The sequence below is a fragment of the Pseudomonas sp. NDM genome, from assembly GCF_003105095.1.
Taxonomy (GTDB): Bacteria; Pseudomonadota; Gammaproteobacteria; order Pseudomonadales; family Pseudomonadaceae; genus Aquipseudomonas; species Aquipseudomonas moraviensis_A.
In genome coordinates this window covers 1-55,550 of the sequence record NZ_QETJ01000013.1, presented here as the reverse complement: position 1 = coordinate 55,550, position 55,550 = coordinate 1, and the positions used below count along the sequence as shown (strand labels likewise).

Sequence of the window (55,550 nt, the reverse complement as noted above, 5' to 3'; positions counted from 1 at the left end):
CCACCGCCGAATTTTCCCTCACGCCGCAGAATCACTGCTTCCCGATTGCCGGCTGCGTGGCCTATCGCGGCTACTACAGCCAGAGCGCTGCCCGTGGCGAAGCGGCGATTCAGCGCCTGCAGGGCATGGACGTGACGATCGGCGGTGTCGAAGCGTATTCGACCCTTGGCTGGTTCAACGACCCGATCCTCAATTCAATGACGGGCTGGGGCGATGAACGGCTGGCCACGCTGATTTTTCATGAGCTGGCGCATCAGCGGTTCTATGTGAAGGACGACACCGAGTTCAACGAGTCATTCGCCACGTTTGTCGAGCAGGAAGGCACGCGGCAATGGCGCGCGTTTCGCGGCTTGCCGGCGGAATCCGATGCCAGGCTCAAGCAGCGTGACCAGTTCATCGGCCTGGTGCTCGACACACGCTCACGGCTGGAGAAGCTGTATGCGCAGCCGTTGTCCATCGAGCAGATGCGTGAGCGCAAAGCAGCCGAGTTCGAGCGCTTGCGCAGGGACTATCGGGCAATGCGCGACAGCCAGTGGGCCGGGGACAAACGTTATGACGCCTGGGTCAATGCGCCGCTGAACAATGCCCGCTTGTTACCGTTCGGGCTGTATGACCAGTGGGTGCCGGCGTTCGCGGCGGTGTTCCGGCAGGTGGGTGGGGATTGGTTGAGGTTTTATGCCGAGGTTGAGCGGTTGAGGAAGTTGCCGGTTGATGAGCGCAAGGCGGCTTTGAAGGCCTTGGCAGGTCCAGATAGCTGAGGTGGTTGGGAGGGCCACATCGCGAGCAGGCTCACTCCTACAGTTGATCGCATTCCAAATGGATAAATGCGATCCCTTGTAGGAGTGAGCCTGCTCGCGATAGCCATCTGATCAGCGCTGCAAAAACGCCTGATGCAACTCATCCAAAGTTTCAAAGTGATATGCCGGCGCCTCGGCATTCAACTCTTCAAAACTGCCAAACCCATACCCTACCGCCGCTGCATCGATGCCATTGCTGCGCGCGCCGATCAGGTCATGCTTGCGATCACCGATCATCAGGGTCTGCGCCGGATCCAGGCCTTCTGCCTCGAGCAGATGCGCGATCAGCTCAACCTTGTTCGTCCGCGTGCCGTCCAGCTCGCTGCCGTAGATCACTTTGAAATGCCGGGCAAAATCAAAATGCCGGGCGATTTCGCGGGCGAACACCCACGGCTTGGACGTTGCGATATATAACTGCCGCCCTTGCCCGCTCAAGGTTTCCAGCAGCGGCGTCACGCCGTCGAACACACGATTCTCGTAGAGACCTGTGACCTTGAAGCGCTCGCGGTAGAAATTCACCGCTTCCCAGGCCTTGGCCTCGTCGAAATCGTAGAACTGCATGAACGCTTGCAACAGCGGCGGGCCGATGAAGTGTTCCAGTTTGCTCAGATCAGGTTCGTGGATGCCGAGGTTGGCCAAGGCAAATTGAATTGAGCGAGTGATGCCCTCACGCGGATCGGTCAGGGTGCCATCAAGGTCGAACAGTACAGTCTGGTAATGCATGAGAAATCCTGAGCAGGTGTAGGGCAATTCAGACCTGGTCGTAGCCTTCGGCCAGATGCAGGTCCTTGAGCTTGACGTAGTTCGCCGCGCTGTATGTAAAGAAGGCGTTTTCCTTGTCGGTCAGCGCTCGCACCTGTTTCACCGGGCTACCGACATACAGGAAGCCGCTTTGCAGGCGCTTGCCCGGCGGCACCAGACTGCCGGCGCCGATGATCACGTCGTCCTCGACTACGGCGCCGTCCATGACGATGCTGCCCATGCCGATCAACACGCGATTGCCGACCGTGCAGCCATGCAGCATGACCTTGTGGGCGATGGTCACGTCATCGCCGATCAGCAACGGAAAACCGTCCGGGTTGAACGGGCCGGCGTGGGTGATGTGCAGCACACAGCCGTCCTGCACGCTGGTGCGCGCACCGATGCGGATGCGGTGCATGTCGCCACGGATCACCGTCAGCGGCCAGACCGAGCTGTCTTCACCGATCTCGACGTCGCCGATCACCACCGCCGAGCCGTCGACGAATGCGCCTTTGCTCAAGCGGGGGGTGTGATTCTGATAGTTGCGAAGGGACACGATTAGTTCTCTCTCTGTCGCCGATAGCTGCGGTGAGTGGCGATTGTAATTAAGATGGGCGCATGTTTCTTCCAGCCAAGGTGCCAACCGTGAGCGTGAACAACCCTCTTTTGCAGTCCTACGACCTGCCACCGTTCTCCACGATCCGTGCCGAACACGTCCTGCCCGCCATCGAAACCATCCTCGCGGACAACCGCGCCGCCATCGCCGAAATCCTCAAGACCCAGGGCAAGAACCCGACCTGGGCCGGTCTGGTGCTGGCGATGGACGAACTCAACGATCGCCTCGGTGCAGCGTGGAGCCCGGTCAGTCATCTTAACGCTGTGTGCAACAGCGCCGAATTGCGTGAAGCCTACGAGTCGTGCCTGCCGGCCCTGAGCGCCTACTCCACCGAGATGGGCCAGAACCGCGAACTGTTCCAGGCCTACGAGGCGCTGGCCAACAGCCCGGAAGCCGCCAATTTCGACGTCGCGCAAAAAACCATTCTGGAACACGCACTGCGCGATTTCCGCCTGTCGGGTATCGACCTGCCGGAAGCCGAGCAGAAACGTTACGCCGAAGTGCAGAGCAAGCTGTCCGAACTCGGCAGCCGCTTCTCCAACCAATTGCTCGACGCCACCCAGGCGTGGACCAAACACGTCACCGACGAAGCCGCCCTCGCCGGCCTGACTGATTCGGCCAAGGCGCAAATGGCTGCTGCTGCCCAGGCCAAAGGCCTCGACGGCTGGCTGATCACCCTGGAATTCCCCAGCTACTACGCGGTGATGACCTACGCACAAGACCGCGCGCTGCGTGAAGAAGTCTACGCCGCCTACTGCACCCGCGCCTCGGACCAGGGCCCGAATGCCGGCCAGAACGACAACGGCCCGGTGATGGAAGAGATTCTCGACCTGCGCCAGGAACTGGCACGACTGCTGGGCTTCGCCAGTTTCGCCGAGCTGAGCCTGGCGACAAAAATGGCCGAATCCAGCGATCAGGTGCTGAGCTTCCTGCGTGATCTGGCCCAGCGCAGCAAGCCATTCGCCGCCCAGGATCTGCAACAGTTGCGTGCATACGCCGCCGAACAGGGCTGCGCCGATCTGCAAAGCTGGGACAGTGGCTTCTACGGCGAAAAACTCCGCGAGCAGCGTTACAGCGTCGCTCAGGAAACCCTGCGTGCCTACTTCCCGATCGATAAAGTCCTGAGCGGCCTGTTCGCTATCGTCCAGCGTCTGTACGGGATCGAGATCGCCGAGCAGAAAGGCTTTGATACCTGGCACCCGGACGTGCGCCTGTTCGAGATCAAGGAAAACGGTCAGCACGTCGGCCGCTTCTTTTTCGACCTGTATGCCCGCGCCAACAAGCGAGGCGGTGCTTGGATGGACGGCGCGCGCGACCGGCGCCGCACCGTCGACGGCGTGTTGCAAAGCCCGGTGGCCAATCTGGTGTGCAACTTCACCCCGGCCGACAGCGGCAAACCGGCGCTGCTGACCCACGATGAAGTCACCACCCTGTTCCATGAATTCGGCCATGGCCTGCATCACCTGCTGACCCGCGTTGATCACGCCGGCGTGTCCGGCATCAACGGCGTGGCATGGGACGCGGTCGAGCTGCCGAGCCAGTTCATGGAAAACTGGTGCTGGGAGCCGGAAGGCCTGGCGCTGATTTCCGGCCACTACGAGACTGGCGAACCACTGCCGCAGGACTTGCTGGAAAAAATGCTCGCGGCGAAGAATTTCCAGTCCGGCCTGATGATGGTCCGTCAGCTGGAGTTTTCGCTGTTCGACTTCGAACTGCACGCCACCCACGGCGATGGCCGCAGCGTGGCGCAAGTGCTCGAGGGCGTGCGCGACGAGGTCTCGGTGATGCGTCCACCGGCGTACAACCGCTTCCCGAACAGCTTCGCGCATATTTTCGCCGGTGGTTACGCGGCCGGTTACTACAGCTACAAGTGGGCCGAAGTGTTGTCCGCCGATGCCTTCTCCAAGTTTGAAGAAGACGGCGTGCTCAACGCAGAAACCGGTCGTGCCTTCCGCGAAGCGATTCTGGCGCGCGGCGGTTCGCAGGCACCGATGGTGCTGTTCGTCGACTTCCGTGGCCGTGAACCATCGATCGACGCGCTGTTGCGCCACAGCGGTCTGAGTGAGGACGCGGCAGCATGAGTGACGGCCCTGTGATCACCAAGAAGCGCTTTATCGCCGGGGCGGTCTGCCCGGCGTGCAGCGAGCCGGACAAGTTGATGATGTGGAACGAGGACGGCGTGCCGCACCGCGAGTGCGTGGCCTGCGGTTACTCCGACACACTCAACGAGCAGGGCCTGTCGGTGCCCAAAGAGCTGGGTACACGGGTCAATACCAGCGCGCTGAAGCCTGCCGCCGACAAAAAGGTTCAGGCCGTGCAGTTTTTCCCGAACCCGAAGCTGAAGAAAAAGCCTGACGAGCAACAGTAACAACTATCGCCACGTGCCGATGATCGTCGGCAGGTGGCGGTAACTATCTACCCCTTCGCCCCCGCGCTTCCTGATTAGTCTGGTCAATCCAGCCCTCTCTCACGGAAGACGCCATGCCTGACACCAATCCCCTCCTGCAACAATGGCAGTTGCCGCCCTGGTCGGCGGTACGCGCCGAGCACTTGCTGCCGGCGGTCGAGCGCATCGTCGCCGACAACCTGCTGATTATCGAAAACGTTATTGCCACTCAGGTCGATCATCCGAATTGGGATGATGTGGTCATCGCCATCGATGAAGCCGACGCGCGCCTGGCAGAAACCATGGCGGTCATCGACTTCCTGTCGGTGATCCGCTCCAAGGATCCCGACTGGATACAGCAGAGCGCCTTGAGCAGCGCAGTCGCAGAGCAATTCCTGGGCGCAAAAGCCAGAAATCCTGCGTTGTCACAGACCTTTCAGCGGCTGGCAGGCAGTTCGATCGCGGCCAGTTTCAGTGATTCACGCAAAGCCTCACTGGCGAAGATCCTGCGCGGATTCCACATGGCGGGAGCCGGGTTGGCCAACGCTCAAAGCGAAAAACTGGGGCAATTGAACACGGAGATCGCGCTCATGCAGAAACTGTTCATGAGCAATCTCAAAGCTGCCAGCGCCGCCTGGAGCAAACACATTGCAGACATCACGTTGCTGGCAGGGCTGAGGCCCGATGTGCAGGAGCATCTGGCTGCCAACGCAAGACAGGCAGGACTCACCGGCTGGCGGCTGACGCTGGAGCAGAACACTCATCAGCAGATCATGACCTTCGCGCAGAATCGTGCGCTGCGCGAGGAATGTTACAAAGCATATTGCACACGCGCCTCGAATCACGGGCCTGATGCGGAGCACTTCGACAATGAACCGGTATTGATGGTGTTGCTGTTCTTGCGTCACGAAAAAGCCCGGACATTGGGCTTCGACAATTTCGCTCAATTGCGCTTGCACGATCGTATGGCTACAGACACCTCGCAGGTCGGCGCTTTCCTGCGTCGGCAAATAGCCCTCAATGCAGCCTCGCTGGCCGAGGAAACCAAGGAACTGCAGACGTTTGCCCAGGAGCAGGGTATCGAGCAGGTCGAGCCATGGGATCACGATTTTCTGGCTGAACAACTCCGTCGCCAGCGGGCGGACGGCGCACTGGATGACCTGCGCCAATATTTCCCGTTGAACACCGTATTGCGCAGCCTATGCCGGTTCAGCGAGCATTTGCTTGGGATCAGGATCAGCGAAGACACGCAGCGTGATCGCTTCGACGAGAACGTCCGCCTGTTCGAAGTCAGCGAGCACGGTCAACCGATTGGCTACGTTTACATCGACCTCTTCCGCCGCGAGGCTGGCAATGACTTTGCATGGTCGGGCGTGTTGCGTAACCGTCGGGTCAACGCCGAAGGCCGGCCAGCATTGCCGATTGCCTCGCTTCACAGCAACTTTACCGCCGCAGCCGCCGGCCATGAAAACCTGCTGTCACACCAGGATCTGCGCGTACTGCTGCACGAGTTCGGGCACTGCCTGCATCACGTGCTGACCCGTTCGCCGCATTACAACCTGTCCGGCATCTCGCAATTGAGCCGCGACGCTGCCGAATTTATCGGGCAGTTGTTCGAACACTGGGCGCAGTCAGCCGAGTTTTTGCGCTGGCTGGGCATCCATCACAAAACCGCCGAACGTCTGTCCGAGACCCGGATCAATGTTGCGTTGTCCGCTCTGGGCGCGCAACGAAGCCGGGAAACGGCGATCTTGTTGATGGGCGCGCTATTCGATCTGGAGCTACATAGCGGTGACGGTCGCAGCATTCAGCAGGTGTTCGATGATGTGCAGCGGGAGTTTGCCCACCTGCCGATACCCGCCGATTGTCGCTTCGCCAACACTTTCGATTTTCTGGCGACCGGCTATGAAGCGTCGGTGTACGCCTACAAATGGTCCGGCGTGCTGGCCAGTGAGGCATTCAAACGCTTTGAGCGCGCGGGCGTATTCAACCCCCGGACGGGCCGCGATTTGCGTGAAACACTGCTTTCGGGTGACATGAAGTCGCTGCCCGAGGCGCTGCAAGCCTTTCTTGGCCAACCGATCAACCCAGAACTATTTGCCGCGATGCCGGGCTGAGCCGATCAACGCTGGACATGCGCCGAGTCGAACCAGTTCTTCATCGAGCACATGGCGAATGCACTGGTGCTGCATTCGCCATTGACCAAGGCTTCGTGCAAGCGGTCGACGTTGGCTTGCATCACGTAACGCACGCTGTCATGAAAGTGCTGGCTGTCACCAAATCCGCCCTCGGTCATTTCCTTGAGCGCCTGCTCTTTGCTCCAGCCCTGCACCACCACCCGGTACATCGCCGCCATCAGACCGGTGCGGTCAGAACCGTGCTTGCAGTGCATCAGCACCGGGCCCTCAGCTTCGGCGGACTGAATCGCCCGCAGGGCTTTAAGCACGTCGCTGTCGTCGACGTGACTGGTGCGATAAGGCAGTTGCACCTGCCTGATTCCGGGCACGGAGAGCCAGTCGCTATCAGCATCAGGCAGGAAGTTGATCACCGTGACGACATGCAGACTGTTCAACAGCGGCACCGCGCTACGACTCGGCAAGGCGCTGCGATACAGGGTCGGCGACATGCGAAACAGATTGAACTGCGCCTCGACCGGCTGCGCCCACTCGGCCGGGCGAGGCGGCGTGGCGTCGGCAGCCCGGGCGGCAATGCCATGCAGCAGCGCGACAAGCGAAAAACACAACGCGGGAAAAAAACGCACTCGAGACATGCTGGGCTGACCGTTCGGCAATCATCATTGCGGGAATTGCAGCTTCGCTAGTGAGCGGTCAATGCACCGTGAGCCGGCCGTCAAAGAAACGTGAATCGTCGCCTCGCCGGGCTTTTTTCCGCTCAAGCAGTTTTTCTTGATGCTTAGCCTGCTACCATTTGTCACATGATGTTGCAGACGTGACGCCCTTCGACGGGCAAGACCCTCGTCATCGCGACGCAAAATTTCTCGAGCCGCTCGCAGAAGCGGCTGCCATCTATGCCTGATGAGGTACTCCCATGTCTGATCAAGATCGAGACAACCCGCGGCGTGAATTCTTGCGCAAATCCCTGACCCTGATTCCGGTGGTCACGCTTGCCGGTACCGGCCTGGGCAGCAGCGTGCTGCAAGCCGCCCCTGAAACCGCACCGGCGCCTGCCGCGGCAAAAACCGCCCCTGCCAGTGCAGGTGAATATCAGCCGAGCTTTTTCACCGCTGACGAATGGGCGTTCATCAACGCCGCCGTTGCGCAATTGATCCCCAGCGATGCGCAAGGCCCCGGCGCCCTCGAAGCCGGCGTGCCGGAATACATCGACCGGCAGATGAACACCCCGTATGCCGCCGGCGCCCTTTGGTACATGCAAGGCCCGTTCAATGCCGACGCTGCGCCGGAAATGGGCTGGCAGAGCAAACTGGTGCCAAAAGACATCTACCGCCTCGGCATCGCCGCCACGGATCAGTGGGTAAAAGGTCTCAGCGGTAAAACATTTGCCGAGCAAGACAGCGCTACCCGAGACGATTTGCTCAAGCAGCTCGAAGCCGGCAAGCCACAGTTCGATGCGGTGCCGGCGAAGATTTTCTTCAATCTGTTGCTGCAAAACACCAAGGAAGGTTTCTTCTGCGACCCGATCCACGGTGGCAATAAAGGCATGGTCGGCTGGACTATGATCGGTTTCCCCGGCGCCCGCGCCGATTTCATGGATTGGGTGGAACGCAACGAGCAATACCCCTTCCCGGCAGTGTCGATTCGCGGCGAGAGGGCGTAAGCATGGCAACGGTAATGAAGAAGGTGGATGCAGTCATCGTCGGTTTCGGCTGGACCGGCGCGATCATGGCCAAGGAACTCACCGAGGCCGGTCTCAACGTGCTGGCGCTGGAGCGCGGGCCGATGCAGGACACCTACCCCGACGGCAACTATCCACAGGTGATCGACGAACTCACCTACAGCGTGCGCAAAAAACTCTTTCAGGACATCTCGAAAGAGACGGTGACCATTCGCCACAGCGTCAACGATATCGCCCTGCCCAACCGCCAACTGGGCGCGTTCCTGCCGGGCAATGGCGTCGGCGGCGCCGGACTGCACTGGTCCGGCGTGCACTTTCGTGTCGATCCGATCGAGTTGCGCATGCGCAGCCATTACGAAGAACGCTACGGCAAAAGCTTCATCCCCAAGGACATGACCATTCAGGACTTCGGCGTCAGCTATGAAGAGCTGGAGCCGTTTTTCGACTTTGCGGAAAAAGTCTTCGGCACCTCTGGCCAGGCCTGGACCGTGAAGGGCCAATTGGTCGGTCAGGGCAAGGGCGGCAACCCTTACGCGGCAGATCGCTCCAACCCGTTCCCGCTTGAAGCGCAGAAAAACACCGTGTCCGCCCAGCTGTTCGGAAAAGCGGCGACGGAAGTCGGTTACAAACCCTACAACCTGCCTTCGGCAAACACCTCGGGGCCGTACACCAATCCCTACGGCGCACAGATGGGCCCGTGCAACTTCTGCGGATTCTGCAGCGGCTACGTCTGCTACATGTATTCCAAGGCCTCGCCGAACGTGAACATTCTGCCGGCGCTCAAGCCGCTGGCGAATTTCGAGCTGCGCCCCAACTCCCATGTGCTGCGAGTCAACCTCGACAGCAGCAAAAGCAAAGCCACCGGGGTCACCTACATCGACGGCCAGGGCCGCGAGATCGAGCAGCCGGCGGATCTGGTGATCCTCGGCGCGTTCCAGTTGCACAACGTGCGTCTGATGCTGCTCTCCGGGATCGGCAAACCCTACGACCCGATCAGCGGCGAAGGCGTGGTCGGGCGTAATTTCGCTTACCAGAACATGGCGACCATCAAGGCGTTCTTCGACAAGGACACCCACACCAACAACTTCATCGGCGCTGGCGGCAACGGCGTGGCGGTGGACGATTTCAACGCCGACAACTTCGATCACGGCCCCCACGGCTTCGTCGGCGGCTCACCCATGTGGGTCAACCAGGCCGGCAGCCGGCCGATTGCCGGCACCTCTAACCCGCCAGGCACACCGGCTTGGGGCATTGCATGGAAACGCGCTACCGCCGATTACTACACCCATCAGGTGTCGATGGACGCCCACGGCGCGCATCAGTCCTACCGCGGCAACTATCTCGATCTCGATCCGGTGTACCGCGACGCCTACGGTTTGCCGCTGCTGCGCATGACCTTCGACTGGCAGGAAAACGACATCAAGATGAACCGTTTCATGGTCGAGAAAATGGGCAAGATCGCCGAAGCCATGGGCCCGAAAGCCATTGCGGTGATCGGCAAGCAAGTGGGCGACCACTTCAACACCGCCTCGTACCAGACCACCCACCTCAACGGTGGCGCGATCATGGGCACCGATCCGAAGACCAGCGCGCTGAACCGCTATTTGCAGAGCTGGGATGTGCACAACGTGTTCGTCCCGGGCGCGTCAGCCTTCCCGCAGGGCCTGGGCTACAACCCGACCGGTCTGGTCGCGGCGCTGACCTACTGGTCGGCGAAAGCGATCCGCGAGCAATACCTGAAAAACCCCGGCCCGCTGGTGCAGGCTTAAGGAGCGATGACCATGAAAAATTTCGTTATCGCCACCCTCGCCCTGCTCGGCAGCACTGCAGTTTATGCGGCTGAAGCTGATCAAAATCTGATCAAACAAGGCGAATACCTCGCCCGCGCGGGTGACTGCGTGGCCTGTCATACGGCCAAGGGCGGCAAGCCGTTCGCCGGTGGCCTGCCAATGGAAACCCCGATCGGCACGATCTACTCGACCAACATCACCCCGGATAAAACCGGCCTCGGCGATTACAGCTTCGAGGACTTCGACCAGGCCGTGCGCCATGGCGTCGCCAAAAACGGTAGTACGTTGTATCCGGCGATGCCTTATCCGTCCTACGCCCGCGTGAACGAAAGCGATATGAAAGCGCTGTATGCGTATTTCATGCACGGCGTCGAACCAGTGGCGCAGGAGAACAAGGCCAGCGACATTCCATGGCCGTTGAGCATGCGCTGGCCGCTGATGGGCTGGCGCTGGCTGTTTGCACCGAAGGTCGAGGATTATCAGGCCACAGGCAGCGACGCGGTGATCAATCGCGGCGCGTACCTGGTCGAAGGCCTCGGCCACTGCGGTGCCTGCCACACCCCGCGCGCGCTGACCATGCAGGAAAAAGCCCTGAGCGCGGCGGACGGTGAACATTTTCTGGCCGGCAGTGCACCGCTGGAAGGCTGGATCGCCAAGAGCCTGCGTGGTGATCACAAGGATGGCCTCGGCAGCTGGAGTGAAGAGCAACTGGTGCAATTCCTCAAGACCGGACGCAGTGATCGCAGCGCGGTGTTCGGCGGCATGAGCGATGTGGTCACTCACAGCATGCAATACATGAGCGACGCCGACCTCACCGCGATTGCCCGCTATCTGAAGTCACTGCCGGCCAATGATCCTGCGGATCAGCCGCATCGGTACGACGAGAAAGCGGCGAAAGCCCTGTGGAACGGTGATGACAGCCAGCGTGGCGCGTCGGTGTACATCGACAACTGCGCGGCCTGCCACCGCACCGACGGCCATGGCTACAGCCGGGTGTTCCCGGCGCTGGCGGGCAACCCGGTGCTGCAGACGGACGATCCCACTTCGCTGATCCACATCGTGCTCAAGGGCGGAACATTGCCGGCTACTCACACGGCGCCATCGACGTTCACCATGCCCGGCTTCGCCTGGCGCCTGTCGGACCAGGAAGTCGCGGATGTGGTGAGCTTCATTCGTGGTAGTTGGGGCAACAACGGCGCCCCGGTCAGCGCCAAGGACGTTGCGCATCTGCGCAGCGAAGATATGCAAAATACCTCCGGCGATGATCTCGGCCAGGTCACCCAACATAACTAAAAACAAACCCCCTGCATGATGTACTCACGCAGGGGGTTTTATTGGGTTTGTGACGATAATTTCAGCTTACGGATTAATGATGGCCACATAAGCTTTGGCCAGGGCGATCAACTTTGCCTTGTCATCGCTATCAATATCGCCGTCACCGTCGACATCTTTCTTATCGGTGCGAATGGTAAAGGTCTTGCCTTTGTCGGCCGATACCGCCACGACGTAAATCGAATCGACCAGCGCTTCGGTCGACAGCTGTTGCTCTGCGTTCCAGCGCAGTTCCTTGCGTGCCAGTTGCAGCGAAACAATAGTGTTGGAATCGGTAATATTCGGCTGCATCATTTGCAGGAAAACACCGCGTTGATTCAAGTAAGACATTCAATCAAATCCTTTTAATTAGTCGGCCGGAGTCTGTTGCCGGTAGTTCCAGAGCCTATATAGCGGGCCTGCGTTCAGCAATTAGGCATCTGTATCTTGGCTTGTCGTCAGTCAGCGAAAAAACTTGTCGCACCCAGAACTTCCTCGAAGAAAGACACCGCCATTTTCAATAGCATCGCTGAACGGTACTGGATCACAGCGCACGCCCTCGGATACTGTATGCATATACAGAGCAGAGGATCGTTCGATGATCACTTCAGTCCCGCCCCGCGGTCGCGGCACCGCCACCAATCCGCACAACCGCTTTGCGCCCAGTCGTTCGGTGGCCGAGGACGACGGCTGGTATCAGGAAGTACCGGCGACGCAAAACACCGAAGTGATCATCGAAAAGGCCAAATCGATCATCAGCCGCAACACCTCGCCGGATCTGCCCTTCGACCGTTCGCTCAATCCCTATCGCGGCTGCGAACACGGCTGCATCTATTGCTACGCACGCCCCAGCCACGCCTATTGGGACATGTCGCCGGGCCTGGACTTCGAAACCCGGCTGATCGCCAAGACCAACGCCGCCCAGGTCCTGGAAGAACAACTGAGCAAACCCGGCTATCAATGCGCGCCGATCAATCTGGGCTCCAACACCGACCCGTATCAGCCGATCGAGCGCGAATATCAGATCACCCGACAGACTCTGGAAGTGCTGCTGCGTTACCGGCATCCGGTGACCATCGTCACCAAAGGTTCGCTGATTCTGCGCGATCTCGATCTGCTCACTGAGCTGGCACAACAGCGGCTGGTGACGGTGATGATCAGCCTGACCACCCTGGACGACGAACTCAAACGCATCCTCGAACCGCGCGCCGCGGCGCCCAAGGCGCGCCTGCGCGCAATCCGGGTGATGTGCGAAGCGGGGATTCCGGTGGGCGTGCTGTGTTCGCCGATGATTCCGATGATCAACGACAGCGAAATCGAAAGCCTGCTCAGCGAAGCCCATGCCGCCGGTGCGCAAAGTGCCGCCTACATGATGTTGCGCCTGCCGCTGGAAGTCGCGCCGCTGTTCGAGGAGTGGTTGCAGGCGCACTATCCACAACGCGCCGCGCATGTGCTGAGCCTGATTCGCCAGAGTCGCGGCGGCGAACTCTACGACAGCCGTTTCGGTGCGCGCATGCGCGGTGAAGGACCGTTTGCCGACCTGCTCGCACAAAGATTTGCCAAGGCCATCAAAAAGCTGGGGCTGAACAAACGCGAGGGCTATAACCTCGATTGCACGGCCTTCTGTCCGCCGGGTCGCCAGATGTCGTTGATTTAGCGACAATTGGCTTTGGGTTGACGGGTTGGAATCCTTCCGCCGAAACACGCCAGTCACGTTTTTTGTGACCTGGAACACACGTTCTAGAGCGTTTGATTCAGTTTCAGTTAAGTTTCGGCGGCTACCTTGTTCATCGAGTGACTGACGGGTCGGGATGACCCGGATGGTTTAAACAGCCACTGGCTTCATACCGGAATACCGGGGAAGACTCCCTGAATCCGCACAAGAGGATGAATCATGAGTGACAAGGATAAACAGTCGTTGGCTGCCTCGGCGCAAAGCCCTGAAGCACAATCCGCCGATGCAGCACTGCGACAGATCGTTGATGGCTTTTTACGCTTTCACCATGACGTTTTTCCGCAGCAGGAAGAACTGTTCAAGAAGCTCGCCACCGCCCAGGCGCCCAAGGCGATGTTCATCACCTGCGCCGACTCGCGCATCGTTCCCGAGCTGATTACCCAGAGCTCGCCGGGCGATCTGTTCGTCACCCGTAACGTCGGCAACGTGGTTCCGCCCTACGGTCAGATGAACGGCGGCGTCTCCACCGCGATCGAGTACGCGGTACTGGCACTGGGCGTGCAACACATCATCATTTGCGGCCACTCCGATTGCGGCGCCATGCGCGCGGTACTCAACCCCGACAGCCTGGAAAAAATGCCGACGGTCAAAGCCTGGCTGCGCCACGCCGAAGTCGCGAAAACCATGGTGCACGACAACTGCAACTGCACCGACGAAAAAGAAAGCATGCCGATCCTCACTGAGGAAAACGTCATCGCCCAACTGCAGCACTTGCGTACCCATCCTTCGGTAGCCTCGCGCATGGCGAACGGTCATCTGTTCATCCATGGCTGGGTCTACAACATCGAAACCAGCGAAATCAAAGCTTACGACGCGGACCAGGGTCGTTTCCTGCCTCTCGACGGCAGCCATCCGATTCCTGTGGCGACGCCCAAAGCGCGCTTCTAAATCTTCCCAACAATCTGTGTGGTATGACGCCGGCCGCTGATTCAGCGGCCCGGCCTCGCCACGCCTGAAGAAAACTTCGGGAGAATCGCCATGCGTGCGGCTCAATTGAAAGCTGTGTTGCCACGGGAGCTGCTCGCCTCCGTGGTTGTGTTTCTGGTCGCCCTGCCGCTGTGCATGGGCATCGCGATTGCGTCAGGGCTGCCGCCGGCCAAGGGTCTGATCACCGGCATCATCGGTGGTCTGGTGGTCGGTTGGCTGGCGGGTTCGCCGTTGCAGGTCAGCGGTCCGGCGGCGGGGCTGGCGGTGTTGGTTTTCGAACTGGTGCGCCAGCACGGCATCGAGATGCTCGGGCCGATTCTGCTGCTCGCCGGATTTCTGCAACTGGTCGCCGGACGTCTGAAGCTTGGCTGCTGGTTCCGGGTGACGGCGCCAGCGGTGGTCTACGGCATGCTCGCGGGCATTGGCGTGTTGATCGTGCTGTCACAGGTGCATGTGATGCTCGATGCCAAGCCGCAACCGTCAGGTCTGGACAACCTCACGGCGTTCCCGGCAGCCGTGGCGCAAGCCTTGCCATCGTTCGGCTGGCAAGCCGGTCTGCTCGGTCTGTCGACGATTGCCGTGATGTGGCTGTGGGAAAAATTCCGCCCGCATTCGCTGCGCTTCATTCCCGGCGCATTGCTCGGTGTGGGTCTGGCCACAGTGGCGAGCCTGATGCTGGCGTTGCAGGTCAAGCGCGTGGAGGTACCGGCGAATCTGGCCGAGGCGATCGATTGGCTGAAACCTGCCGACCTGATGAATCTGGCCGACCCGACCCTGCTGATTGCTGCGTTCGCCGTGGCGTTTATCGCCAGCGCCGAAACTCTGTTGTCCGCCGCAGCGGTGGATCGCATGCACAGCGGTGTGCGTTCGGATTTCGACCGTGAGCTGTCGGCGCAAGGTGTCGGCAACATGCTCTGCGGTCTGGTCGGCGCGTTGCCGATGACTGGGGTGATCGTGCGCAGCTCGGCCAACGTCCAGGCCGGGGCGACCACACGTTATTCGACGATTTTCCATGGCCTGTGGCTGCTGGCATTCGTGTTGTTGCTGTCAAGTGTGCTGCAGAGCATTCCGGTGGCGAGCCTGGCGGGTGTGCTGGTGTATACCGGTTTCAAACTGGTCGACCTCAAAGCCTTCCGAGGTCTCGGCCGTTACGGACGGATGCCGATGTTCACCTATGCCGCCACAGCGTTGGCGATCATCTTCACTGACCTGCTCACCGGTGTACTGATCGGCTTTGGTCTGACCATGTTGAAGCTGGCATTCAAGGCTTCGCGTCTGAAGATCAGCCTGATCGACCTGCCGCAGGACGGCGAGATGGAACTGCGTCTGGTGGGTGCAGCGACGTTCCTCAAAGTGCCGGCGCTGACGCAAGTGCTGGGCAGCATCCCTCACGGCACCACGGTGCATGTGCCGCTGAACAACCTGAGTTACATCGACCATTCGTGCCTGGAATTGCTGGAAGAATGGGGCCGGGCGAATGCGGCGAAGGGTTCGAAGCTGTTGATCGAGTCGCGCGGGTTGAAGCGCAGGCTTGAGGGGCGGGTTCGGACCAATACCGGGATTGGTGCGGCAGGATAAATCTCCGGGTTGAACTCGACCCCTGTAGGAGTGAGCCTGCTCGCGATGGCGATGGAACATTCAACATCTTCGTTGATTGATCCACCGCTATCGCGAGCAGGCTCACTCCTACATTGGATCGTGTATGACTCAGGCGGCGGGCTGATCCAGCTCCAGCCCCACGCCCAACCGGCGGCTCATGCATGGCCAGCGTTTCCACGCCGCGCCGGTGTCCGGGCTGCTGAGTTTTTCGCGGTAGGCTTCTACCGACTCCAGGGCAAAACTCTCGTCGTTGAGCATCTCGTCAATCGCGTGATGCACCGCCTCGTCCAGTTGATTGGCGAACTCCTCACCGATCAACTGGTGAGCAATCAGGTTGGCGACCGTCATGTCCAACGGGATCAATGGCTGGCCGAAGTGTTTGATGTACAGGTCGTTGACCTCTTCGACAAAACGGTGCGCCAGGTAGGCTTCGTCGAGCAGGCTGTCCAGGCCGACATGTCCGGCCATGATCGCCGGCGGCTGGAGGAAATACTGCTCGGCGATTTTCAGCACCGGTTTGATCTGCGATTCGATTCCCGCTTCCCTGGCGACTTCATTGGCTGCGTCCAGCAGGTCGGGTACTTCATCGATGTAGGCGGCGACAAAACGCGTCAGCACGCCCTGGGCGTCGGCTTCCGGCAACTGGATCGCCGGGTGCAGGTGAGGCAGCTTGCTTTCCAGCTGACGGGTCAGCAGGCCGGTGTCTTTTTCGTGCTGTTGGGCTTTTTGGATCTGCTCGCGCAATGCGGCGGTGTTCATGAAAACTCCAGGAAACAAGGCAGTGAAATAGGGAAGACATAACTTAGCTGGCTTACAAAAAACGCTAAGACGCATTTGTCATAATTATTTCATCCTTGATGCAGCTGCGTTATATCCATTTGCCACCACTCGTCTGCATCCTTCTCCAATCGGGCACTTGAACGCAAGCGCCAGTTGTTGCAGCTCATTTACCTGCGCAAGTTGCATTTCCCGGGCGCTGTCTATACTCGCCAATGAATGGAGTTAGCTGATGACGCCCGACTGCACCCGCAGCAAGGCCCGGCGATTCAAGTTCGTAGTCTGATGCAGCCGCTCCCTTGCCGCAGGCGATACGCCGGCGGGATAACAAGAACGATAAGGGGAACCCGCAATGATGCGACATCCACATGTCTGGATGGGCCTCCTGTTGTGGTCGATTTTCAGCCCTGCCAATGCGGCCTGGACTGTGAATATGGCGCCTGGAGCGACTGAAATCAGTCACGCAGTATTCGACCTGCACATGACCATTTTCTGGATCTGTGTGGTGATCGGGGTGGTCGTCTTCGGCGCCATGCTCTGGTCGATGATGGTGCACCGCCGCTCCACCGGCCAGGTCGCGGCGAAATTCCATGAAAGCACCGGCGTCGAGATCATGTGGACCATCGTGCCGCTGCTGATCCTCGTGGCCATGGCCGTCCCCGCCACCGCGACGCTGATCAAGATGTACGACACCAGCGAGCCGGACATCGATATCCAGATCACCGGTTATCAGTGGAAGTGGCACTACAAATACCTGGGCCAGGACGTCGAGTTCTTCAGCAACCTGGCCACCCCCGCCGAGCAGATCCACAACAAGGAAGCCAAAGGCGAGCATTACCTGCTCGAAGTCGATAAGCCGCTGGTGCTGCCGACCGGCGCCAAGGTGCGCTTTCTGGTGACCTCGGCCGACGTCATTCACTCCTGGTGGGTACCGGCGTTTGCGGTCAAGCGCGATGCGATCCCGGGATTCGTCAACGAAGCCTGGACGCGGATCGACAAGCCCGGCCTCTACCGTGGCCAGTGCGCCGAATTGTGCGGCAAGGATCACGGCTTCATGCCGATCGTGGTCGAGGTCAAGGAACCGGCCGATTACGAAAAATGGCTCGCCGAGCGCAAGGCCGAGGCCGCGCAACTCAAAGAACTGACCAGCAAGGAGTGGACCCTCGACGAGCTCAAGGAGCGCGGCGACAAGGTCTACCACACCACTTGCGTGGCCTGTCACCAGGCTGAAGGCCAGGGTCTGCCGCCGATGTTCCCGGCGCTCAAGGGCTCGAAAATCGCCACCGGGCCGATCAAGGATCACCTGGGCATTGTCTTCCACGGCAAACCCGGCACCGCCATGGCGGCGTTCGGCAAACAGCTGTCGGAAGTCGATATCGCAGCGGTCGTGACCTATGAACGTAACGCCTGGGGCAACAATAAGGGCGACATGGTCACGCCAAAAGAAGTGCTGGAGCTGAAACAGGCGGAAAGCAAATGAGCCGGTCAATTGCGTACTCAGTGAACCGGTCGGGGCAGCACGTCCCGGCCTGCCCCGTGCACTTTCGTGAAGGAGACCGGCCATGAGCGCTGTCATCGATGACCACGGTCACGCCGACCACGCCCACGGCCCCGCCAAAGGCCTGATGCGCTGGGTGCTGACCACCAACCACAAGGACATCGGCACGCTGTACCTGTGGTTTGCCTTCTGCATGTTCCTGCTCGGCGGCTCGTTCGCCATGGTCATTCGCGCCGAGTTGTTCCAGCCCGGCCTGCAGATCGTGCAGCCGGAATTCTTCAACCAGATGACCACCATGCACGGCCTGGTCATGGTGTTCGGTGCGGTGATGCCGGCGTTCGTCGGCCTCGCCAACTGGATGATCCCGCTGATGGTCGGCGCGCCGGACATGGCCCTGCCGCGGATGAACAACTTCAGCTTCTGGCTGTTGCCGGCAGCATTCCTGCTGCTGGTCTCGACGCTGTTTACCCCCGGTGGCGGGCCGAATTTCGGCTGGACCTTTTACGCGCCGCTGTCGACGACCTATGCGCCGGAAAGCGTGACGTTCTTCATCTTCGCCATCCACTTGATGGGGATCAGTTCGATCATGGGCGCGATCAACGTGGTCGCAACCATCCTCAACCTGCGCGCACCCGGCATGACCCTGATGAAAATGCCGCTGTTCGTCTGGACCTGGCTGATCACCGCGTTCCTGCTGATCGCAGTGATGCCGGTGCTCGCCGGGTGCGTGACGATGATGCTCATGGACATCCACTTCGGCACCAGTTTCTTCAGCGCTGCCGGCGGTGGTGACCCGGTGCTGTTCCAGCATGTGTTCTGGTTCTTCGGCCACCCCGAGGTGTACATCATGATCCTGCCGGCGTTCGGCGCGGTCAGCCAGATCATCCCGACCTTCGCGCGCAAGCCGCTGTTCGGCTACACCTCGATGGTCTACGCCACGGCGAGCATCGCGTTCCTTTCGTTCATCGTCTGGGCGCACCACATGTTCGTGGTCGGCATTCCGCTGGTGGGCGAGTTGTTCTTCATGTACGCGACCATGCTGATCGCCGTGCCGACCGGGGTGAAAGTCTTCAACTGGGCGAGCACCATGTGGCAAGGCTCGATGACCTTCGAGACACCGATGCTGTTTGCCGTGGCGTTCGTCATCCTGTTCTCGATCGGCGGTTTCTCCGGGCTGATGCTGGCGATCGCCCCGGCGGACTTCCAGTATCAGGACACCTACTTCGTGGTCGCGCACTTCCACTATGTGCTGGTGCCCGGGGCGATCTTCGGCATCTTCGCCTCGGCCTATTACTGGCTGCCGAAATGGACCGGGCACATGTACGACGAAACCCTCGGCAAGCTGCATTTCTGGCTGTCGTTCGTCGGCATGAACCTGACCTTCTTCCCGATGCACTTCGTCGGGCTGGCCGGGATGCCGCGACGGATTCCGGACTACAACCTGCAGTTCGCCGACTTCAACATGGTCTCGTCGATCGGCGCGTTCATGTTCGGCGCCACGCAGATCTTTTTCCTGTTCATCGTCATCAAGACCATCCGTGGCGGCGAACCGGCCCCGGCCAAACCGTGGGATGGCGCCGAAGGGCTGGAGTGGAGCGTGCCGTCACCGGCGCCGTATCACACCTTCACCACACCGCCGGAAGTGAAATGAAACGCTCTTCTGCTACCACATCCCCTGTGGCGAGGGAGCTTGCTCCCGCTGGGTTGCGCAGCAGCCCCAAAGATTCTGTGGGCGCTGCGCACCCAAGCGGGAGCAAGCTCCCTCGCCACAAAAGCTTGCTCGCAGTTTCGGAGGAGGCATGAACCATGGCTGACTCGATCTCGCTGAAGAAACTCGTCACTCGCCTGCTGCTGGTGGTAGTGGCGATGTTCGTCTTCGGTTTCGCGCTGGTGCCGATCTACGACGTGATGTGCAAAGCCTTCGGCATCAACGGCAAGACCGGCGGTCAGTACGAAGGCGAGCAAGTGGTCGACACCTCGCGCCAGGTCCGTGTGCAGTTCCTGTCGACCAACACCGCCGACATGCCCTGGGACTTTTACCCAAAACATGACGAGCTTACGGCCAACCCCGGCGCGGTCAACGAGATGGTATTCATCGCGCGCAATCCCACCGACAAACCGATGAGTGCGCAAGCGGTGCCCAGCATCGCGCCGAGCAATGCGGCGGCGTTTTTCCACAAGACCGAATGCTTTTGTTTTACCCAGCAGGTGCTGCAGCCCGGTGAACAGATCGAGATGCCCGTGCGTTTCATCGTTGACCGCGACATGCCCAAGGAAGTGAAGCACCTGACGCTGTCCTACACGCTGTTCGATATCACCGCCCGACATCCTCCGGTGGCTGTTAACACTGGCGGTTGAGCGTGCCCGATAAGGAGAACAATAAATGGCAACTCGTGAGCATTATTACGTCCCGGCCCAGAGCAAATGGCCGATCGTCGCCACGGTCGGGATGTTCGTCACCGTGTACGGCCTCGCCACCTGGTTCAACGATCTGAAGGCCGCGCGTCCGGAATCCCACGGCCCGCTGATCTTTTTCGTCGGCGGCCTGCTGCTGGCGTACATGCTGTTCGGCTGGTTCGGTGCGGTGATCAAGGAAAGTCGCGCAGGGTTGTACAGCCCGCAACTGGATCGCTCGTTCCGCTGGGGCATGAGCTGGTTCATCTTTTCCGAAGTGATGTTCTTCGTCGCCTTCTTCGGCGCGCTGTTCTACGTGCGCCACGTATCCGGGCCGGCGCTGGGCGGTGAAGGACCGAAAGGCATCGCGCACATGCTCTGGCCGAACTTCGAATTCGTCTGGCCGCTGCTGCACACGCCAGACCCGAAACTGTTCCCGCCGCCCAAGGACGTCATCAGCCCGTGGGGCCTGCCGCTGCTCAACACGATCCTGCTGGTCAGCTCCAGCGTGACCATCACCATCGCCCACCATGCGCTGAAGAAAGGCCATCGCGGCGCGCTGAAACTGTGGCTGGCGATTACCGTGCTGCTGGGCATCGCGTTCCTCGGTTTCCAGGCCGAGGAATACATCCACGCCTACAAGGAGCTGGGGCTGACCCTCGGCTCCGGCATCTACGGCGCGACGTTCTTCATGCTCACCGGGTTCCACGGCGCCCACGTGACCATCGGCACGATCATCCTGTTCGTGATGCTGATGCGGATCATGAAGGGCCATTTCGACAACGAGCACCAGTTCGGCTTTGAAGCGGCGAGCTGGTATTGGCACTTCGTCGACGTGGTCTGGATCGGCTTGTTCTTCTTCGTTTATGTGCTTTGACAGCAGCTGCAAGTGGCGAGCTGCAAGCTTCAAGTCAAAGCGGGATGGCTTCCAACTTGTAGCTTGCCGCTTGCCGCTTGCAGCTACCACGGCGCATGGGACACCAACTGGCCGCTGTAGAAACCCCAGGCCATCAGGCCGACGGTGACGACGGCCAGGGCCACCCGAACACTCAGGGCGATGACCAGGCGATTGGAGCTGCTGTCGTCCTTGACCAGGAAAAACAGGCCGCTGAACAGGCTGACGACCGTGGCAATCAGCATCAGGACGATCGCTGCTTTGAACATGGCAAGACTCCGGGGGACAGGCGATGCACTTGAGTATAGCGATCGCGGTGACTGACTTTATGGCGCGGCCATGAAGCGCTTTCGCCCGGGCGTGATTCCCACTGTCGTGGTGGCACTGTTGCTGCCGCTGATGGTTGCGCTGGGCTTCTGGCAACTGGGCCGGGGCGCGGAGAAAACTGCGCTGCTCGCCAGTTACGCCGAACGTCGGGTAGGCGAACCGATGGCCAGCAGTGAATTGCTCGGCAGCGCCGACCCGGCTTATCGCCGCGTGCGCCTGCACGGTCAGTTCGACCCCGCCCATACCCTGTTGCTCGACAACCGCCAGCGTGGCGGCAAGGTCGGCGTTGAATTGCTGCAACCGTTTCAGGATCAACGCAGCGGTCTGTGGCTGCTGGTCAATCGCGGCTGGTTGCCTTGGCCCGACCGGCGTGTGCCGCCGCAATTCACGACACCCGCCGAGACGCTGACGCTCGATGCCTGGGTGTACGTCGCCCCCGGCGCGACGTTTCAGTTGCACGCCGACCCGGTCAGCAGTGTCTGGCCGCAAACCATCACCGCCGTCGAGCCGAGCAAATTGTGGCAGACCCTGGAGCGCGACGGTTTCGCCTTTGAGCTGCGCGCCGAACCCGGCCCGGCCAGCTATCAAACGGACTGGCCGGTGGTCGCGATGGGCCCGGAAAAACACCTCGGCTATGCCGTGCAATGGTTCGCCATGGCCACGGCGTTGCTCGGTCTCTATCTCTATTTGGGCTGGCACAACGCAAAGGAGAAACGCCATGGGAAGCGCCATGAATCCACTCAGCATGTCTGAGGCCAAACCTGCCCCCAGCCGCCGGCGCGGGCGCATTCAGTTGCTGTTGATTGTGCTCGGTGTGGTCGGGCCGATGCTCCTCGCCACCGGCATGTACAAATTGCAGTTCTGGGTGCCGGAAGGGCGCAGCTACCACGGCGAACTGATCGGCAACGGCCAGACCCGCGCCGACCTTGGCGTGCAGGCCGATGAGCAGCGCTGGCAGATTCTGGTCACGGCGCCGAAGGACTGCGCTGTCGATTGCCAGCAACTGGTGTATCTGGCGCGGCAGATCCAGATCAGCCTCGGCCGCGAAGCCGGGCGCGCCAGCCACGCCCTCGCCGCCGCGCAACCTTTGAGCACCGACTACGCCGCCAAGCTCGACCGTGAATACCCGCAACTGCAGCGTTACCCACTGGATGCCGGGGTGTTTGCCAGGACCACCGGCGACAAAGCCGTGCCGCAGCTGTGGATCGTCGACCCCCACGGCAATCTGGTATTGCGTTACGAGCCGAATGTGAAGGGCAAGGATCTGCTCAACGACCTGCGTCATCTGCTGAAACTGTCGAACATCGGATAAGGGCATCGTCATGGCCAAACCTGGATTTCGCCTCGCGCTGTTTGCCACCCTGCTGGCACTGGTTGTGGTGCTGCTCGGTGCCTACACCCGCCTGACCCACGCCGGCCTCGGCTGCCCGGACTGGCCGGGCTGCTACGGGTTTATCAGCGTGCCGAAAAGCGAGGCGCAACTGGCCCATGCCGAACTGCATTTCCCTGATGCGCCGGTGGAGGCGCACAAGGGCTGGAACGAGATGATCCACCGCTACTTCGCCGGCACCCTCGGTTTGCTCATTTCAGTGCTGGCCGGGCGCGCGTGGGTCAATCGTCGCGATCCGGGGCAACCGGTAAAGTTGCCGCTGTTTCTGCTGGCAGTCGTCATCGCCCAGGCGGCGTTCGGCATGTGGACGGTGACGCTCAAGCTCTGGCCGCAAGTGGTCACCGGGCATTTGCTCGGCGGTTTCGCCACGTTGAGTCTGCTGTTTCTGTTGACGCTGAGGTTGTCCGGCGTGCTGCCAGCGCTGACCGTGCCCAAGCGCCTGCAATATTGGGCGACGGCGGGTCTGTTGCTGGTGATCGGCCAGATCGCGTTGGGCGGCTGGGTCAGCTCCAATTACGCAGCGGTGGCGTGCATCGACTTCCCCACCTGCCATGGCCAATGGCTGCCGCCGGCGGATTTCGCCAACGGTTTTCACCTGACCCAGCACATCGGTCCGAATTATCTCGGCGGCCAACTGGATAGCGACGCGCGCACGGCGATTCACCTGACCCACCGCATCGGCGCTCTGCTGGTGACGGTCGTGCTGCTCGGTCTGGCCTGGCAATTGAAGATGGTCGGCATGACGCGCCTGGCCGGGCTGGTGCTGATCGCCCTCGCCGCGCAGATCACCCTCGGCATCAGCAATGTGCTGTTCCATCTGCCGCTGCCGGTGGCCGTCGCCCATAACGCCGGCGGGGCCGCGCTGTTGCTAACCTTGGTGCTGGTCAATTATCACGCGCGCACCAGCCTGTTGCGGGTGACCCAACCGGTACTCGCGCGCTGGCGCTTCAGTGCGCACAAACCCGCCGTCGCGCCCATCGCATTGAAAGGAGAAACTCCATGGCGAGTCTGATCGGCGAGCGTCCGGCGCAAGCGCTGTGGCGCGATTATCTGGAGCTGACCAAACCGAAAGTCGTGGTGCTGATGCTGATCACCTCGCTGGTCGGCATGTTCCTCGCCACCCGCGCGGGCGTACCGTGGACAGTGCTGGTGTTTGGCAATCTGGGCATCGCCTTGTGTGCCGGTGGTGCGGCGGCGGTCAATCATGTGGTCGATCGGCGCATCGATGCGGTAATGGCGCGCACGCACAAACGTCCGCTGGCCGAAGGCCGGGTTTCACCGGCGGCGGCGCTGACCTTCGCCCTGGTGCTAGCGTTGCTCGGACAGGCGCTGCTGCTGACCTTCACCAATCAGCTGACCGCGTGGCTGACCCTCGCATCGCTGCTCGGTTACGCGGTGGTCTACACCGGTTTTCTCAAACGTGCGACGCCGCAGAACATCGTCATCGGCGGCCTCGCGGGCGCAGCCCCACCGCTGCTCGGTTGGACCGCCGCCACCGGCCATGTCAGCGCCGAACCGCTGTTGCTGGTGCTGATCATCTTCGCCTGGACCCCGCCGCATTTCTGGGCGCTGGCGATTCATCGCAAGGAAGAATATGCCAAGGCGGATATTCCGATGCTGCCGGTCACTCACGGCGAGCACTACACCAAAGTGCACATTCTGCTGTACACCTTTGCGCTGCTGGCGGTGAGTCTGCTGCCCTACGTGATTCACATGAGCGGCGGGCTCTACCTGATCTGCGCGCTGGCCCTGGGCGCGAGGTTTCTGCAATGGGCCGTGGTGCTGTACCGTGGCAGTCGACCGCACGCGGCGATCAACACCTTCAAGTACTCTATCTGGTACTTGTTCCTGTTGTTCATCGCCCTGCTCGTAGACCACTACTTACTGTTGAACCTATGACCCGAACCCAGAAAACCGTCTTCATCCTCGTCGCCGTGATCGCGTTGATCCTCGGGCTTACCGTCAACAAGGTGCTGAGCGGCAAAGGCCAGGGCGACCCCACGGCACTGATCGACGCCGGGATCATCCTGCTGCCGCAGAGCCGCAACCTGCCGGACGTGACCATGACCGATCAGGACGGCAAACCGGTTGCGATCGATGAGCTGAAAGGCAAGTGGAGCCTGTTGTTCTTCGGCTACACCTTCTGCCCGGACATCTGCCCGACCACGCTGGCACAACTGCGACAGATCAAGAGCGAATTGCCGAAAGACGCTGTGGACAAGTTGCAGATCGTGCTGGTCAGCGTTGACCCCAACCGCGATAACCCGAAGCAGTTGAAGCAGTATCTGGGCTATTTTGATCCGCAGTTTGTCGGCCTGACACCGACCTCGATTGAAGAGCTGCAGAAGGTCGCGAACGCGGTGAGTATTCCGTTTATTCCGGCGGATACCAGTAAGCCGAATTACACCGTCGATCATAGCGGCAATCTGGCGGTGATCGGGCCGGACGGGACGCAGCGTGGGTTTATTCGGGCACCGTTGAATAACGCCAAACTGGTTGCGCAACTTCCGGTGATGCTTAACCGCAAATAAAAGCTGAAGAGCGAAAAGCCCCTCACCCTAGCCCTCTCCCAGAGGGAGAGGGGACTGATTGGGGGATATTGGGGAGCCACACCGAATTGAACGTCCTGCTTTGAATCCATAATCGCCAAGATCGGTCAGGTCGATGTGCTGTGCCGAATCCATAATCGACTCGATCTTTCAGGTCGATGCATAGCGCAAGACATCTCGGTCGGCCCCCTCTCCCTCCGGGAGAGGGCTGGGGTGAGGGGTCGCTTCACAACAGCTCTAAAGCCAAGCATCAGACAAAAAAAGGGGCGCATATAAATGCGCCCCTTTTTCATTGCAGCAACCCAAATCAGAACGCCGGCAATACCGCGCCTTTGTACTTCTCGGTAATGAACTGCTTCACTTCCGGGCTGTGCAGGGCTGCAGCCAGTTTCTTCATCGCGTCGCTGTCCTTGTTGTCCGGGCGGGACACGAGGATGTTTACGTACGGCGAGTCGTTGCCTTCGATCACCAGCGCATCCTTGGACGGGTCGAGCTTGGCTTCCAGCGCATAGTTGGTGTTGATCAGTGCCAGATCGACCTGGGTCAGCACACGCGGAATGGTTGCGGCTTCCAGTTCACGGAATTTCAGGTCTTTCGGGTTCGTCGCGATGTCCTTGAGGGTCGACAGGATATTGGTCGGGTCCTTCAGGGTGATCACGCCCGCCTTGGCCAGCAGCATCAGTGCACGGCCGCCGTTGGTGGCGTCGTTCGGGATTACCACGTTCGCACCGCTAGGCAGCTCTTCGATTTTTTTAAGCTTGCTCGAGTACGCACCCAGCGGTTCCAGGTGCACGCCGGTCACAGCGACCAGATCAGTGCCCTTGGCCTTGTTGAACTCATCAAGGTACGGCTGGTGCTGGAAGAAGTTGGCGTCGAGGCGCTTTTCCGCAACCTGTACGTTCGGCTGAATGTAGTCGGTGAAGACCTTGACCTTAAGATCCACGCCTTCTTTGGCCAGGGCCGGCTTCACGAACTCAAGGATTTCCGCGTGCGGCACCGGGGTGGCGGCGACGGTCAGGGTTTCGGCGTGGGCCGAGAACGCAGCAACGGCAGCGAAAGCAGCGATCAGTTTTTTCATTCAGCTAACTCCTGTTCAGGGCGCCCGCCATCTTGGCCAGCGCCTCTCTAGATGATCGAAACCAGTTATTTGCGCGAGAAATGCACGACCAGACGGTCGCCGACCATTTGCAGCACCTGCACCAGAATCAGCAGCAGCACCACGGTGACGATCATCACGTCGGTCTGGAAACGCTGGTAGCCGAAACGGATCGCCAGGTCACCCAGACCACCAGCGCCAACCACACCGGCCATCGCCGTGTAGGACACCAGTGTAATCGCTGTCACCGTAATCGCTGCGAAGATGCCCGGACGGGCTTCCGGCAACAAGGCGTTCATGATGATCTGCCGCGTGGTCGCGCCCATCGACTGGGTCGCTTCGATGATGCCGCGGTCGACTTCGCGCAGCGCGGTTTCCACCAGACGCGCGAAGAACGGCGTGGCGCCGACCACCAGCGGCGGAATCGCCCCGGCCACGCCCAGCGAGGTGCCGGTAATCAGCACGGTGAACGGGATCATCACGATCAGCAGGATGATGAACGGCAGCGAACGCAAAATGTTCACCACCAGCGACAGCACGGCGTAGAGGCCACGGTTCTCCAGCAACTGACGCGGGCTGCAGAGAAACAGCAGCACGCCCAGCGGCAGGCCGAGCAGCACGGTGAACAGCAGCGAACCGCCGAGCATCAGCATGGTGTCGCCAGTCGCCAGCCAGATTTCGTACCAGTCGATATTGGCGAAGAAACTCATCAGATCAGCCATTAGCGCAACACCTCCATGTGAACGTCAGCGGCGGTGAAGCGGGCAAACGCCGCCTCCATGTCGCCACCGGTGACAGCGAGGGTCAGTTGCCCGTACGGAATGTCTTTGATTCGGTCGATGCGACCGGCAAGGATGCTGTAGTCAACGCCGGTTTCCCGGGCGACGGTGCCGAGCAGCGGCGCGTAGGTCGCTTCGCCCTGGAAGGTCAGGCGCACGATGCGCCCGGGTACATGGGCGAAATCGTCGCGCTGTTCGCTCTCGTCGATCTGCTCGCTTTCCTGGACGAAACGCTTGGTGGTCGGATGCTGCGGATGCAGGAACACATCGGCCACCGGCCCCTGCTCGACGATCACGCCGGCGTCCATCACCGCGACCTGGTCGCAGACGCGACGGATCACGTCCATCTCGTGGGTGATCAGGACGATGGTCAGTTTCAGTTCGCGGTTGATTTCCGCCAGCAGCTGCAGGACCGACGCGGTGGTCTGCGGGTCGAGGGCGCTGGTGGCCTCGTCGCACAGCAGGATCTTCGGTTTGGTCGCCAGCGCACGGGCGATGCCGACGCGCTGTTTCTGGCCGCCGGACAATTGCGCCGGGTACTTCTTCGCGTGGTCGGACAGACCGACCCGCGCCAGCAACTCGGCGACGCGTTGGTTGATTTCACTGCTCGACAGCTCACCGGCCAGGGTCAGCGGCAAGGCAACGTTGTCGGCGACTGTCTTGGAGGCGAGCAGGTTGAAGTGCTGGAAGATCATCCCGACCTGCTGACGGAAACGGCGCAAGCCATTGGCGTCCAGTGCAGTGACTTCTTCGCCGTCGACGATGATCTTGCCGCCACTGGAATCTTCCAGGCGATTGATCAGACGCAGCAGGGTACTTTTGCCCGCACCGGAATGGCCAATCAGGCCGAACACCTGGCCGTTCTCGATGGCGAGACTGGTCGGGTGCAGCGCGGGAATATCCTTACCGGCGACGCGGTAAGTCTTGTGGACGTTTTGAAACTCGATCACGTAGCGAACCTTGTGGGGCGCGTTGGAAAAGGATCAGCGGTTAGCCGGGCGCGCATTTTAGCCTGTCCGTATAGAGGTTCTTAGCATTTATTTCGCAATTATCCTTCGATTTGGCAATAACGCGATCAAAGGTCAGATAAACGGAACGGCTGAAACGCTCATCAGTCACTACTTAAGCGACTTGAAACCCTGGGTGCCGTGCCCGGGAATCACTCAAGGGTCTGCGGAAGGCATCCGGGGCCAAACGAGGAGTTTACGTCTGATGAGCATCAAAAAGCCTGCACCCGATAAAAGCGAAATGGCCGGGACCGATACCCCGGATCGCGCCAACACCAACGCCAAGCTCGACAGCCTGGAAGAGTTCCGTTCAGACGCCACCGGTCAGGCCCTGCGCACCAATCAGGGCGTGAAGATCGCGGACAACCAGAACACCCTCAAAGCCGGGCCGCGCGGGCCGTCGCTGCTGGAAGATTTCATCATGCGTGAAAAGATCACGCACTTTGACCATGAGCGGATTCCGGAGCGCATCGTCCACGCACGCGGTACCGGCGCCCACGGTTTCTTTCAGACCTACGAGAACCATGCAGCGCTGACCAAGGCTGGTTTCCTACAGGATCCGGGCAAGAAGACGCCAGTGTTCGTGCGCTTTTCCACGGTGCAGGGGCCACGGGGTTCCGGCGATACCGTGCGAGACGTGCGCGGCTTTGCAGTGAAATTCTTCACCGACGAAGGCAACTTCGATCTGGTCGGCAACAACATGCCAGTGTTCTTCATTCAGGACGCGATCAAGTTTCCTGATTTCGTGCACGCGGTGAAACCCGAGCCGCACAATGAAATCCCCACCGGCGGCTCGGCTCACGACACGTTCTGGGACTTCGTTTCGCTGGTGCCGGAATCTGCGCACATGGTGATCTGGGCAATGTCCGACCGGGCCATCCCGAAAAGCCTGCGCAGCATGCAGGGTTTCGGCGTGCACACCTTCCGCCTGATCAATGCCGAGGGTAAGTCGCGCTTCGTCAAATTCCACTGGCGCCCAACCGCCGGCACCTGTTCGCTGGTGTGGGACGAGGCGCAGAAGCTCGCCGGGAAAGATACCGACTACCACCGTCGCGACCTGTGGGAAGCGATCGAGATGGGTGACTACCCGGAATGGGAACTGGGCGTGCAGATCGTCGAAGAAGAGAATGAACACGACTTCGACTTCGACATCCTCGACCCGACCAAGATCATTCCCGAAGAAATCGTGCCGATCACCCCGCTGGGCAAAATGACCCTGAATCGCAACCCGGACAACTTCTTCGCGGAAACCGAACAGGTCGCCTTCTGCCCGGGCCACATCGTGCCGGGTATCGACTTCTCCAATGACCCGCTGCTGCAAGGTCGGCTGTTTTCCTACACCGATACGCAGATCAGCCGGCTCGGCGGGCCGAACTTCCATGAGCTGCCGATCAACCGTCCGGTCGCGCCGTTCCACAACGGCCAGCGCGACGCGCAACACCGCACCACTATCGACAAGGGCCGCGCTTCCTACGAGCCGAACTCGATCGACGGCGGCTGGCCGAAAGAGACCCCGCCGGCGGCACAGGACGGTGGTTTCGAGAGCTATCCAGAGCGCATCGACGCCGCGAAGATCCGTCAGCGTAGTGAGTCGTTCAGCGATCACTTCTCTCAGGCGCGGCTGTTCTTCAACAGCATGAGCGACCATGAGAAAGAGCACATCATCGCCGCGTACAGCTTCGAACTGGGCAAGGTCGAGCGTGAGTTCATCCGTGCACGTGAAGTGAACGAGATCCTCGCCAATATCGACCTGACCCTGGCCAAACGCGTGGCGGAGAACCTCGGTTTGCCGGCGCCAGCCAAAGGCACGGTCGAAGTGCGCAAGACCTCGCTTGAGCAGTCGCCAGCGCTGAGCCAGGCCAACCTGCTGCCCGGCAATATCAAGACGCGCAAAGTGGCGATCCTTGCTGCCAACGGTGTTGACGCTGCGGCCATCGATGCGATGAAGAAAGCACTTGAAGCCGAAGGCGCCCACGCGAAACTACTTGGCCCGACCTCGGCGCCAGTGAAGACCGCTGACGGCAAGGCATTGCCGGTGGATGCGTCGATGGAAGGCATGCCTTCAATTGCGTTCGATGCGGTGTTCGTACCGGGTGGCGCAGCGTCGATTACCGCGTTGAGCGGTGACGGTGTGGCGCTGCATTACCTGCTCGAAGCGTACAAGCACCTGAAGGCGATCGCACTGCACGGCGAGGCCAAGCAATTGCAGGACTTGTTGAAGCTGGATGCGGATGCGGGGTTGTTGCAGGGCGCTGATGTCGGCGCGTTGACCAAGCCGTTCTTCGCCGCGATTGGCGAGCATCGGGTCTGGGCGCGGGAGCCTAAGGCCAAGGCGATTCCGGCTTAAGATCTTTATTGGCTGAGAGGACGCTTTCGCGAGCAGGATCGCTCCCACAGGTACGCTGTTGCACCTGTGGGAGCGAGCCTGCTCGCGAAGCTTTTTTAGGGTTTACGCGGGCTCAACACCATCTGCGCCGGCACCGTGCGCAAAATCTGCTTCTCGATCTGCAAATCAAAGTCAGGATCGAGCTTCTTCACTCGCTTGGTCAGCAAGGTCGCCAGCCACGGATAATCCGCGGTGCGTGGGGCCTGGATGCTGACGGCGCACTCATAATTCACCACATCGGCGGCAATCGCATCGAGTTGGCGTTGCAGCTTGTGAATATCACCAATGTTCAGCGCAACCGTGGTGCTCTCGGCAGTGGGGTCGATGACCTTGGCTTTCGGCCGGGCCTCGGCAGCCAGCAGCGCGGCTTCAGCCTTTTCCAGCTCGGCCTTGCGCGCTTCAGTGATCGCGCCGTTGACACCGCCAGTCAGCGCGGGGGCCTTGGGCATCAAGGCGCGGGCACGGCTCAATGCAGTGGCGGCAGCGTTGACATCACCTTTCTGCAGGACGATCTGGCTGCGGCGCAGGTACGCCTCCGCCAACTGCCGCTGATACTGCTCGAGGGATTGATCGTTAGGGGTTTCGGCCTGCAACGCGGCCAACTGGTCTTCGGCGGTGGCCAGTTCGCTGCTGGCCAGGCTTTGCTCCAGCTGTGCGATGGCCGTAGCCCGCGCATCCGGGACTTCAGCCACCGGCGGCGTGCTTTGGCAGGCGCCCAGCAGCACTGAAAATGCGACAAGGAGCAGATAACGGGAGGCGAACGGCTTCATTCCTGCGACTCTCTAATTGCGCAAAAAGCGGCCAAGTCTACACCCCACGACGGGGCAGAACAAAACTCAACAGAAACAGCGCGGCCGCCGTCACCACGATCGACGGCCCCGCCGGGGTGTCCTTGAACCATGACAACGCCAGCCCGCCGCACACCGCGAGCATGCCCAGCAGGCTCGCGCCCAGGGCCATCTGCTCCGGCGAACGGGCGTGACGCTGTGCCGCAGCGGCCGGAATGATCAGCAGCGAAGTGATCAACAATACCCCGACGATTTTCATCGCCACTGCGATCACCACCGCGATCAACAACATCAGTGCCAAGCGCAGACCGGCCACCGGCAGGCCCTCGACCCGCGCCAGTTCTTCGTGCACGGTGACCGCCAGCAGCGGCCGCCACAGCGTCACCAGCAACACCAGCACCGCCGCGGTGCCGCCGAGGATCCACGCCAGGTCGCTCGGACTGATCGCCAGCAGATCGCCAAACAGATAGGCCATCAGGTCGATCCGCACTTCATGCATGAAGCTTAGTACCACCAGGCCGAGAGAGAGCGTGCTCGGTGCAAGAATTCCCAACAGCGTGTCAGACGCCAGTGGCTGGCGCTGTTGCAGGGTCACCAGCAGCACCGCCAGCAGCAGGCACCCGACCGTCACCGCTACAGTCGGGCTGACATCCAGCAGAAAGCCCAGTGCCACGCCGAGCAGCGCGGCGTGGGACAGGGTGTCGCCGAAATAGGCCATGCGCCGCCACACCACAAACGAGCCAAGCGGCCCGGCCACCAGCGCCAGCGCCAGACCTGCAAGCAGGGCATACAAGAGAAAATCAGCCATGCTTGCAGCCGTCTCCATGAACATGAGGTTGCCCGCCCAGCGGGCCTTTGACCACCGAACCGTGCAGGTCGTGGGCGTGGTCGTGATGGTGGTGATAGATCGCCAGGCTCGGCGCATTCTTGCCGAACAGCTCGACGAATGCCGGATCACCGCTGACCTGCTCGGGATGCCCAGAGCAGCAGACGTGGCGGTTGAGGCAGACCACCTGATCGGTGGTGCTCATCACCAGATGCAAATCGTGGGACACCATCAGCACGCCGCAACCGTGGCGGTCGCGCAGACGGGTGATCAGGCTGTAGAGCTCGGCCTGCCCAGCCACGTCGACGCCCTGCACCGGTTCGTCGAGCACCAGCAGCTCAGGCTCACGCAGCAGGGCCCGAGCCAGCAGCACGCGCTGCATTTCGCCGCCGGAAACACTCTGCACCGGGCTGTCGATCACGTGTTCGGCGCCGACTTCCTTCAATGCCGCCAAGGCACGCGGGCGATCCACACCGGGTACCAGGCGCAGAAACCGCAGGACTGACAGCGGCAGCGTCGGATCGACGTGCAGCTTCTGCGGCATGTAGCCGACGCGCAGTTTCGGCTTGCGCCAGACGCTGCCGCTGTTCGGCTTCAACAGCCCGAGCACGGCGCGCACCAGCGTGGTCTTGCCGGCACCGTTGGGACCGATCAGGGTGACGATCTGCCCCGGCTCGACGCTCAGCTCGATGTTGTCCAGCACAGTCTGCCCGGCAAACGTGACGGCGACCTGCTCCAGACGGATCAGCGCATTGCTCATCAGGCCCCCTGGCAACCGGCGCACAGGCCGACCACTTCGACCGTCTGCGCTTCGACGATGAAGCCGACGTCTTTGGCGCTGCTGATGATTGCGTCGCTGATCACTTTTTGCTCAAGTTCGATAGCGGCGTGACAGTCGCGGCAGATCAGGAACTGACCCTGATGCGCATGCTCCGGATGCACGCAGCCGACAAAGGCGTTGAGCGACGAGATGCGATGAACCAGGCCGTTTTCCAGGAGGAAATCCAGCGCGCGGTACACGGTCGGCGGCGCGGCCCGGCGGCCGTCCTGCTCGCTGAGCACGGCGAGGATGTCGTAGGCACCCAGTGGCTTGTGGCTCTGCCAGACCAATTCCAGCACGCGGCGGCGCAGAGCGGTCAGACGCAAACCTTTCTGCGCGCACAAGGTATCGGCCTCGGACAAAGCGCTGTGCACGCAATGGGAGTGATCGTGGGGACGGCTGGCAATCGGTGTAATAGGCATGAGCGGCGACGAGATTTGCTGGAGACGTTATTATGTTACCCGTTCTCGCTTCCTTGAGTGGTCATCGTGTCCCGACTTTTTTCTGTTTTTGTGGCCTTTGTTGCCGTTTTTCTGCTGACCGGTACGGCTCAGGCCGAGGTCAAAGTGCTCACCAGCATCAAACCGTTGCAGTTGATTGCCGCTGCCGTGCAGGACGGCGTGGCGACTCCCGAGGTGCTGTTGCCACCGGGTGCCTCGCCGCACAATTACGCCCTGCGCCCCTCCGACGTACGGAAGGTGCAGTCGGTCGATCTGCTTTACTGGATCGGCCCGGACATGGAAGGCTTCCTGCCGCGGGTGCTCAGCGGTCGCAGCCTGCCGAGTGTCGCGGTGCAGGATCTGCCGGGGCTGAAATTGCGCCATTTCGGCGCAGACAACCATTCCCACGCCGAAGAGGCCGATGAGCATGACCACGACCATCGCCCCGGCTCGCTGGACGCGCACTTATGGCTGTCACCGATCAACGCCCGGGTGATCGCCGACAAAATGGCCGCCGATCTCAGCGCCGCCGACCCGGCCAATGCCCAGCGTTATCAGAGCAACGCCAAAGCCTTCGATGAACGTCTGGGTGCGCTGGATCAGCGCTTGAAGAAGCGTCTGGCCAATGTCGAAGGCAAGCCGTACTTCGTCTTTCACGAGGCGTTTGATTATTTCGAAGACGCTTACGGCTTGAAGCACGCCGGGGTGTTCGCCGTCGCGGCTGAAGTGCAGCCAGGCGCTCAGCATGTGGCGGCGATGCGCAAGCGCTTGCAGGAAGTGGGCAAGACTTGCGTATTCAGCGAGCCACCGTTGCGTCCGCGTCTGGCGGAAACGCTGGTGGCCGGTTTGCCGGTGAAACTGGCCGAGCTGGATGCGCTGGGTGGGTACACCCCGGCGACGGCTCAGGGGTATGAGCAGGTGCTGGAAAAACTCGGCGATGATCTGGCCGGATGCCTGGAATCGCTTTAGGGCTGATTCGGCTTCGCCTCAATCGCGAGCAGGCTCACTCCTACATTTGGAATGCATTCCCTTGTAGGAGTGAGCCTGCTCGCGATGCTTTTAAAGGGCGAAAGGCAACGGTGTGCTGACCTTCTGCCGCTGTGCCAGTCGCTGCTCGAACTCCCGCGGATCGTGAATCAACACGTCCTGCCCGGCGAACTGCTCGGCGGCGATCAAGCGTGACAGCCAGAACCGCACACAAGCCACGCGCAGCATCGTCGGCCACAGTTCAGCTTCCGCCGCCGTGAATGGGCGCAGCGCGGCGTAGGCACCGAGAAACGCTCGGGCCCGCGGGCCATCGATCACACCCGCTTCATCCGAGCACCAGTCGTTCAACGCGATTGCCACGTCGTACAGCATCGGCCCCGAGCAGGCATTGTAGAAGTCGATCAACCCGGTCAGGTGCGTGCCTTCGAACATCGCGTTGTCGCGGAACAGATCGGCGTGGATGTTTGCCCGCGGCAGCGCGAGAATTCTTTCCTTCTGCGCGGTGATTTCGTCCAGCGCCTTTTGCAGCAAGGCCTGCGGCTCTTCGCTCAAGTGGGACAACAACTCGCCGCCCTCCTCCAGCATCCAGTCCAGACCGCGATCGGTCTTGCGCTTGATCATGCGCTCGCCCTGGGTCGCCAGGTGCAGATGTGCCTGCAATTCGCCGACCTGGGCGCAATGCTGGGCATTGGCGACCTTGATGTGCTTGCCCGACAGGCGCGGTTGCAGCAGCGCTGGCTTGCCTTTGAGTTCACGCAACGCCACGCCGTCACTGGTGCGCAGGGCATACGGCACCGGCAGGTCGGCTTCGTGCAGCACGTCGAGCAGGTCGATGAAGAACGGCATCTCCTGCACCGGACCGCGCTCGACCAGGGTCAGAACGAATTCGCCCTGCTCCAGGCTGATAAAGAAGTTGGTGTTTTCGCTGCCGGCGGCGATCCCCTGGAAATCAAGCAGGCGGCCAAGCCCGTATGGGGCGAGAAAGGTTTCCAGCTCGGGCCGAGCCAGGGGAGTGAACACAGACATGTCTTAACTGCCAGTACGGGCGCCGCAACGGCGGCGCCGGGTGAATTAAAAACCTACTTCCATTCGAAGATCTTCCATGACGGGATCAGCATATCCGGCTGATCCGAGCGGATGAAATTGGCATCCGTCCCGTCGGCGCGCACCAGAAAATAAGGTTTCCCATTCTTTGGCGTGACCTTTATCGCATACAGCAAACCGTTCTGACGGTACTCCTGAATGGTCTTGTCGCCCTCCGTGCGGATAGTGACATCGGGGTCGCCGCCCGGCGCATCATCCGCCGCGATCGCGACCAGTGGTGAGACAGCGATCAACCCGACCAGCAGCAAGCGATTTAACGTACGCATGATAACCTTGTCCCTTTGTCGTCAACGGTCCCGCTATTCTAGCCCCGGACCCGCCGAAAAGGTTGATCCTGCTCATGAGCCAAGCCCCCCTCGTCCTGGTGGACGGTTCGTCTTACCTGTACCGCGCCTTTCATGCACTGCCACCACTGACCACGTCCAAAGGCCTGCCGACCGGTGCGGTCAAAGGCGTGCTGAACATGCTCAAGAGTCTGCGCAAGCAGTACCCGGACAGCCCCTTCGCCGTGGTGTTCGACGCCAAGGGCGGGACATTTCGCGATGAGATGTACGCCGAATACAAGGCCAACCGCCCGAGCATGCCCGATGACATGCGCGTGCAGATCGAGCCGCTGCACCAGAGCGTGATCGCCCTCGGCTTCCCGCTGCTGTGCGTGGACGGCGTCGAGGCCGACGACGTGATCGGCACCCTGGCGCGCAGCAGCGCGGCGGCGGACCGCCCGGTGATCATCTCCACCGGTGACAAGGACATGGCGCAATTGGTCGACGGCCACATTACCTTGGTCAATACCATGTCCGGTAGTTCGATGGATGTGGAGGGCGTCAAAGAGAAATTTGGCGTCGCACCGGAGCAGATCATCGATTATCTGGCGCTGATGGGCGATTCCTCCGACAACATTCCGGGCGTGCCGGGCATCGGCCCGAAGACGGCGTCCGGGCTGCTGGTCGGCGTTAACGGCGGTCTGACCGAGCTGTACGCCAACCTCGACATCGTGCCGACCCTGCCGATTCGTGGGGCGAAAACCCTGGTGGCCAAGCTCGAAGAGCACAAGGAAATGGCTTTCCTCTCCTATCAACTGGCAACCATCAAGATCGATGTGCCGCTGGATATCGGCCTCGATGATCTGCAGATGGGTCAGGAAGACCCGGCCAGACTCTACGAGCTCTACACCCTGCTGGAATTCAAGAGCTGGCTCAACGACCTCGATCGCGATGCCAAACGCCTGGAACTGAGTGCGGTTGCCGAACCTGCGCCCACCCATGATCTGTTCAGCGCCCCACCCGCCGAGGCAGCCGCTGCTCCGGTCGAAGCCGCGTATGAAACCATCCTCGATCAGGCCCGCTTTGACGTCTGGCTGGAAAAACTGCGCAACGCCAAGCTGATCGCTTTCGACACCGAAACCACCGGCATCGACGCGCAGCGGGCACAACTGGTCGGTCTGTCGTTCGCCGTACAGGCCAACGAAGCCGCCTACATTCCGCTGACCCACTCCTACATCGGCGTACCGGAGCAACTGGATCGCGACACCGTGCTGCGCGCACTCAAGCCGATCCTGGAAGACCCGAACAAGCTCAAGGTCGGCCAGCACGCCAAGTTCGACATGAATATTCTGGCCAACTGCGCCATCGGCGGCGACCAGAACGAAGGCATCAGCGTGCGCGGCATCGCCTTCGACACCATGCTTGAGTCGTACGTGCTCAACTCCACCGCGACCCGTCACGATATGGACAGCCTCGCGCAGAAGTACCTCGACCACACCACGGTGAGCTTTCAGGACATCGCCGGCAAAGGTGCCAAGCAACTGACCTTCGACCAGATCGCCCTGGAACAGGCCGGTCCCTACGCCGCCGAAGATGCCGACATCACCCTGCGTCTGCACCAGGCTCTGTTCGAGAAGCTAAGCGCGATTCCGAGCCTGGCCAGCGTGCTGACCGACATCGAAATCCCGCTGGTACCGGTGCTGGCGCGCATCGAGCGCCAGGGCGCGTTCGTCGATGCCGAGCTGCTCGGGATCCAGAGCATCGAGCTGGGCAACAAAATGGTCGCGCTCGAGCGAGAGGCCTTCGAGATTGCCGGGGAGGAATTCAACCTCGGCTCGCCCAAGCAACTGGGCGTGATCCTCTATGAAAAGCTTGGCCTGCCGGTGCTGAAGAAAACTGCCAAAGGCCAGCCGTCCACCGCTGAAGAAGTGCTGGCGAAACTCGCCGAAGACGATCACCGCTTGCCGAAAGTGCTGATGGAGCACCGTTCGATGAGCAAGCTGAAAAGCACTTACACCGATCGCCTGCCCGAGCAGATCAACCCGCGCACCGGGCGCATCCACACGTCCTATCATCAAGCCGTGGCTTCGACCGGTCGCTTGTCCTCCAGTGATCCGAACCTGCAGAACATCCCGGTGCGCACCGCCGAAGGCCGGCGCATTCGTCAGGCGTTCGTCGCGCCGAAGGGTTACAAACTGCTGGCGGCGGACTACTCGCAAATCGAGTTGCGGATCATGGCGCACCTGTCCCGCGACGAAGGCCTGATGAACGCCTTCCGCAACAACCTCGACGTGCACACCGCGACCGCCGCCGAAGTGTTCAAGGTCGAGCTTGAGCAAGTGACCTCGGACCAGCGCCGCAGCGCCAAGGCGATCAACTTCGGTCTGATCTATGGCATGGGCGCGCAGAAGCTCGGCAAGGACATCGGCGTCGACACCAAGACCGCCAAGGCTTACATCGATACTTACTTCGCCCGTTATCCAGGCGTACGCGAGTACATGGAGCGCACTCGCGCACAGGCGGCCGATCAGGGCTACGTCGAAACGTTCTTCGGTCGTCGCCTGTACCTGCCGGAGATCAACTCGAACAAGCCGCAGGAACGCGCCGCCGCAGAACGCACGGCGATCAACGCGCCGATGCAGGGCACGGCGGCGGACATCATCAAGAAAGCCATGGTCGCCGTGGACAACTGGCTGGCGACGTCGGGGCTGGATGCCCGGGTCATCCTGCAAGTGCACGATGAACTGGTGCTGGAGGTTCGCGAGGATCTGGTCGGGCAGGTCAGCACCGAGATTCGCCTGCACATGAGCGAAGCGGCGAAACTGGACGTGCCGCTGCTGGTGGAAGTCGGCGTCGGCAACAATTGGGATGAGGCGCACTGAGCAGGGTGCAGCGTGGCCGCGACACGGCGTCGCGGCAAGCCCGGGAAACCGGCTTAGACCGATAAATGCTTGAGGCTATTCCAAAGCTTTTTGAAAAAAATCTGAACTAATCTGCCGCTGGAACACTCAGAGGTACTGAATGGCTGGTGAAGCCCTTCGATGCTCCTATGTTGTGTTAAGTGTTGGCAGATATCTGAACCCCGCCCTAGCGGTTCGGAACTTAGACCCCGGAATTCTCCCTCCCCAATGAATCCCGGGGCTTTTTTTGCCTCAAAACTGGCTGTGATGCCGTCATGCTGCGTTAAAAGCACCGCTAAAAATGCTCATTTAGGTTCCCTAAACTCCGCTTTTTAGCGGTGCTTTTGCCTTGCCTGACAGCACCACAGACAGTTTTGAACTTGTCTTACTCGGCGGCGGCCTCGGTGTTTTTGTCTGCCAGTTCCATCCAGTCGGCCAGTACGGTGTAAGCCTCTTCCAGGCCCATGCGTTTTGGCGCGGAGAACAGTTGGATGGTGATCGAGTCGCCCCAGCCTTTGCGGATTTCAGACTGTACTTTCAGCAGTGTGTTCTTGGCTGCGCCGTAGGTGAGCTTGTCGGCCTTGGTCAGCAGGATGTGCATCGGCATGCCGGCGGCGACGGCCCAATCGAGCATCAGCAGGTCGAAGTCGGTCATCGGAGGGCGGATGTCCATCATCAGAATCAGACCTTTCAAACTCTCCCGACCGCCGAGGTAAGCCTCGAGGTGGCGCTGCCAGTGTTGCTTGAGCGGGATCGGTACTTTTGCATAACCGTAGCCCGGCAGGTCGACCAGACGGCGATCATCGTCTAGCTTGAAGAAGTTCAACAGCTGTGTGCGACCCGGAGTTTTCGAGGTGCGCGCCAGGCTGGCGTGGGTCAGGGTGTTCAGCGCGCTGGATTTGCCAGCGTTGGAACGACCGGCAAACGCCACTTCGAAGCCTTCGTCGTCAGGGCATTGATCGACTTTGGCGGCACTGAGCATGAATGTGGACTGTTGGCACAGGCCGAGGATGGGATTCTTGAGTTGCATGGGATTTCCGATGTGGGCGGCGCCGGGAATGGGCGCGGAACGCGGTGTCGCTTCCGTTTCAGTGACGCCAGTATATAATGCCGCAGATTTTGTGTGTGCTTTGTCCCAGCGAAGGATGAAGTTCACGAGAGCGCCAGACTTTGATTGCGCATTAGAACGCAGAACGCTCTCAACCCTGAAAAGGTCGTTTTATGACGAAATGGCTGCTGGCTGCCGGAGTCTTGGTGCCGCTTTACAGCGCACAGGCTACACAGGATCCGGAAGCTGTGTACAACCGTGTTTGTGGTGCCTGTCATTCCGGCCAACTACCCATGGCGCCCGCAAGAGGCGATCAGGAAGCTTGGACGCCGAGGTTGGCGAAAGGTATGGGGACGCTGGTGCAACACGTGACCCAGGGTTTCAAGGCGATGCCGCCGCGTGGTTTGTGCATGGACTGCAGTGCCGAGGATTACCAGGCCATCATCCTGTGGATGAGCGAGAGTAAGCCCGGTCCATAACTTAACCCTTAGCCGTAGTTGGATTAGCTGATGAACAAATTGATCGTGAGTCTGCTGTTGACCGTGGGAATTTCAGGCGTCGCCCATGCTGCCGGCGATGCCGCAGCAGGCCAGGCCAAAGCTGCCGTGTGCGGGGCCTGCCATGGCCCGGACGGCAACAGCATGGCGCCGAACTTTCCGAAACTGGCAGGTCAGGGTGAACGCTACCTCGACAAGCAATTGCACGACATCAAGTCGGGCAGACGCGTGGTTCTGGAAATGACCGGGCTGCTGACCAACCTGGATGATCAGGATCTGGCCGATATCTCCGCATACTTCGCCAGCCAGAAAGGCAGCGTCGGCGCCGCCGATCCGAAGATCGTCGCGCGCGGTGAAGCGCTGTTCCGTGGCGGCAACCTGGAAAAAGGCCTGCCAGCCTGCACCGGTTGCCACTCGCCGAATGGCGCCGGCAACGCCGCCGCAGGCTTCCCGCATCTGGGTGGCCAGCACGCTCAATACATCGCCAAGCAACTGACCGATTTCCGCAAGGAAGTCGACGGTCGCGCCAATGACGGTGATGCCATGACCATGCGCACCATCGCGCGCAAGCTGAGCGACGAAGACATCGCTGCGGTTTCCAGCTACATCCAGGGCCTGCACTGAGGGCCTTGTTCGAGTGTTGAGCGAGGCGCGCAACGCCTGCCACGTTAACGCTCGATTAATCCTTCGCAGCAAGTATAAAAAGGGTGGCTTTGGCCGCCCTTTTTTGTGGCCGCTGCCGTTACACTACAGCACTCATGCCCGCCAGGATCTGTGTCGAAACAGGTCGAGCGAGGCGACCCAAATTGTCCAGGAGTAAAGCATGCGTAATCTGATCATCAGCGCCGCCCTCGTCGCTGCCAGCCTGTTCGGCTTCACCGCCCAGGCCGCTGAAGCCCCTGCCGCCCCTTATGTCGAACTGGCCAACCCGGTCCCGGTTGCAGTGCCTGGCAAGATCGAAGTGGTCGAGCTGTTCTGGTACGGCTGCCCGCATTGCTACGCCTTTGAACCCGTCATCAACCCGTGGGTTGAAAAACTGCCGTCCGACGTCAACTTCGTGCGCATTCCGGCGATGTTCGGCGGACCGTGGGACGCTCACGGCCAGATGTTCCTGACCCTCGAAGCGATGGGTGTCGAGCACCAGGTTCACGCTGCGGTCTTCAACGCCATTCAGAAAGAACACAAGAAGCTCACCGACAAGAACGACATGGCTGACTTCCTCGCCACTCAAGGCGTGGACAAGGACAAGTTCCTCGCCACCTTCGACTCGTTCGCGATCAAAGGTCAGATCAACAAGGCCAAAGAGCTGGCCAAGAAGTACGAAATCACCGGCGTGCCAACCATGATCGTCAACGGTAAATACCGCTTCGACATCGGCTCTGCCGGCGGTGCCGAGCAAGCATTGAAGCTGGCTGACGATCTGGTCGCCAAAGAGCGAGCGGCTAACAAGGCGGCTGCCAACTAAGCGCGGCATTCGCCATGCGCCGCTGGAAGTCCGAACGCATCGTTGGCCTGCATGATCCGCAGGTCAACGAGCATCATCTGGCGTCTACGGGCCTGCCCGCAGACCAGCGTCTGCGCTTGCTCAGTTTCAACATTCAGGTCGGCATCAGCACCGAGCGCTATCGGCATTACCTGACCCGCAGCTGGCAGCATCTGCTGCCGCACACCGGGCGTTCCGGCAATCTGCAGAAGATCGGTGACCTGCTCGGCGACTTCGATCTGGTCGCCCTGCAGGAAGCCGATGGCGGCAGCCTGCGTTCGGGCTACGTCAATCAGGTCGAGCACCTGGCCCACCTCGGCGCCTTCCCCTACTGGTATCAACAACTCAATCGCAACCTCGGCCGGCTGGCCCAGCACAGCAATGGCGTGCTCAGTCGCCTGAAGCCGTGGGCGATCGAGGATCACCCGCTGCCCGGTCCAAAAGGTCGCGGCGCAATCCTGCTGCGCTTCGGCGAAGGTCCGGAAGCGCTGGTGGTGGTGGTGATGCATCTGGCCCTTGGCGCGCGGACGCGCAGCCTGCAACTGGCCTACATTCGTGATTTGATCAGCGGCTACAAGCATCAGGTGCTGATGGGTGACATGAACACCCACGCCAGCGACCTGCTCGAACACTCGCCGTTACGCGATCTCGGCCTGCTGGCCCCGCAGGTGGAAGCGACCTTCCCCAGCTGGCGCCCACAGCGTTGCCTTGATCATATTCTGCTCAGCCCGACCCTGACCCTGGAAAAGGTCGAGGTGCTGGCCCAGCCCATTTCCGATCACCTGCCGGTCGCGGTGGAAATTCGTCTGCCGGGTTCGCTCACGGCCGACGCATTGCCCGCGTTGAGCCCTGCCCCTCGCGGAACCTGTGAATGAGCGACGACGCCCAGCGCTGGAAAGAGAAGTACCTCAAGAGCATCGAACAGCAGGACAAGCTCGAACGCCGCTGGGCCGCGCGACTCGACCTGCTGCGGCGCGGGCTGGTGCGCAGCACGCTGGCGGCCGAAGGCACCGACAAGGCTGTCGATCAGTGCATGAAGGAAATGCGCGAAGTCGTGCGCACCGATGACATGGACGCAGGGCTCGCCGCCCTGCTGCCGCGCCTGGAAAAAGCCGTGCTCGATTCCGAGCAACGCCGCGAAACCCGCATCGATCAGGTCAGCACCTCGTTGACCGCGCTGGTCACCCAGTTGCAGGCCCTTCCCTTGCCGCGGGAAGTCGCGCAACCGCTGAAGAAATTTGCCAAACAACTGGACAGCCGCGTCGGTCAGGCGCGGGAAATGCCCCTGCTGCTGAGCGAGCTCAGTGGCTTGCAGGGCAAGGCCTTGAGTCAGTTGGAAACGCCTGCCGAACCGGGCCGACCGGGGTTGTTGCAGCGTCTGTTTGGCAGTCGCGAGAGTGAGGAAACCACCGCACCCGCGGCAGACATTCCAGCACCACCCGTGCCGCAGCCGGTCGAAGCTCAGCAACCCGAACCGCAACCCACGCAAACGGCAGCGGTCACAGACCCTGAACCGGCGATTGAGGCTCCCGCCGCGACCGTCCAGACGCCTGTGCAGGTCGCGCCCGAACCGGAAGTCGTCGCGTTCACGACGCCTGTTGTCACTGTTGAAGCCGAGCCAGTGCAGCTTGAGCCAGGCGCATCCGTGGCGCCAGGCCCCTCGGTACAATCGCCCGCCACCGAGGCAGTCAATCCCGACGAACTGAGCCACCCCGGCGATCCGTCCGCGTTGATTCTCGATAGCCTGCCCTTGCCCGAGCCGATCGCCCAGGCTTTGGCCGCCATCGACCCGGATCAGCCGGAACACGACATCCTCTTCGCCTTGCCGGACTCGCCGGAGCCGTCCTACAGCTCCGTGGCCAGGCATATCGAAGACACGCTGATCGGCCTGCTCGACGACCTGACCCTGCCCGAGCGTCATCGGCCCCAAGCCGAAGCCATGCGCGAACGGCTGAAGCACGGCTTGAACTGGTACGAATTGCTGCCGATCCTCGACGATCTCGCAACCTTGATGCTGGCGATTACCGACAGCGGTCAACATGAGTTCGAAGCCTATCTGCAACAGCTCAACGAACGCCTCGAAGCGTTTCAGAGCAACCTGCAAGCGGCCAGCGAAGGGCATGCCGACAACAGCTCGGCGGCGCGGGCCATGGATTCGCAGATCCGTGAACAGGTCGACGGCTTGCAGAGCAGCGTCCAGCAAGCTGCCGACCTCGATGACCTCAAGCATGTGCTGGAGAATCATCTGGAAGGCCTGCTCGGCACCATGGATCAGCACCAGAAACAGCGCGACGCCCGCGAGCAGGAAGTCGCCGCCAGACTGAAGAGCCTGTCGGAGCGCGTGGCGCATATGGAACAGGAAGCTCTGGGTTTCCGCGAACATCTCGAGGAGCAGCGGCAGAAAGCCCTGATCGACCCGCTGACCGGCCTGCCCAACCGCGCGGCGTGGAGTGAACGCCTCGAGCATGAAATCCAGCAGTGGCAGCAACACGGCAATACCTTGAGTCTGGCCATGCTCGACCTCGATCACTTCAAGCGCATCAACGACAGCTACGGCCACCTGGCCGGCGATAAAGTCCTGAAGATCATCGCCACGGTGCTGCGCAAACGCCTGCGCGGCTCGGATTTCATTGCTCGCTTCGGCGGCGAAGAGTTCGTGCTGTTACTGCCGGCAACGCCGCCAGCGGCAGGCGCGAAGCTGCTGGAAACCCTGCGTGCGGCGATTGAGGCCTGCCCGTTTCACTTCAAGGGCGAGCGGGTGACCATAACGATTTCCATGGGACTGGCTTGTTTCAGGGTGGGAGAACACAGCGATCTGGTGCTGAAAAGAGCCGATCAGGCGCTGTATCGGGCGAAAAACGCCGGACGCAACCGCGTGGAGCTGGGCTGAGGCAATTGTTCCATTTTGTTTAAATCCGCCCGCTGGCGGACTCTGGCCAGATCCGTACGTTACACTGTTGCATTATTGTCTTTTGCGTATCGTCCTTTGCCATGAAATTCTTTGCCCTGTTTGCCTCGCTGCTCGTCCTCGCTGGTTGCGCCAGCGGCCCGCGCTACGACACCAGCCATCCTTCGACCAATTACGACAGCCGCATCCAGTTCGTCGTGGTGCATTACACCTCGGCATCGCTGGAGCGTTCGCTGCAATTGCTGACCCATGGCGAGGTCAGCAGCCATTACCTGATCGGCGATGACAAGGGCGCCACGATCTATAAGTTGATGGACGAAAACCAGCGCGCCTGGCACGCCGGCGAAAGTCAGTGGCAGGGCCGTACCTGGCTTAACTCCAGCTCCATCGGCATTGAAATCGTCAATCCCGGCTACAAGGACACCCCGACCGGGCGCCTGTGGTACCCGTACAGCGAAGCGCAAATCCAGTCACTGATCACCCTGCTCAAGGACATCAGCCAACGCAACGGCATCAGCCCCCGACACATCATTGGTCACAGCGATATAGCGCCTCTGCGCAAGCTCGATCCGGGTCCACTGTTCCCGTGGAAACGTCTCGCGGATGAGGGCTTGGGCCTGTGGCCGAACGAACAAGCCGTGGCGCGTCAGCAGGCCGTGTTCAACAGCAGTCCACTGCCGGAAATCGGCTGGTTCCAGGCGCAACTCACCCGGCTGGGCTACGACACGCCGCAGACCGGTGAGCTGGATGTAGCCACCCGCCATGTCCTTGCCGCATTCCAGATGCACTACCGTCCCGCCCGTTTCGACGGCACGCCGGATGCGCAAACGGCCGCACTTCTTTTGGTCCTCAACCAGACAAAATAATGACGCCCGCCCGACGGTCAGGGCGAAATCGTAATCAGCAGCTATAACTCATGGTAATTCTTCGGAAATTCCTTGATGGCTGCTACCCGAGAAACGCTGCGTAGCTGGTTTTATCGCCCCGGTTTTTTGGCGATGATCGCGGCTGTCCTCAGTGCCAGCCTGCTGATCGCTGGCAGTATGTTCGCGGCGATGCGGCAGATGGAGTTGCGCGAGAGCCAGGAAATGAACGCGCAGGGTGAGCGTTTCCTCGCCCGCCTCGAACAATTGTTCGGCCAGTTGCGCGAAAGCCTCGACGATCTCGAAGCCCAGCCCCTGCGCGGCTGCGACGAAGAAATGATCGCGACCTTGCAGCAAGTCACTTTCAACTATCGCTTCGTCTACGAGGCCGCCTACATGGACGCCTCGCGGTTCTGCTCCAATCGTCCGCGTCAGGAAGGCCTGTCGCTGGATCGTGCTCCGGACATCCAGGGCCCGACATACAGTTATTGGCTGAACACCACCACTGAACCTGATGAAAACCGCGCGGCGCTCATGCTCGGTCGCGGCAATTTTCGCGTCGCCACCTCGCGCGGGCATTTGACCGACATGGTCGATCTGTCGCCCGGCAGCAGCCTGCTGGTGGTGCTTGATCACGGCACTCGCGCGATCCCGGTACTTGGCTTTGCACAGGTCTGGCCGCCCACCGAACCCTGGCCACCGAAAAGTCGTGATGCACTGCAGGTGACGCAAACGCGGTTGATCTATCGCATGCCCACCGATAATCCGGAATACCAGCTGGTATTGATTACGCCGCGCACTGGCGTGCATATCCCTGCGGTGTGGTGGTGGCTGTTGCCGGTGTGCCTGATTGCCGGGGCCATTGTCGGGTTTCTGACCTTCCTGCTGGTGCGCCAGCGGCAATCGCTGGATGCCGAGTTGCACGGGGCGATCCGTCGGGGTGAGTTACAGGTGCTGTATCAACCGATCTTCGACCTCGACAGCCGCAACTGCGTCGGCGCCGAAGCCCTGCTGCGCTGGCGGCGCCCGGACGGCACGCTGACCAGCCCCGACCTGTTCATTCCGATGGCCGAGAACACCGGACAGATCCGGCAGATGACCGACTTCGTGTTGCAGCGTTTGCTCGAACAACTGGGCCAGTTATTGCGCGCCAATCCGCAGCTGTATATCTCGGTGAACCTCGCGGCGTGCGATGTCATGGTGCCGCGCATCGGCCAGGTCATGGCGCGCCTGCTGGCGCTGCACCGTGTTGCGGCGCGGCAGATTGCCTTCGAAGTCACCGAGCGCGGCCTGATCGATGTGGTCGTCGCTCGGGAAAACCTGCAAGCCTTGCGCGACGTTGGCCATCAGGTACTGATCGACGACTTCGGCACTGGCTACTGCAGCCTCGCCTACCTGCAGACCCTGCCAGTGGATTGCCTGAAGATCGACAAGGCCTTCATTGATGCGCTGGGCCATGACGCGGCAAGCAGCGGCGTCGCGCCGCACATCATTCACATGGCGCAGGCGCTGGATCTGAAGGTGATTGCTGAAGGCATCGAACTGGAATCCCAGGCGACCTTGCTCAGCAGTGAAGGGGTGAAATTCGGTCAGGGCTGGTTGTTCGCCCACGCGCTGAGCGCCGTGCAGTTCATCGAACTGATCACCCGCGGACGCCGGCTCGCAGGACGGCGTATGGACGACGAAGCCTAAACCGCCAGCGCCATGTAGAACTGGGTGCCCTGCCCCGGCCGCGAATAAACGCCCATGCGTCCACCGTGCAACTGGACGATTTCCTTGCACAGCGCCAAGCCGAGCCCGGCGCCACCCTTCTTGCGACCGACCTGCACGAACGGCTCAAAGATCCGCCCCTGCTGGCCGTAGGCAATGCCTTCACCGTTGTCTTCGACGCTGATGATCACCCGCTCGCCATGACGACGCGCCTGCAGACGGATCTGCCCGTCGCGTGCAGTGTGGCGCAGCGCGTTGTCGATCAGGTTGTCGAGGACACGATCGAGTTGCGCCTGATCGGCCTGCAAACGTGGCAACGGCCCTTGAATCTCGACGTTCAGCGCCACACCCTTGGCCGCCGCCGCTTCGGCAAAGCGCAGCTGCGCCTGCTCCAGCAAGTCCTCAATGGAACATGGCGCCAGGGTGAGTTTCTGCAAACCGTTCTGGTAGCGCGAGAAATTGAGCAAGTCGTTGATCAACTGCATCAGGCGCTGCATTTCCTCGTTGACCGTATCCAGCAGGTCAGCCTCGCGCGACTCCGCCGGAAACTTGGCCCGCTCACGAAACAGCCCGAAAGCCATGTGCATGCCCGTCACCGGCGTACGCAATTCATGGGAAGCGCGCAGAACAAATTCGCTGCGAACCCGCTCGAAGGCACGTTGTTCGGTGACGTCGTGCAGCACCATGACCGCGCCGAGAATATGCCCCTGGGTGTGGCTGACCGGCGTCAGGCTATAAGTCAGAAGGCGCGATTCACCATCGACTTCGATACTCAGATCTTCCGGCGCCCGCTCCAGCGTGCCGCCGCGCAGCACCAGTTGCAGTTGTGCATCCAGTTCCGGGCGACCGAGTGCGGTGCCCAAGCCCTGGCCGAGACGATCATCTTCCCAGCCCAACTGACGCTGAGCGACCGGGTTGAGGTGTTCGAGCTGGCCTTGGCGATCGATCATCAACAAACCGTCGTCGATACTGTCGAGCACCGCTTGCAGGCGTTGCTGACCGGCCAACAGCTCGTCGACATTCATGGCCTGGTGTTCGCGCAACGCCTCGGCCATCAGACCGAAGCGCCGCGACAGCAGGTTGACTTCCATGGCGGTGGAAATCGGCAGGGTCACGTCATAGTTACCCTGCCCTATGTTATCGGCAGCCTTGGCCAGCGCTTCGATCGGCGCGCCAAAGCGGCGGGCAATGCCTTGCGCTGTGACAAAACCGATGATCAGCACCGCCAGCCCGACCAGACCGAGCAGCCCGGCGATCAGCAAGGCACGTTCGCGGGCGGCGTGCTGCACCTCGTTGATACTGCCCAGAGCGTGCTTGTGTTCCGCAATCAAACCGTTGCGCAGGATATTGAAGCGCTCGCGGAAATCCGCGCTGGTACTGGCATCCTTCGCCGCTTCGGCGCTGACATCGAAGGAGTCGAGGAAGTTAAGGTAATCGGCCTTGGCCTGGCGGAAACCGTAAGGCTGATCTTCACTCTCCGACTGCTGGGCGATGCCTTGGTCGAGCAACTGGAAGTAATGCTGCTTGGACGCTTCGAAGGCAACGGGGTCGGGCTTTTCCGCGAGCATGATGATCAACTGATCGCCGAGGGTCTGGCGCAATTTGAGGCCCAGATCCAGGGTGACGAAGTTGCTGCGCACCAGCGCTTCCTGCGACCCGGCCATCTGCATCACGCTGACCAGCCCGAGCAGAAGCCCGAGCAAGGCCACGGTGATCAGTGCAGAAATGCTCAGGAACAGGCGCGTGCGCAGCTTGATCGCCAGTTTCATCGCGCAGTGCTCACAGGTTGTACTGCTTGCGTTTGCGATACAGGGTCGAGGCGTCGATGCCGAGGGTTTTCGCCGCTTGATCCAGTGTGCCAGCGGTGGCCAGAACCGCCCCGATGTGCGCTTTCTCCAGCTCATCCAGGCTCAGCGCCGCACCGACCCGTGGCGCGTTGTTGGCCGGTTGTTCGGCCATGCCCAGATGGCTGATTTCCACGCGTTCCTGCGGGCAGATGATGCTCGCCCGCTCGACCACGTTGCGCAGCTCGCGAATGTTGCCCGGCCAGCGATAACCGAGCAGCGCTTCGCGCGCCTCATCGCTGAAGCCGCGCGCCGGGCGCGCGTACTCTTTGACGAAACGTGCGAGGAAGCGATCGGCAAGGGTCAGGATGTCTTCGGCGCGCTCACGCAATGGCGGCAGGTGCAGGGTGATGACGTTGAGGCGATAGAGCAGATCCTCGCGGAAGCGACCGTCGCGGACCATGTCTTCGAGGTTGAGGTTGGTCGCGGCGAGAATGCGCACATCGGCCCGGCGAGTCACCGGGTCGCCCACCCGCTCATATTCCTTGTCTTGGATGAAACGCAGCAACTTGGGTTGCAACGTCAGTGGAAAGTCGCCGATCTCGTCGAGAAACAGCGTGCCACCGTCAGCCTGGTTAACCCGACCGAGCGTGCTTTCGCTGGCCCCGGTGAAGGCGCCACGGCTATGGCCGAACAGCTCGCTTTCCATCAGCTCGGCAGTCAGCGACGGACAGTTGATGGTTACGCAGGACTTCTTCTCGCGCTTGCTCCAGCCGTGGATTGCACGGGCCAGCTCACCTTTACCAGTGCCGGATTCGCCGAGGATAAGAATGTTGGCGTCGGTGTTCGCGACCTGACGGGCAGTCTCCAGTACGACCTTCATCGCCGGGCTGTGGGAATCGAGGCCGTCTTTCGGTTTACGGATCTCGCCTTCGAGGGCTTCAAGACGCGCCGACAGCTGCCGCACTTCCAGCTGCTTGGCGGTGGCCAGACGTAGTTGGTCGGGGCTGCACGGTTTGACCAGATAGTCGGCGGCGCCGGCCTGGATGGCATCAACGGCGGTGTCGACCGCCGAATGCGCGGTGACGATCACCACGCGCATCCACGGCGCCTGAATGCGCATTTGCGCAAGGACGTCGAGACCGTTGTCCTCGCCCAGGCGCAAATCGAGGAAGCACAGGTCGAAGACCTGGCGTTGCAGCAAAGCTTCGGCTTGCGCCGCGCTGTTGGCCGTGGCGACTGTATAGCCTTCGTCTTCGAGGCAATAACGAAACGTACGCAGGATGGCGGATTCATCGTCCACCAGCAGAATGCGGCCTTGTTGCTCAGTGGCAGATTCCATTTTTCCTACGCTCCATAGTGATTAGTCTTGGGTTAGTCCCGGAAAAATCGGGCAAGTTGCATGGTTGATTCTGAACGATACCAGCCATAGGAGGGTAGCTCTCTACTGCCATAACGGCCAATTCATTGATTTCGTTGAGTTTTAAAACAGTCAGCGATTTGCAGGGCAGGTCCTGCGTCCTCTTCTGACATCTGCGTACCGGTAGCAATTCCATATCATCGAAATTTCCTACGAAATAATCGTGCATTGCGCACGACCGCAGAAGAGCCATCGTGCAGGATGCGTCGCAGGAAATTTCTTAAGCGTACGTAAGCCATTGTTTTTATTGATATTTTCAGACAGCAAAAAACTGGCATGCAGGCTGCAATACCTCACTCAGCCCGGGCAGATCAGCACTGCCCCAACCGAACAAGCGTGAGGAACACAGGATGACTCGCCCAACTGCCGCCCAAGTACGTATCTCGCCACTGCAGATCCAGCAAGGTCTGTTCGGCGTACTGGCGTTGTTGATCACCCTGATCGTCTGCCAGCAATACATGAGCTGGGAAAACAGCCGCAAACCCGAGCCACTGATTTCGATGCAGCACAGCACTCAAAAGCACTTCAGTGCCGTGAGCAGCAGCCAGGCCGAAAACGCTTCGATGCACATGATCGATGTAGACCAGGCGCAACCGCTGGACCAACTGCCACGGGAAGAGCGCTGGGTTTTCTAAGTCGTTGAACAGATTCGGACGCCTGAGCGTCGGAAACCGCAAACACCCCTAAATAGAGAAGTAAGGAGAATCACCATGTTGAGCTGGGCAATTACATTCTTGATCATTGCCATCATCGCCGCCGTACTGGGCTTCGGTGGTATCGCGGGCACCGCCACGGGTATCGCCAAGATTCTCTTTGTCGTGTTCCTGGTGATGTTCATCGCTTCCTTCTTCTTTGGCCGTCGCGGCCGAGGTTAACGATGATCGGTCTCAAGACATTGGCCGCCGCCCTGCTTCTGGGCGGCAGTGCCATGGCCATGGCGGCCAATGACGGCCAGGCCCGGGTCAACGAACTGCTCGCTTCCGACGAGCAGTATCGCGAAACCTGGGAAGGTGTGATCAAAAAGGAAGAGCGCGTACCGGAGTGGGTGATCAACCTGTCCGGAACCTCTGAGCAACAGATGAATGCCGTTACGGAAGATGGCGACAAGTATCTGGTCGGTCCACTCTGCGAGAGTCAGGACAAGTGCCTGAATCACCGTTTGATCGTTGCCTTCAGCTTCGACAAGGATGACGCCTACGCCATGCTGGTCGATGTCCCGGAAGGTCTGCCGCAGGACAAGTCGCCAACGCGACACGCGACGTATCGCTTCTTCGGCAAACCTGATCAGGGCATGCAGGATCTGCTGATGGAAACCCTGAAGAAAGATCCGAAGTGGTACTGATGCAGGACGCACAGGATTCTTGAACACGAAAGCAGCGCCCCGCTGCTTTCCATTGCGCCACCCGATGAGGGCCGGTGCATGACCAGGGGGCCGGGACGTTCTGACTGCTACAGGGTCGGAGTGACCTACGGGTACAGGGAGTACCTGCGCAAGGGCCGGGTCAGGGTAAAAGCTGCGCCGCAGGTTCGTCGACCCGATGGTCTGACGAATCTGCGCTGGGCTTTGAATCAGCCAAATCATTGATCCAGCACGCTAATCCCCTTCTTCGAATCGCCGACACTGCGCGGGAAACATTTCGCGGTGTTTCCTGACGACCGTATATCGACAAAGATCGCGCTCGATTCGTGTGACTTATAGGCTTTCAATTCAGAATTTTTCCGGAAAATTCCGCCGATTCTCGCTGTGCGAAATTTAACCAGCCTACGCTGTAATGGCCGGTTCACGGCACTTATGCCGGCTGAAATGTCACAATCGAACCGCTTGGGACGCCAGTTTCAATTGAAAAAGCTCATGCCGATTCGGCATAGGGTAGGCGTTTACGGCATTAGACGGCGCCACCTTGCATCGGAATAGTTGCGCCTTTTTTCGCCTGCCGAAGAGCCGTAAATACGCACTTCGGGGCACCTTATACGGAGGCAGATGCACAGACTTTTCCGCTGATGAGCGTTCCAGTTCCTGCATGTGCCTGAGTCAAACGCAAGTAAGGGTAAAGATAATGAAGAAGGCAAAAATCAGCCTCGCCTGGCAGATCCTGATAGGTCTGGTTCTGGGGATTGCACTGGGTGCGTTGCTCAACCACTTCAGCGCCGAGAAGGCCTGGTGGATCAGCAACGTCCTGCAACCGGCAGGCGATATCTTTATCCGTCTGATCAAGATGATCGTCATCCCGATCGTCATTTCTTCTCTGATCGTCGGCATCGCCGGCGTGGGCGACGCCAAGAAGCTCGGGCGTATCGGCCTGAAGACCATCATCTATTTCGAAATCGTCACCACCATCGCCATCGTGGTCGGCCTGGCGCTGGCCAACGTGTTCCACCCGGGCACCGGCATCGACATGAGCACTCTGGGCACGGTCGATATCTCGAAGTACCAGGCGACCGCCGCTGAAGTGCAGCATGAACATGCGTTCATCGAGACCATCCTCAACCTGATCCCGTCGAACATCTTCGCAGCCATGGCCCGCGGCGAAATGCTGCCGATCATCTTCTTCTCCGTTCTTTTCGGTCTCGGCCTGTCGAGCCTGCAGTCGGACCTGCGCGAGCCTCTGGTGAAGATGTTCCAGGGCGTCTCGGAAAGCATGTTCAAAGTCACCCACATGATCATGAACTACGCCCCTATCGGCGTGTTCGCCCTGATCGCGGTGACTGTCGCCAACTTCGGCTTCGCCTCGCTGCTGCCGCTGGCGAAACTGGTGATCCTGGTTTACGTCGCCATCGCCTTCTTCGCCTTCGTGGTGCTGGGCCTGATCGCCAAGCTGTTCGGCTTCTCGGTGCTCAAGCTGATGCGCATCTTCAAGGATGAGCTGGTGCTGGCCTACTCCACCGCTTCCTCGGAAACCGTGCTGCCACGGGTGATCGAGAAAATGGAAGCCTACGGCGCGCCGAAAGCCATCTGCAGCTTCGTGGTGCCGACCGGTTACTCGTTCAACCTCGACGGCTCGACCCTGTACCAGTCGATCGCGGCGATCTTCATTGCCCAGCTGTACGGCATCGACCTGTCGATCAGCCAGCAACTGCTGCTGGTGCTGACCCTGATGGTCACCTCCAAAGGCATCGCCGGTGTACCGGGCGTGTCCTTCGTGGTGCTGCTGGCGACGCTGGGCAGCGTCGGCATTCCGCTGGAAGGCCTGGCGTTCATCGCCGGTGTCGACCGCATCATGGACATGGCGCGTACCGCACTGAACGTGATCGGTAATGCCCTGGCGGTGCTGGTTATCGCGCGCTGGGAAGGCATGTACGACGACGCCAAGGGCGAGCGCTACTGGAACTCCCTGCCGCACTGGCGCAGCAAGGAAAAACTGCCAACTGGCGAAATTTCCAAGAACTGACACAAAAACCCTGTAGGAGTGAGCCTGCTCGCGATGGCGGTGTATCAAACAACAGAGATGTTGAATGTGCCGCCCTCATCGCGAGCAGGCTCACTCCTACAGTGGACCGAGTCAGCCATACAAACCCCGGAGCAATCCGGGGTTTGTCGTTTCTGGCGACCCCGCTATCATTCGCCGCATTCTTCGGGGGATTTGACTGATGCTTAATGGCCTGTGGCTTGGCTTCTTCATCGTGGCAGCCGTGTCGGCGCTGGCGCAGTGGCTGATCGGCGGCAATGCCGGGATCTTCGCGGCGATGGTGGAGAGCATTTTCGCCATGGCCAAGCTCTCGGTCGAAGTCATGGTGCTGCTGTTCGGCACCCTGACCCTATGGCTGGGCTTTCTGCGCATAGCCGAGAAAGCCGGGATCGTCGAATGGCTGGCCAAGGTGCTCGGCCCGCTATTCCTGCGGCTGATGCCGGAAGTCCCCGCCGGCCACCCTGCCCTTGGCTTGATCACGCTGAACTTCGCTGCCAATGGCCTCGGCCTGGACAATGCCGCCACGCCTATCGGCCTCAAAGCCATGAAAGCGCTGCAGGAGCTCAATCCCAGCGCCACCATCGCCAGCAATGCGCAGATCCTGTTCCTGGTGCTCAATGCCTCGTCGCTCACCCTGCTGCCCGTGACCATCTTCATGTACCGCGCTCAACAAGGCGCGCCGGACCCAACCCTGGTGTTCCTGCCGATTCTGCTGGCGACCAGTTGCTCGACCATCGTCGGTTTTCTCTCCGTGGCCTTCATGCAACGGCTACGGATCTGGGACCCGGTGGTGCTGGCCTATCTGGTGCCCGGCGCCCTGATCCTCGGCGGCTTCATGGCGCTGCTCGGCACGCTTTCTGCCACTGCGCTGGCGGGATTGTCGTCGATCCTCGGCAATCTCACGCTGTTCGGCCTGATCATGCTGTTTCTGCTGATCGGTGCAATGCGCAAGGTCAAGGTTTACGAAGCGTTTGTCGAAGGCGCGAAAGAAGGCTTCGATGTGGCGAAAAATCTTCTGCCGTATCTGGTCGCGATGCTATGTGCGGTTGGCGTACTGCGCGCCTCTGGAGCGCTGGATTTTGGCCTGGACGGCATTCGCCATCTGGTCGAGTGGGCCGGTTGGGACACGCGCTTCGTCGACGCATTGCCGACGGCGATGGTCAAACCGTTTTCCGGCAGCGCCGCGCGGGCAATGCTCATCGAAACCATGAAGACCTCAGGCGTCGACAGCTTCCCGGCACTGGTCGCCGCAACGATTCAGGGCAGTACCGAGACCACGTTCTATGTGCTGGCGGTGTACTTCGGCGCGGTGGGGATTCAGCGAGCGAGGCATGCGGTGGGCTGCGCGTTGCTGGCGGAGTTTGCTGGTGTGGTCGGCGCCATCGGGGTCTGCTACTGGTTCTTCGGCTGATCACAGATCCACTGTAGGAGTGAGCCTGCTCGCGATAGCGGTTTTTCAGTCGCCATCATCGGTGATTGAAAAACCGCT

General features: G+C 60.6%; 52 protein-coding genes (1 of these 52 running past the window's edge). 34 read left to right on the top strand and 18 right to left on the bottom strand.

What is annotated here, in order from left to right:
- On the top strand, positions 1-758 hold the 3' portion of the coding sequence (locus tag DCO47_RS05475) for an aminopeptidase (protein WP_116657666.1). The gene continues 325 nt to the left of window position 1, outside the view; only the last 758 of its 1,083 coding nucleotides appear in the window; the start codon falls outside the window, past its left edge; it ends in the stop codon at positions 756-758.
- Between the two features lie 111 nt (positions 759-869).
- Here the strand turns inward: DCO47_RS05475 and DCO47_RS05470 are convergent, their stop codons facing one another.
- Both DCO47_RS05470 and DCO47_RS05465 read right to left on the bottom strand, forming a co-directional pair.
- Positions 870-1,520 (bottom strand): HAD family hydrolase, encoded by a 651-nt coding sequence (locus DCO47_RS05470; RefSeq protein WP_042608991.1) that lies wholly within the window; start codon positions 1,518-1,520, stop codon positions 870-872.
- 28 nt (positions 1,521-1,548) lie between these two features.
- Entirely contained in the window at positions 1,549-2,094 is a 546-nt protein-coding gene (locus DCO47_RS05465) for a gamma carbonic anhydrase family protein (protein WP_042608992.1), read from the bottom strand.
- Between the two features lie 89 nt (positions 2,095-2,183).
- Between DCO47_RS05465 and prlC the strand changes: the two genes are divergently transcribed.
- The 3 genes from prlC (at position 2,184) to DCO47_RS05450 (ending at position 6,657) form a co-directional block, all read left to right on the top strand.
- Positions 2,184-4,235 carry an oligopeptidase A gene (gene prlC / locus DCO47_RS05460; protein ID WP_065616974.1) on the top strand — a complete coding sequence of 684 codons (2,052 nt, stop codon included), beginning with the start codon at positions 2,184-2,186 and terminating at the stop codon, positions 4,233-4,235.
- Positions 4,232-4,522, top strand: a complete 291-nt coding sequence (locus tag DCO47_RS05455; protein WP_016772316.1) for a YheV family putative zinc ribbon protein — start codon at positions 4,232-4,234, stop codon at positions 4,520-4,522. Before prlC ends, DCO47_RS05455 begins: the two co-directional genes overlap by 4 nt.
- 113 nt (positions 4,523-4,635) lie before the next feature.
- Complete coding sequence (locus tag DCO47_RS05450) at positions 4,636-6,657, top strand: M3 family metallopeptidase (RefSeq protein ID WP_116657665.1); 2,022 nt, start codon at positions 4,636-4,638, stop codon at positions 6,655-6,657.
- Between the two features lie 5 nt (positions 6,658-6,662).
- Here DCO47_RS05450 and DCO47_RS05445 read toward each other — a convergent pair whose 3' ends face one another.
- Positions 6,663-7,310 (bottom strand): tyrosine-protein phosphatase, encoded by a 648-nt coding sequence (locus DCO47_RS05445; protein ID WP_116657664.1) that lies wholly within the window; start codon positions 7,308-7,310, stop codon positions 6,663-6,665.
- A 278-nt stretch (positions 7,311-7,588) separates the two neighbouring features.
- Between DCO47_RS05445 and DCO47_RS05440 the strand changes: the two genes are divergently transcribed.
- Genes DCO47_RS05440 through DCO47_RS05430 form a run of 3 tightly spaced genes read left to right on the top strand, consistent with a single transcriptional unit; the run spans position 7,589 to position 11,436 of the window.
- Entirely contained in the window at positions 7,589-8,335 is a 747-nt protein-coding gene (locus DCO47_RS05440) for a gluconate 2-dehydrogenase subunit 3 family protein (protein ID WP_116657663.1), read from the top strand.
- A 2-nt stretch (positions 8,336-8,337) separates the two neighbouring features.
- The gene (locus tag DCO47_RS05435; protein WP_116657662.1) at positions 8,338-10,122 is read left to right on the top strand and encodes a GMC family oxidoreductase; all 1,785 of its coding nucleotides are present in this window, start codon (positions 8,338-8,340) and stop codon (positions 10,120-10,122) included.
- Between the two features lie 12 nt (positions 10,123-10,134).
- Positions 10,135-11,436 (top strand): cytochrome c, encoded by a 1,302-nt coding sequence (locus DCO47_RS05430; RefSeq protein WP_116657661.1) that lies wholly within the window; start codon positions 10,135-10,137, stop codon positions 11,434-11,436.
- A gap of 66 nt (positions 11,437-11,502) precedes the next feature.
- On the opposite strand, the gene DCO47_RS05425 is transcribed toward DCO47_RS05430, so the two are convergent.
- Positions 11,503-11,805: a hypothetical protein gene (locus DCO47_RS05425; RefSeq protein WP_116657660.1), complete on the bottom strand. Its 303-nt coding sequence runs from the start codon at positions 11,803-11,805 to the stop codon at positions 11,503-11,505.
- Between the two features lie 247 nt (positions 11,806-12,052).
- Between DCO47_RS05425 and DCO47_RS05420 the strand changes: the two genes are divergently transcribed.
- From DCO47_RS05420 to DCO47_RS05410, 3 genes are all read left to right on the top strand, one after another.
- Positions 12,053-13,111 (top strand): PA0069 family radical SAM protein, encoded by a 1,059-nt coding sequence (locus tag DCO47_RS05420; protein WP_116657659.1) that lies wholly within the window; start codon positions 12,053-12,055, stop codon positions 13,109-13,111.
- Positions 13,112-13,348: 237 nt separating this feature from the next.
- Positions 13,349-14,077 (top strand): carbonic anhydrase, encoded by a 729-nt coding sequence (locus DCO47_RS05415; RefSeq protein ID WP_064365244.1) that lies wholly within the window; start codon positions 13,349-13,351, stop codon positions 14,075-14,077.
- Positions 14,078-14,167: 90 nt separating this feature from the next.
- Complete coding sequence (locus DCO47_RS05410; protein WP_116657658.1) at positions 14,168-15,694, top strand: SulP family inorganic anion transporter; 1,527 nt, start codon at positions 14,168-14,170, stop codon at positions 15,692-15,694.
- A gap of 129 nt (positions 15,695-15,823) precedes the next feature.
- Here DCO47_RS05410 and DCO47_RS05405 read toward each other — a convergent pair whose 3' ends face one another.
- Positions 15,824-16,474: a hypothetical protein gene (locus DCO47_RS05405; RefSeq protein WP_042609002.1), complete on the bottom strand. Its 651-nt coding sequence runs from the start codon at positions 16,472-16,474 to the stop codon at positions 15,824-15,826.
- A gap of 370 nt (positions 16,475-16,844) precedes the next feature.
- Between DCO47_RS05405 and coxB the strand changes: the two genes are divergently transcribed.
- The 4 genes from coxB (at position 16,845) to DCO47_RS05385 (ending at position 21,261) form a co-directional block, all read left to right on the top strand.
- Entirely contained in the window at positions 16,845-17,972 is a 1,128-nt protein-coding gene (gene coxB, locus DCO47_RS05400; RefSeq protein ID WP_042609003.1) for a cytochrome c oxidase subunit II, read from the top strand.
- A gap of 82 nt (positions 17,973-18,054) precedes the next feature.
- Complete coding sequence (gene ctaD / locus DCO47_RS05395) at positions 18,055-19,641, top strand: cytochrome c oxidase subunit I (protein ID WP_042609004.1); 1,587 nt, start codon at positions 18,055-18,057, stop codon at positions 19,639-19,641.
- Positions 19,642-19,796: 155 nt separating this feature from the next.
- Complete coding sequence (locus tag DCO47_RS05390) at positions 19,797-20,348, top strand: cytochrome c oxidase assembly protein (RefSeq protein WP_039757111.1); 552 nt, start codon at positions 19,797-19,799, stop codon at positions 20,346-20,348.
- 25 nt (positions 20,349-20,373) lie between these two features.
- Positions 20,374-21,261: a cytochrome c oxidase subunit 3 gene (locus DCO47_RS05385; protein ID WP_116657657.1), complete on the top strand. Its 888-nt coding sequence runs from the start codon at positions 20,374-20,376 to the stop codon at positions 21,259-21,261.
- Between the two features lie 83 nt (positions 21,262-21,344).
- On the opposite strand, the gene DCO47_RS05380 is transcribed toward DCO47_RS05385, so the two are convergent.
- On the bottom strand, positions 21,345-21,548 hold the full coding sequence (locus tag DCO47_RS05380) for a twin transmembrane helix small protein (protein ID WP_016772330.1): 204 nt from the start codon (positions 21,546-21,548) through the stop codon (positions 21,345-21,347).
- Positions 21,549-21,618: 70 nt separating this feature from the next.
- Here DCO47_RS05380 and DCO47_RS05375 point away from each other — a divergent pair, with 70 nt between their 5' ends.
- The 5 genes from DCO47_RS05375 to DCO47_RS05355 are packed head-to-tail and all read left to right on the top strand — an operon-like array spanning position 21,619 to position 25,527.
- Positions 21,619-22,359, top strand: coding sequence for an SURF1 family protein (locus tag DCO47_RS05375; RefSeq protein ID WP_116657656.1), 741 nt, complete (start codon positions 21,619-21,621; stop codon positions 22,357-22,359).
- Positions 22,325-22,918 (top strand): hypothetical protein, encoded by a 594-nt coding sequence (locus tag DCO47_RS05370; protein ID WP_116657655.1) that lies wholly within the window; start codon positions 22,325-22,327, stop codon positions 22,916-22,918. The genes DCO47_RS05375 and DCO47_RS05370 overlap by 35 nt, the downstream gene beginning before the upstream one ends.
- A gap of 10 nt (positions 22,919-22,928) precedes the next feature.
- A complete protein-coding gene (locus DCO47_RS05365) occupies positions 22,929-24,008 on the top strand; it encodes a heme A synthase (protein ID WP_042609008.1) in 1,080 nt (359 codons plus the stop codon).
- A complete protein-coding gene (gene cyoE, locus DCO47_RS05360) occupies positions 23,996-24,895 on the top strand; it encodes a heme o synthase (RefSeq protein ID WP_116657654.1) in 900 nt (299 codons plus the stop codon). Before DCO47_RS05365 ends, cyoE begins: the two co-directional genes overlap by 13 nt.
- Positions 24,892-25,527 carry an SCO family protein gene (locus DCO47_RS05355; protein ID WP_083353913.1) on the top strand — a complete coding sequence of 212 codons (636 nt, stop codon included), beginning with the start codon at positions 24,892-24,894 and terminating at the stop codon, positions 25,525-25,527. The genes cyoE and DCO47_RS05355 overlap by 4 nt, the downstream gene beginning before the upstream one ends.
- 325 nt (positions 25,528-25,852) lie before the next feature.
- On the opposite strand, the gene DCO47_RS05350 is transcribed toward DCO47_RS05355, so the two are convergent.
- From DCO47_RS05350 to DCO47_RS05340, 3 genes are all read right to left on the bottom strand, one after another.
- On the bottom strand, positions 25,853-26,623 hold the full coding sequence (locus DCO47_RS05350; protein WP_042609011.1) for a MetQ/NlpA family ABC transporter substrate-binding protein: 771 nt from the start codon (positions 26,621-26,623) through the stop codon (positions 25,853-25,855).
- 65 nt (positions 26,624-26,688) lie between these two features.
- Positions 26,689-27,363: a methionine ABC transporter permease gene (locus DCO47_RS05345; RefSeq protein WP_016772337.1), complete on the bottom strand. Its 675-nt coding sequence runs from the start codon at positions 27,361-27,363 to the stop codon at positions 26,689-26,691.
- Entirely contained in the window at positions 27,363-28,370 is a 1,008-nt protein-coding gene (locus DCO47_RS05340; RefSeq protein ID WP_016772338.1) for a methionine ABC transporter ATP-binding protein, read from the bottom strand. The genes DCO47_RS05345 and DCO47_RS05340 overlap by 1 nt, the downstream gene beginning before the upstream one ends.
- Positions 28,371-28,632: 262 nt before the next feature.
- Between DCO47_RS05340 and katE the strand changes: the two genes are divergently transcribed.
- Entirely contained in the window at positions 28,633-30,774 is a 2,142-nt protein-coding gene (gene katE / locus DCO47_RS05335) for a catalase HPII (protein WP_024014993.1), read from the top strand.
- A gap of 95 nt (positions 30,775-30,869) precedes the next feature.
- Here the strand turns inward: katE and DCO47_RS05330 are convergent, their stop codons facing one another.
- The 4 genes from DCO47_RS05330 to DCO47_RS05315 are packed head-to-tail and all read right to left on the bottom strand — an operon-like array spanning position 30,870 to position 33,669.
- A complete protein-coding gene (locus tag DCO47_RS05330; RefSeq protein ID WP_042608299.1) occupies positions 30,870-31,583 on the bottom strand; it encodes a PA5502 family lipoprotein in 714 nt (237 codons plus the stop codon).
- Positions 31,584-31,620: 37 nt separating this feature from the next.
- Complete coding sequence (gene znuB / locus DCO47_RS05325) at positions 31,621-32,409, bottom strand: zinc ABC transporter permease subunit ZnuB (RefSeq protein WP_016772340.1); 789 nt, start codon at positions 32,407-32,409, stop codon at positions 31,621-31,623.
- Complete coding sequence (gene znuC, locus DCO47_RS05320; protein WP_101159662.1) at positions 32,402-33,187, bottom strand: zinc ABC transporter ATP-binding protein ZnuC; 786 nt, start codon at positions 33,185-33,187, stop codon at positions 32,402-32,404. Before znuC ends, znuB begins: the two co-directional genes overlap by 8 nt.
- A complete protein-coding gene (locus DCO47_RS05315; RefSeq protein ID WP_042608298.1) occupies positions 33,187-33,669 on the bottom strand; it encodes a Fur family transcriptional regulator in 483 nt (160 codons plus the stop codon). Before DCO47_RS05315 ends, znuC begins: the two co-directional genes overlap by 1 nt.
- 66 nt (positions 33,670-33,735) lie before the next feature.
- Here DCO47_RS05315 and DCO47_RS05310 point away from each other — a divergent pair, with 66 nt between their 5' ends.
- Positions 33,736-34,656, top strand: a complete 921-nt coding sequence (locus DCO47_RS05310; RefSeq protein WP_116657673.1) for a zinc ABC transporter substrate-binding protein ZnuA — start codon at positions 33,736-33,738, stop codon at positions 34,654-34,656.
- A gap of 90 nt (positions 34,657-34,746) precedes the next feature.
- Here the strand turns inward: DCO47_RS05310 and DCO47_RS05305 are convergent, their stop codons facing one another.
- Together DCO47_RS05305 and DCO47_RS05300 are read right to left on the bottom strand one after the other, a co-directional pair.
- The gene (locus DCO47_RS05305; RefSeq protein ID WP_065616456.1) at positions 34,747-35,700 is read right to left on the bottom strand and encodes a homoserine kinase; all 954 of its coding nucleotides are present in this window, start codon (positions 35,698-35,700) and stop codon (positions 34,747-34,749) included.
- A 53-nt stretch (positions 35,701-35,753) separates the two neighbouring features.
- On the bottom strand, positions 35,754-36,044 hold the full coding sequence (locus tag DCO47_RS05300) for a DUF2782 domain-containing protein (RefSeq protein ID WP_116657653.1): 291 nt from the start codon (positions 36,042-36,044) through the stop codon (positions 35,754-35,756).
- Between the two features lie 74 nt (positions 36,045-36,118).
- Between DCO47_RS05300 and polA the strand changes: the two genes are divergently transcribed.
- Positions 36,119-38,923 carry a DNA polymerase I gene (gene polA / locus DCO47_RS05295; protein WP_116657652.1) on the top strand — a complete coding sequence of 935 codons (2,805 nt, stop codon included), beginning with the start codon at positions 36,119-36,121 and terminating at the stop codon, positions 38,921-38,923.
- 403 nt (positions 38,924-39,326) lie between these two features.
- Here the strand turns inward: polA and yihA are convergent, their stop codons facing one another.
- Positions 39,327-39,971 (bottom strand): ribosome biogenesis GTP-binding protein YihA/YsxC, encoded by a 645-nt coding sequence (yihA, locus tag DCO47_RS05290; protein WP_116657651.1) that lies wholly within the window; start codon positions 39,969-39,971, stop codon positions 39,327-39,329.
- A 191-nt stretch (positions 39,972-40,162) separates the two neighbouring features.
- On the opposite strand from yihA, the gene DCO47_RS05285 reads away from it, so the two are divergent.
- From DCO47_RS05285 to DCO47_RS05250, 7 genes are all read left to right on the top strand, one after another.
- Positions 40,163-40,468, top strand: a complete 306-nt coding sequence (locus DCO47_RS05285) for a cytochrome c5 family protein (RefSeq protein ID WP_039757140.1) — start codon at positions 40,163-40,165, stop codon at positions 40,466-40,468.
- A 30-nt stretch (positions 40,469-40,498) separates the two neighbouring features.
- Positions 40,499-41,110: a cytochrome c gene (locus DCO47_RS05280; RefSeq protein ID WP_083353908.1), complete on the top strand. Its 612-nt coding sequence runs from the start codon at positions 40,499-40,501 to the stop codon at positions 41,108-41,110.
- Between the two features lie 199 nt (positions 41,111-41,309).
- A complete protein-coding gene (locus DCO47_RS05270; RefSeq protein ID WP_042608291.1) occupies positions 41,310-41,951 on the top strand; it encodes a thiol:disulfide interchange protein DsbA/DsbL in 642 nt (213 codons plus the stop codon).
- 14 nt (positions 41,952-41,965) lie between these two features.
- Positions 41,966-42,844, top strand: coding sequence for an endonuclease/exonuclease/phosphatase family protein (locus DCO47_RS05265; RefSeq protein WP_116657650.1), 879 nt, complete (start codon positions 41,966-41,968; stop codon positions 42,842-42,844).
- Complete coding sequence (locus DCO47_RS05260; RefSeq protein ID WP_116657649.1) at positions 42,841-44,859, top strand: GGDEF domain-containing protein; 2,019 nt, start codon at positions 42,841-42,843, stop codon at positions 44,857-44,859. Before DCO47_RS05265 ends, DCO47_RS05260 begins: the two co-directional genes overlap by 4 nt.
- A 101-nt stretch (positions 44,860-44,960) precedes the next feature.
- A complete protein-coding gene (locus tag DCO47_RS05255; RefSeq protein ID WP_116657648.1) occupies positions 44,961-45,743 on the top strand; it encodes an N-acetylmuramoyl-L-alanine amidase in 783 nt (260 codons plus the stop codon).
- A gap of 75 nt (positions 45,744-45,818) precedes the next feature.
- Positions 45,819-47,432: an EAL domain-containing protein gene (locus tag DCO47_RS05250; RefSeq protein ID WP_064365233.1), complete on the top strand. Its 1,614-nt coding sequence runs from the start codon at positions 45,819-45,821 to the stop codon at positions 47,430-47,432.
- Here DCO47_RS05250 and DCO47_RS05245 read toward each other — a convergent pair.
- On the bottom strand, positions 47,429-49,219 hold the full coding sequence (locus tag DCO47_RS05245) for an ATP-binding protein (protein WP_116657647.1): 1,791 nt from the start codon (positions 49,217-49,219) through the stop codon (positions 47,429-47,431). The genes DCO47_RS05250 and DCO47_RS05245 overlap by 4 nt on opposite strands.
- A gap of 10 nt (positions 49,220-49,229) precedes the next feature.
- Positions 49,230-50,576 carry a sigma-54-dependent response regulator transcription factor AlgB gene (gene algB / locus DCO47_RS05240; protein ID WP_116657646.1) on the bottom strand — a complete coding sequence of 449 codons (1,347 nt, stop codon included), beginning with the start codon at positions 50,574-50,576 and terminating at the stop codon, positions 49,230-49,232.
- A 428-nt stretch (positions 50,577-51,004) separates the two neighbouring features.
- On the opposite strand from algB, the gene DCO47_RS05235 reads away from it, so the two are divergent.
- The 5 genes from DCO47_RS05235 to DCO47_RS05215 all read left to right on the top strand — a co-directional run bounded on the left by DCO47_RS05235 (position 51,005) and on the right by DCO47_RS05215 (position 55,472).
- Complete coding sequence (locus DCO47_RS05235) at positions 51,005-51,289, top strand: hypothetical protein (protein WP_039757148.1); 285 nt, start codon at positions 51,005-51,007, stop codon at positions 51,287-51,289.
- 75 nt (positions 51,290-51,364) lie between these two features.
- Positions 51,365-51,529 carry a DUF1328 domain-containing protein gene (locus DCO47_RS05230; RefSeq protein ID WP_003177151.1) on the top strand — a complete coding sequence of 55 codons (165 nt, stop codon included), beginning with the start codon at positions 51,365-51,367 and terminating at the stop codon, positions 51,527-51,529.
- Between the two features lie 2 nt (positions 51,530-51,531).
- Positions 51,532-51,996 (top strand): inhibitor of vertebrate lysozyme family protein, encoded by a 465-nt coding sequence (locus DCO47_RS05225; protein WP_042608286.1) that lies wholly within the window; start codon positions 51,532-51,534, stop codon positions 51,994-51,996.
- Positions 51,997-52,711: 715 nt separating this feature from the next.
- Positions 52,712-54,043: a glutamate/aspartate:proton symporter GltP gene (gltP, locus tag DCO47_RS05220; RefSeq protein ID WP_083353904.1), complete on the top strand. Its 1,332-nt coding sequence runs from the start codon at positions 52,712-52,714 to the stop codon at positions 54,041-54,043.
- 199 nt (positions 54,044-54,242) lie between these two features.
- Positions 54,243-55,472, top strand: coding sequence for a nucleoside recognition domain-containing protein (locus DCO47_RS05215; RefSeq protein WP_042608285.1), 1,230 nt, complete (start codon positions 54,243-54,245; stop codon positions 55,470-55,472).
- Positions 55,473-55,550: the final 78 nt, after the last annotated feature.

What these genes read in the sequence shown, in the direction of transcription:
- DCO47_RS05470 (WP_042608991.1), bottom strand. Translation starts at nt 1,520, where the DNA reads ATGCATTACCAGACTGTACTGTTCGACCTTGATGGCACCCTGACCGAT.
- DCO47_RS05455 (WP_016772316.1), top strand. Translation starts at nt 4,232, where the DNA reads ATGAGTGACGGCCCTGTGATCACCAAGAAGCGCTTTATCGCCGGGGCG.
- DCO47_RS05450 (WP_116657665.1), top strand. Translation starts at nt 4,636, where the DNA reads ATGCCTGACACCAATCCCCTCCTGCAACAATGGCAGTTGCCGCCCTGG.
- DCO47_RS05445 (WP_116657664.1), bottom strand. Translation starts at nt 7,310, where the DNA reads ATGTCTCGAGTGCGTTTTTTTCCCGCGTTGTGTTTTTCGCTTGTCGCG.
- DCO47_RS05440 (WP_116657663.1), top strand. Translation starts at nt 7,589, where the DNA reads ATGTCTGATCAAGATCGAGACAACCCGCGGCGTGAATTCTTGCGCAAA.
- DCO47_RS05435 (WP_116657662.1), top strand. Translation starts at nt 8,338, where the DNA reads ATGGCAACGGTAATGAAGAAGGTGGATGCAGTCATCGTCGGTTTCGGC.
- DCO47_RS05430 (WP_116657661.1), top strand. Translation starts at nt 10,135, where the DNA reads ATGAAAAATTTCGTTATCGCCACCCTCGCCCTGCTCGGCAGCACTGCA.
- DCO47_RS05425 (WP_116657660.1), bottom strand. Translation starts at nt 11,805, where the DNA reads ATGTCTTACTTGAATCAACGCGGTGTTTTCCTGCAAATGATGCAGCCG.
- DCO47_RS05420 (WP_116657659.1), top strand. Translation starts at nt 12,053, where the DNA reads ATGATCACTTCAGTCCCGCCCCGCGGTCGCGGCACCGCCACCAATCCG.
- DCO47_RS05415 (WP_064365244.1), top strand. Translation starts at nt 13,349, where the DNA reads ATGAGTGACAAGGATAAACAGTCGTTGGCTGCCTCGGCGCAAAGCCCT.
- DCO47_RS05410 (WP_116657658.1), top strand. Translation starts at nt 14,168, where the DNA reads ATGCGTGCGGCTCAATTGAAAGCTGTGTTGCCACGGGAGCTGCTCGCC.
- DCO47_RS05405 (WP_042609002.1), bottom strand. Translation starts at nt 16,474, where the DNA reads ATGAACACCGCCGCATTGCGCGAGCAGATCCAAAAAGCCCAACAGCAC.
- coxB (WP_042609003.1), top strand. Translation starts at nt 16,845, where the DNA reads ATGATGCGACATCCACATGTCTGGATGGGCCTCCTGTTGTGGTCGATT.
- ctaD (WP_042609004.1), top strand. Translation starts at nt 18,055, where the DNA reads ATGAGCGCTGTCATCGATGACCACGGTCACGCCGACCACGCCCACGGC.
- DCO47_RS05390 (WP_039757111.1), top strand. Translation starts at nt 19,797, where the DNA reads ATGGCTGACTCGATCTCGCTGAAGAAACTCGTCACTCGCCTGCTGCTG.
- DCO47_RS05385 (WP_116657657.1), top strand. Translation starts at nt 20,374, where the DNA reads ATGGCAACTCGTGAGCATTATTACGTCCCGGCCCAGAGCAAATGGCCG.
- DCO47_RS05380 (WP_016772330.1), bottom strand. Translation starts at nt 21,548, where the DNA reads ATGTTCAAAGCAGCGATCGTCCTGATGCTGATTGCCACGGTCGTCAGC.
- DCO47_RS05375 (WP_116657656.1), top strand. Translation starts at nt 21,619, where the DNA reads ATGAAGCGCTTTCGCCCGGGCGTGATTCCCACTGTCGTGGTGGCACTG.
- DCO47_RS05370 (WP_116657655.1), top strand. Translation starts at nt 22,325, where the DNA reads ATGGGAAGCGCCATGAATCCACTCAGCATGTCTGAGGCCAAACCTGCC.
- DCO47_RS05365 (WP_042609008.1), top strand. Translation starts at nt 22,929, where the DNA reads ATGGCCAAACCTGGATTTCGCCTCGCGCTGTTTGCCACCCTGCTGGCA.
- cyoE (WP_116657654.1), top strand. Translation starts at nt 23,996, where the DNA reads ATGGCGAGTCTGATCGGCGAGCGTCCGGCGCAAGCGCTGTGGCGCGAT.
- DCO47_RS05355 (WP_083353913.1), top strand. Translation starts at nt 24,892, where the DNA reads ATGACCCGAACCCAGAAAACCGTCTTCATCCTCGTCGCCGTGATCGCG.
- DCO47_RS05350 (WP_042609011.1), bottom strand. Translation starts at nt 26,623, where the DNA reads ATGAAAAAACTGATCGCTGCTTTCGCTGCCGTTGCTGCGTTCTCGGCC.
- DCO47_RS05345 (WP_016772337.1), bottom strand. Translation starts at nt 27,363, where the DNA reads ATGGCTGATCTGATGAGTTTCTTCGCCAATATCGACTGGTACGAAATC.
- katE (WP_024014993.1), top strand. Translation starts at nt 28,633, where the DNA reads ATGAGCATCAAAAAGCCTGCACCCGATAAAAGCGAAATGGCCGGGACC.
- DCO47_RS05330 (WP_042608299.1), bottom strand. Translation starts at nt 31,583, where the DNA reads ATGAAGCCGTTCGCCTCCCGTTATCTGCTCCTTGTCGCATTTTCAGTG.
- znuB (WP_016772340.1), bottom strand. Translation starts at nt 32,409, where the DNA reads ATGGCTGATTTTCTCTTGTATGCCCTGCTTGCAGGTCTGGCGCTGGCG.
- znuC (WP_101159662.1), bottom strand. Translation starts at nt 33,187, where the DNA reads ATGAGCAATGCGCTGATCCGTCTGGAGCAGGTCGCCGTCACGTTTGCC.
- DCO47_RS05315 (WP_042608298.1), bottom strand. Translation starts at nt 33,669, where the DNA reads ATGCCTATTACACCGATTGCCAGCCGTCCCCACGATCACTCCCATTGC.
- DCO47_RS05305 (WP_065616456.1), bottom strand. Translation starts at nt 35,700, where the DNA reads ATGTCTGTGTTCACTCCCCTGGCTCGGCCCGAGCTGGAAACCTTTCTC.
- DCO47_RS05300 (WP_116657653.1), bottom strand. Translation starts at nt 36,044, where the DNA reads ATGCGTACGTTAAATCGCTTGCTGCTGGTCGGGTTGATCGCTGTCTCA.
- polA (WP_116657652.1), top strand. Translation starts at nt 36,119, where the DNA reads ATGAGCCAAGCCCCCCTCGTCCTGGTGGACGGTTCGTCTTACCTGTAC.
- yihA (WP_116657651.1), bottom strand. Translation starts at nt 39,971, where the DNA reads ATGCAACTCAAGAATCCCATCCTCGGCCTGTGCCAACAGTCCACATTC.
- DCO47_RS05285 (WP_039757140.1), top strand. Translation starts at nt 40,163, where the DNA reads ATGACGAAATGGCTGCTGGCTGCCGGAGTCTTGGTGCCGCTTTACAGC.
- DCO47_RS05280 (WP_083353908.1), top strand. Translation starts at nt 40,499, where the DNA reads ATGAACAAATTGATCGTGAGTCTGCTGTTGACCGTGGGAATTTCAGGC.
- DCO47_RS05270 (WP_042608291.1), top strand. Translation starts at nt 41,310, where the DNA reads ATGCGTAATCTGATCATCAGCGCCGCCCTCGTCGCTGCCAGCCTGTTC.
- DCO47_RS05265 (WP_116657650.1), top strand. Translation starts at nt 41,966, where the DNA reads ATGCGCCGCTGGAAGTCCGAACGCATCGTTGGCCTGCATGATCCGCAG.
- DCO47_RS05260 (WP_116657649.1), top strand. Translation starts at nt 42,841, where the DNA reads ATGAGCGACGACGCCCAGCGCTGGAAAGAGAAGTACCTCAAGAGCATC.
- DCO47_RS05255 (WP_116657648.1), top strand. Translation starts at nt 44,961, where the DNA reads ATGAAATTCTTTGCCCTGTTTGCCTCGCTGCTCGTCCTCGCTGGTTGC.
- DCO47_RS05250 (WP_064365233.1), top strand. Translation starts at nt 45,819, where the DNA reads ATGGCTGCTACCCGAGAAACGCTGCGTAGCTGGTTTTATCGCCCCGGT.
- DCO47_RS05245 (WP_116657647.1), bottom strand. Translation starts at nt 49,219, where the DNA reads ATGAAACTGGCGATCAAGCTGCGCACGCGCCTGTTCCTGAGCATTTCT.
- algB (WP_116657646.1), bottom strand. Translation starts at nt 50,576, where the DNA reads ATGGAATCTGCCACTGAGCAACAAGGCCGCATTCTGCTGGTGGACGAT.
- DCO47_RS05235 (WP_039757148.1), top strand. Translation starts at nt 51,005, where the DNA reads ATGACTCGCCCAACTGCCGCCCAAGTACGTATCTCGCCACTGCAGATC.
- DCO47_RS05230 (WP_003177151.1), top strand. Translation starts at nt 51,365, where the DNA reads ATGTTGAGCTGGGCAATTACATTCTTGATCATTGCCATCATCGCCGCC.
- DCO47_RS05225 (WP_042608286.1), top strand. Translation starts at nt 51,532, where the DNA reads ATGATCGGTCTCAAGACATTGGCCGCCGCCCTGCTTCTGGGCGGCAGT.
- gltP (WP_083353904.1), top strand. Translation starts at nt 52,712, where the DNA reads ATGAAGAAGGCAAAAATCAGCCTCGCCTGGCAGATCCTGATAGGTCTG.
- DCO47_RS05215 (WP_042608285.1), top strand. Translation starts at nt 54,243, where the DNA reads ATGCTTAATGGCCTGTGGCTTGGCTTCTTCATCGTGGCAGCCGTGTCG.